Genomic DNA, 51,664 nt, shown 5'->3' on the forward strand with positions numbered 1-51,664 from the left:
GCTGACCACCGTCGGGGTACGCCCGGAAAAGCCGGTCCGGCTCGGCTGACCAGCACGCGCGCGGGCGCACCGCGCGCGCCGTGCCCGCCCTGCTCGCGCCGCTCCCGCGCACCCCGGAGCGCGCCGCCGGCCGGCACCCCCTCGCCCCATCGGCTGAATGTTCCCCTCCAGTTCGTGTTTCGGGGCCCAGAGGCTCTAAATTCACGACGAAGGGTGACGAAGTGAGTGCGTAATGTGATGTGCTGGGGGCGGCCGCGTTCGTCCAGCCGGACCAACGGACCCCGTCCCGCGCCGCGGCGACGGCCCCGCGGGCGGGCGAACGGAAACACCGGTCCGCCGTGGCCACGCGGGACGCGGGAGGGGAGTGGAAGGTGGGGACGGAAGAGATCAGGCGCTGGGAGTCGGGCGCGCTCGCCCACGCGGTCACGGACCCGTTCGGGCAGGGCCCGCTGCCCTGGCTGCGCGGCAGCGAGAACTACTTCGAGTCCGGCCAGGTGGTGCCCTGGTACGTGGACCCCGCCGTCGCTCAGGGCGATCTGCGCGTCCCGCCACCCCGTAAGCACAACGGCCCGCGCACCGCCGACGACGTCCGCCGGCAGATCAAGGGCTTCGCCAGCACCGGCGCGGTGGCCCCCGGCGAAGCCATCGACTTCCGCGTCTCGGTCGACCCGCCCCAGCCGTTCAGCATCGACGTCTACCGCATCGGCCACTACGGTGGCGCCGGCGCCTCCAAGATCACCACGAGCCCGCGCCTCGCCGGTATCGTCCAGCCGGCCCCGCTCACCGTCGACCGCACGGTCTCCTGCCACCACTGGTGGCTGTCCTGGCGCCTCCAGGTCCCCGAGTACTGGAATCTCGGCGCGTACGTCGCCGTGCTCACCACCGCCGACGGCTACCGCAGCCACATCCCCTTCACGGTCCGCGACGACCACCCCGCCGACCTCCTCCTGCTGCTGCCCGACATCACCTGGCAGGCGTACAACCTCTACCCGGAGGACGGCCACACCGGCGCCAGCCTCTACCACGCCTGGGACGAGAAGGGCGCGCTCCTCGGCGAGCAGGACGCCGCCACCACGGTCTCCTTCGACCGCCCCTACGCCGGCGCCGGGCTCCCCCTCCACGTCGGCCACGCCTACGACTTCATCCGCTGGGCCGAGCGCTACGGCTACGACCTCGCCTACGCCGACGCCCGCGATCTGCACGCCGGCCGCGTCGATCCGACCCGCTACCGCGGTCTGGTCTTCCCCGGCCACGACGAGTACTGGTCGGTGCCGATGCGCAGCACCGTCGAACGCGCCCGCGACAGCGGCACGTCCCTCGTCTTCCTCTCCGCCAACACCATGTACTGGCAGATCGAGCTCTCCCCGTCACCCTCCGGGCCGGACTCCCTGCTCAGCTGCCGCAAACGCCAGGGCCCGGGACGACCCGCTCTGTGGCGCGAGGCCGGCGACCCCGAACAGCGCCTGATGGGCGTCCAGTACGCGGGCCGGGTGCCCGAACCCGCCCCGCTCGTCGTCCGCAACGCCGGCCACTGGCTGTGGGAGGCCACCGGCGCCCACGAGGGCGACGAACTCCCCGGCCTGGTCGCCGGTGAGGCCGACCGCTACTTCCCGCGCATCAGCCTCCCCGACCACACCCACCGCATCCTGCTCGCCCACTCCCCGTACCGCGACACCGAGGGCAACCGCCGCCACCAGGAGACCTCGCTCTACCGCGCCCCCAGCGGCGCCCTGGTCTTCTCCTCGGGCACCTTCGCCTGGTCCCCGTCCCTCGACCGCCCCGGCCATGTCGACCAACGCGTCCAGCGCGCCACCGCCAACCTCCTCGACCGCATTTGCAAACGCGACTGAGGGGCGCGTGGGTCCCCGTTGCCGCATGCGTCCGCGGCGGCGGACCGGCGGTATGTGTGCCGGCGGAGAGTCCGTGTGCGCGCTGTCGGCTGCGGGTCAGACGCGTACGTACGCCGCTGGAGTCCCTGCCACGCACCTGTCGGTCAGCTGGGGGCGGCCCCGCCTGGGCGTCCTAGCCGTTCCGGGAGCCCTAGCCGTTCCGGGAGTCCTGGGCGTCCTGGGATTCCCGGGCCAGGAATGTTCCGACGGTCCGGGCGAAGCCGACGGGGTCGTCGAGCCAGGGGAAGTGGCCGCCGCCCGGCTGGACGGCCACTTCGGCCGTGGGGAACAGCTCCGCGATGGCGGCGGCAACGCGGGGGCGGGGGCCGCTGTCCAGCTCACCGGCCAGGACCAGCACCGGTGCGCGCAGCGCGGCGATGGCGGCGCGTGCGGCGGCGGGCTCGAAGGCGCCGGGAGACGCGTAGACCTCGGCGGCCTCCGCGTTGCTCTGCGCGACGTCGGCCGCGGCATGGGCCTGAGCGACCGCGTCCCAGCGGCCGTAGAAGAAGGGGGCGACGGTGTCCCAGTCGGCGTCGTCCGCGGTGCCGGCCCAGACGGCTTCGTACGCGTCGTGAGCGGGTCCGAACCACGGCTCGGCCATGCGCAGGGCGGCGGCCTCCCGGCGGTGTTCCTCGGTGAAGTCGACGCCGAGCGCACGGGCTCGGGCGGTGATCAGGGTGAGGGTGCGGACGCGCTCGGGGTACCGGGCCGCGTAGAGCAGGGCGAGATCGCCGCCCGCCGAGTGGGCGAGAACGTCTACGCGGTCCCGGCCGAGGTGACGGCGGAGGGCCTCGACATCGGAGACCTGCCGGTCGCAGCGGTACGTGGCCGGGTCGGCGGGGATGCCGGAGGCGCCGGTGCCGCGCAGGTCGAGCATGATCAGCCGGCGCTGCTCCGACAGCCCGCCGAGGTCACCGAGGTAGGCGGAAGCGCGCATGGGGCCGCCGGGCAGGCAGAGCAGCGGCTCTCCCTCGCCCATGGCGTGGCAGGCGAGTTCTGTTCCGTCGAGAGCGGTGAAGGTGGGCATCGCGCCATCCTCATGACCGCGCGACGATCACGGCAAGCGGTTTGCGCCCGCGCCGGTCAAGATCGCCCGTGCCGCCGCCCGGCCACGGCGGCGAAGTACAGCCCGGACCCGCCGCCTCCGCCCCCCTCTGTGGTCTCTCCGCCTCCCGTCCACCACCCGCCTGCCCCACCGCCCGGGCACGTGCTGCGCCCCCGACCAGGCCGTCTCACCTGGCCGTCGCCGGCGCCCTGACCGCCCGTTCCGTCCGACCGGCCCACCCTGCGGCATCGCCGGACCCTCGCATACGGGAGAATCGGAACGACTCCTGGATCAACCTACGCGGAGGCAGCGTGTCCGGTTTCGTAGAAAAGCCCGAGCCCGTGCAGGTACCGGGTCTCACCCACCTGCACACCGGCAAGGTGCGCGACCTCTACCAGAACGCCGACGGCGAACTGATCATGGTCGCCAGCGACCGCACCTCCGCATACGACTGGGTGCTCCCCACCGAGATCCCCGGCAAGGGCCGCATCCTCACCCAGCTGTCCCTGTGGTGGTTCGACCAGCTCGCCGACCTGGTGCCCAGCCATGTCCGCTCCACCGAGGTCCCGGACGGCGCCCCGGCCGACTGGGCCGGCCGCACCCTCGTCTGCACGTCCCTGGCCATGGTCCCCGTCGAGTGCGTGGCCCGCGGCTATCTCACCGGCTCCGGCCTCGCCGAGTACCGGCAGACCCGTACGGTCTGCGGTCTGGCGCTCCCGGAGGGCCTGGTCGACGGCTCCGAACTGCCCGCGCCGATCTTCACCCCGGCCACCAAGGCCGCTGTCGGCGACCACGACGAGAACGTCTCCTACGAAGAGGTCGCCCGCGAGGTCGGCCCCGAGGTCGCCGCCCGGCTCCGTCAGACGACCCTCGCCGTCTACGGCAGGGCCCGCGACATCGCCCGCGAGCGGGGGGTGATCCTGGCGGACACCAAGTTCGAATTCGGCTTCGCGGGCGAGGAGTTGACCCTTGCCGACGAGGTCCTGACGCCGGACTCCTCGCGCTTCTGGCCGGCCGACCAGTGGCAGCCGGGCCGCGCCCAGCCGTCCTTCGACAAGCAGTTCGTCCGCGACTGGCTGACCTCGCCCGCCGCAGGCTGGGACCGTACGGGCGAGCAGCCGCCGCCGGCCCTCCCGCAGGACATCGTGGACCGCACCCGCGCCAAGTACATCGAGGCGTACGAGCGCCTCACCGGCCTCACCTGGTCGTAACCGCCGCCCCGCGTGCAGACGAAAGGCCCCGGCCGGTATCGCTACCGGCCGGGGCCTTTCCTTCGCTGAGCGGACGACGAGGCTCGAACTCGCGACCTCAACCTTGGCAAGGTTGCGCTCTACCAACTGAGCTACGTCCGCAGGCGCCGCGCAGAACGTCTGCAAAGAGTCGCCGACGCGCGGTGCGGGGTCCACTATAGCCAACCCCGCTCGCGGGCGATGCGCGCTGCCGCGTGGCGGTTCTCGGCGGACAGCTTCGCGGTGGCCGACGAGAGGTAATTGCGTACCGTCCCCGGCGACAGCGCCGCCCGCTCCGCGATCTCCGCGACCGGCGCCCCGGTCTCGGCGAACTCCAGCACTTCCGCCTCCCGGACCGTCAACGGGGAATCCCCGGCGCTGATCGCATCCGCCGCCAACTCCGGATCGACATAACGGTTTCCGGCGTGCACCGTGCGAATGATCTCCGCGAGGCGCTGCGCCGACACCGTCTTCGGCACGAACCCCCGCACCCCGGCCTCCAGCGCCCGTTTCAGATGCCCCGGCCGTCCATGGCTCGTCACGATCATCGACCGGCACTCCGGCAGCTCATGCCGCAGCGATGTGGCCACCGACACACCGTCCGCCCCCGGCATCTGAAGATCCAGCACCGCCACATCGGGCGCGTGCGCCCGCGCCATCGCCAGTGCTTCCGGCCCCGACGCCGCCTCCGCCACGACCAGCAGATCGTCCTCCAGCGACAGCAGCGCCGCCAGCGCCCCCCGGATCAGATGCTCGTCGTCCGCCAGCAGCACGCGGATCACCCCCTCACTCACCCCGCCTCCCCACCCCGGCCCGGCCGTCCCGCACGGCGCCGTCGCCCGGCACAGCCCTGCCATCCACCACGGCCCCGTCTCTCGCGTGTCGTCTCGCCACTCGATTCCTCCCGCTCCGTCCCCCCGTGACCGCCTTTCGCGGACCTGCCCTCCGCGGGCGCCCGCCCGCAGGCCCCCTCGCCCACGGCGTCTCACGCACGGCACCTCACCTCCGCGCGCCGTTCACCACCTCACCGGCGCTCGGCCGCCCGTCCGCCGGCATCGGGAGTTCGACGGTCAGGCGGTAGGAGCCGTCCGCTCCCGGTCCCGACTCCAGCGTTCCGCCCAGTGGGTACAGGCGTTCCCGCAGGCCCCTGAGGCCGCTTCCGGACGGCTGCGCGGGCCGGCCTTCCAGGGGAGTCACGACACCGTCGTTCTCCATGGTCAGCACCAGCACCGCACGCTCCGGGTCGATACGGGTCCGCAGGACGCAACGCCGGGCATCGGCGGCATGCCGCAGCACGTTCGTGGTGCCCTCGCGGACGACCCAGCCGAGCGCCGACTGCACCTCCGAGGGCAACTGCGTGTCGTCCTCGCCCTCGACCCGGCAGTCGACCCCGGCCGCCCGCAATATGGACCGCGCACCGGCCAACTCCGCCTGAAAGTCGGCCTTCCGGTACCCCCGCACCACCTCTCGCACCTCCCGCTGCGACTCCTGCGCGATCCGCTGCACCTCCACCATCTGCTCCACGGCCTCCGGCCGCTCCCGCCGCGCCAACTGGACCGCCAGCTCGCTCTTCAGCGCGATCACCGCCAGGTTCCGTCCCATCACGTCGTGCAGATCGCGGCCGAACCTCAGCCGCTCCTCGGCGACCGCGAGCCGCGCCTGGTTCTTGCGGGCCGCGTCCAGCTCCCAGAACACGGCGAGCAGCCAGCCCGAAGGGCGCGCTATGACGAAGCTCCACAGACCGGCGACGATCAGGAGGATCGCCAGATACAAGCCGAGCTCCCACACATCGGTCACCAGACCGGTCAGCAGCACCAGCACCACCGCCCCCGCGCCCAGTGACGCCATGTACCTCCGCTTGGACACGACCAGGGAGTAGACCATGAAGAACGGGGTGAGAGTCGCGAGCACCGCCAGCGTCACCGAGCCGATACTGTCCGGGCTCCGGATCCCCTCGACGATGACGAGCTTGAACAGGGCGGCCTCGGCCGCGAGCGTCAGCACGCCCGAGACGGCCATCAGGCGGTGCGGTGTCGGGCCCCGGTCCAGATAGCGCTGCAACGCGCGGTTCAGCAGGCTGATCGTCAGGACGCTCTGCACGATATTCAGCCCGAGGGCCGTACCGGCCAGGGTGACGGGCAGCGTCCCGCCGGTGGTCGCCCGGGCGACCGGCGTCACTCCGACGGTGACGGCGAACCAGGGGATCAAGTACAGCGTCCAGCGGAAGTACGTGTCGACCTTGGACAGGGTGTTCTGCCGCCGCCACTTCGCCTGTACCCGTTCGATCATGAGCCCCGTGCCCCCGTCGTCCCGATCGCCGTATGTCGCGCGCTACGGCTGTGCCGCCTACCGCCGCGGCTCCCAGCGGAACCACCGCTTCACAGCAAACACCGCGATTCCTACCCAGACCAAGCCGATGACCAGCCGCTTCAGCGTCTCTCCGGCGTCCGCACCGCCGATCCAGCCGTCGCGTATCAGCTGCATCACCGGTGACAGCGGCAGGAGCCCGAGGACGGTGGCGAAGCGGTCCGGCAGCATGTCCAGCGGCAGCACCATCCCGGATCCGGCCAACGACAGAAAGGTGATCGGGAGCACCACGAGCTGTGCGGACTCCGCCGACTTGGCGAGCGCCGACGATGCCGCGGCGAGTCCCACCACCATCACCATGCCGATCAGGACACCGGCGATCAGCAGATGCGGGGCATCGGGCAAACCGGTGTCCAGCACGATTCCGCCCAGCATCACCAGCAGCGCGCACTGCGCCAGTCCCATGGTCACGGAGGGCAGGGCGGTACCGGCCAGGATCTCCGGATCGCGCAGCTCGCCGGTGCGCAGTCGCTTGAGCACCAGTTCCTCGCGCCGCGCGGCGTAGGCCCCGGTCAGATTGGAGTAGACGGCGAAGAGCAGGACATAGCCGAGCGTCGCCGGCAGCAGGACCGTCCCCACCGACAGGCCGGTACCCGCGAGGTCCATGCCGCTGACCGCCTGCTTCATGGCGAACGCCATGGTGAGGGGCATGACCAGCGTCATGAACAGCGCGGTCTTGTTGCGGACGAGAAGGGTCAGCTCCGCCCGCCCCAGGGCGATCAGCCGGGCCCCCGCGCCGGTTCCCGCGGGCGCCCGCTCTTCCGCGCGGGCCGCCACCGTGTTCGCGCTCATGCGTTCTCCAGTCCCTTCGCGATGTGCAGGAATGCCTCTTCGAGAGATGCGGTCCGGACGTCCAGGCCGGTCAGCTCCAGCCCCTGGTCCCGGGCCCAGATCAGCACCCCGGTCGCGGTCCGCTGCAGCTCGTCCGTCCGCAGCCGGACCGTCCGTCCCACCGTCTCGTGTCCGATGACGCCCAGTTCTGCCAGCGGCGGGAGGTCGCCGAGATGGAAACCGGCCGGCAGCTCGAAGGAGATGTGTGAGGGATGCGCGGCCACCACATCCGCGACGTGTCCGGCTTGCGCTATCCGTCCTCCGTGCAGAATCGCGAGCCGGTCCGCCAGCTCCTCGGCCTCTTCGAGGTAGTGCGTGGTCAGCACGATCGTCGCCCCGGCGTCCCGCAGCTCGCGGACCAGCTGCCAGGTTTCGTGGCGCGCCTCGGTGTCCAGTCCGGTCGTCGGCTCGTCCAGAAACAGCACCTCGGGCCTGCCCAGCAGTGCCAGGGCGAGGTCCAGCCGCCGCCGCTCGCCGCCGGACAGCTGCTTGACGCGGACGTCTCTGCGCCGGGACAGCCCGACCGAGCTCAGCGCCTCGTCGACCGGCCGCGCCCCGCTGGTGCAGCCCGCCCACATCCGCAGCGTCTCGGCCGGGGTCAGCTCGGCGGGGAAGCCGCCTTCCTGCAGCATCATGCCGATGCGCGGCCGCACCCGGTGCCGTTCGGTGAAGGGGTCGTGGCCGAGCACCCGCACCTGGCCCCCGGTGGGCGGGGCCAGGCCCTCCAGCAGCTCGACCGTGGAGGTCTTGCCCGCGCCGTTGGTCCCCAGCAGCGCGAACAGCTCGCCGCGCGCGACCGAGAAGTCGATCCCGCGCACCGCCTCGAAGCCCTTCCCCGCGCTCGCGCGCCGGCCGGCCGTGCCGTAGCGCCTGCGCAGACCGGTGACCTCGATCACGCTCTCGCCCGATCCGGCGCTCGCGGCCCCGCTGGGGCGGGCGCCCCCGATGGTTTTCTCCCCGATGTTCATGTGTCCAGCGTTCCGCCGGCTCATGGCTCCGGGCAGTGCGTCCTGTCATCGCAGTCGATGACAAATGTCAGTTGCCGGACCGGCGGCGGCCGGATGAAGGGACGGAAGGGAGCGAAGGGAAGAGAAGGGAAACGAAGAAGGCCCCGGTCGTGATGACCGGGGCCTTCTTTTTCTGAGCGGACGACGAGGCTCGAACTCGCGACCTCAACCTTGGCAAGGTTGCGCTCTACCAACTGAGCTACGTCCGCAGGCATCCACTCGGCTTTCACCGAGCGGCGCGACAGCTACTCTACCTGATCCATTGGACTGGTTGAGCAGTCAGAGCGGGTGACAGGGATTGCACACTGCGCCTCCCCCTTGGAAAGGGGGCGCTCTACTACTGAGCTACACCCGCGTGACTCCTTGGGGTTTGGCCTTTCGGCCTGGCCCCTCGGCGTGCTCCAGACTCTAGCTGATCAGTAGGGGTGCTGTGCAAGTCGGCTCCGCGCGGCCTGCGGGGCGCCGGCAAGTCGGCTAGTGATTGGCGGCGTTGAACGCCTCATAGACCTTCTTGGGGATCCGGCCGCGCGGCGGGACGTCCATGTGGTGGGAGCGGGCCCAGGCGCGGACGGCCGCCGGGTCAGGGGTGACCGCGGTCCGGTGGTACGCCTTGCCGGACTTGGACCGCTTGCGGCCCGCCGCCACGAACGGCGCGAGGGCGTCGCGCAGTTTCTTCGCATTGGCGGGATTGAGGTCGATGTCGTACGACTTCCCGTCCAATCCGAAGGTGACCGTCTCTGCGGCTTCTCCCCCGTCGATGTCATCGGAGAGCATTACTACTACGCGCTGCGCCACGGATATCGGTCCTTTCAAGGAGCGACCCCGGGTTGACATGGGGTGATGCTCCAGATCCGGCTGATCGGGATCAATGCTTTTTCATTTGTACAGCGGTGGGCAATGCATTGTGAAGCCCAGTTAATTTCGTCAGCGTGTCACCCCGCAATCCGGACCCTGGATCTTTTCGAGGATTTTCCCCGGCAGGCGTCCGCGCCGACGCCCGGCCATGATGCACGCCACGGGTATCTATGCGCGTAGATTTTCGAACACGGTACTGTGAGGTCACCGCCTTACGCACCACACCACCGGGAGTGCCAGTGGCACGCGTCGTAGTCGACGTCATGCTCAAGCCGGAGATCCTCGACCCGCAGGGGCAGGCGGTGCAGCGTGCACTGCCACGCCTGGGTTTCGAGGGAATCGCCGACGTCCGTCAGGGCAAGCGCTTTGAACTTGAGGTGGAGGGACCGGTCGACGACGCCGCCCTCGCCCGCATCCGCGAGATGGCCGAGACCTTCCTCGCCAACACCGTCATCGAGGATTTCACCGTGCGGGTCGACTCATGACCGCCCGCCCGTCGCCCGCCACCGCCGGTGGCGACGGCCCATCGGGCCGCGGTAACACCCGGGTCGGTGTCATCACCTTCCCGGGCACGCTCGACGACCGCGACACCCAGCGCGCGGTCCGGCTCGCCGGAGCCGAGGCGGTGCCGCTGTGGCACCGCGACAAGGACCTCAAGCAGGTCGACGCCGTGGTGCTGCCCGGCGGCTTCTCGTACGGCGACTACCTGCGGGCCGGGGCCATCTCCCGGTTCTCGCCGGTGATGGAGACCGTGATCGAGCAGGCCAGGGCGGGGATGCCGGTCCTCGGTATCTGCAACGGCTTCCAGGTGCTCACCGAGACCCACCTGCTGCCCGGCGCGATGCTGCGCAACAACCACCTGCACTTCATCTGCCGCGACCAGAAGCTGCGGGTGGAGAACGCGAACACCTCCTGGACGGCGGAGTACGAAGCCGGCCAGGAGATCAGCATCCCGCTCAAGAACATCGACGGCCGTTACGTCGCGGACGAGCGCACCCTCGACATGCTGGAGGCCGAGGGCCGGGTGGCGTTCCGCTACCTGGACACCAATCCGAACGGTTCGCTCCGCGACATCGCCGGTATCACCAACGAGGCGGGCAATGTCGTCGGCCTCATGCCGCACCCCGAGCACGCCGTCGAGCCGCTGATCGGTTCGGGCCGTACGGACGGTCTCGGATTCTTCACCTCGATCCTGAAGAAGCTGGTCAACGCCTGATGACTCTGGACACCGTCAAGCACGCGACCGAGACGCCGGACATCGACCAGCCGTGGGCCGAGCTGGGCCTGAAGCAGGACGAATACGAGCGCGTCCGGGAAATTCTCGGCCGCCGGCCCACCGGCGCCGAGCTGGCCATGTATTCGGTCATGTGGTCCGAGCACTGCTCCTACAAGAGCAGCAAGGTCCATCTGAAGCAGTTCGGTGAGAAAGCCCCCCAGAGCGACGCACTGCTCGTCGGTATCGGGGAGAACGCCGGTGTCGTCGACGTCGGCCAGGGTTACGCGGTCACCTTCAAGGTGGAGTCGCACAATCACCCCTCCTATGTGGAGCCCTACCAGGGCGCGGCCACCGGCGTCGGCGGCATCGTCCGCGACATCATCGCGATGGGCGCCCGCCCGATCGCCGTCGTGGACCCGCTGCGGTTCGGTGCCGCCGACCACCCCGACACCAAGCGCGTCCTGCCGGGCGTGGTCTCGGGCATCGGCGGCTACGGCAACTGCCTGGGCCTGCCCAACATCGGCGGCGAGACCGTCTTCGACGCCTGCTACCAGGGAAACCCGCTGGTCAACGCCGGTGCGATCGGCGTCATGCGGCACGAGGACATCCACCTCGCCAAGGCGTCGGGCAGCGGCAACAAGGTCATCCTCTACGGCGCCCGCACCGGCGGCGACGGTATCGGCGGCGCCTCCATCCTGGCGTCGGAGACCTTCGACGAGGCGAAGCCCAGCAAGCGCCCGGCCGTCCAGGTGGGCGACCCCTTCCAGGAGAAGCTGCTCATCGAGTGCACCCTGGAGGCGTTCGCCGAGAAGCTGGTCGTCGGTATCCAGGACCTCGGCGCGGCCGGTCTCTCCTGCGCCACCAGCGAGCTGGCCTCCAACGGCTCGGGCGGGATGCGCGTCGAGCTGGACGACGTACCGCTGCGCGACTCCACGCTCTCGCCCGAGGAAATCCTCATGAGCGAGTCGCAGGAGCGCATGTGCGCGGTCGTCGAGCCGTCGAAGGTCGAGCGCTTCCTCGCCATCTGCGAGAAGTGGGACGTGACCGCCACCGTCATCGGTGAGGTGACCGACGGCGACCGGCTGGAGATCTTCTGGCACGGCGAGATGATCGTCGACGTCGACCCGCGGACGGTGGCCCACGACGGCCCCGTCTACGAGCGCCCGTACGCCCGTCCCGCCTGGCAGGACGCCCTCCAGGCCGACGACGCGAACAAGCTTGCCCGCCCGGCGGACGCGGACGAACTCCGCGCCCAGGTGCTCCGGCTCGTCTCCTCGCCGAACCAGGCGTCCAAGTCCTGGATCACCGGTCAGTACGACCACTTCGTGCAGGGCAACACCGTCCTGGCGCAGCCGGAGGACTCCGGCATGATCCGTATCGACGAGGACACCAACCTCGGCGTCGCGATCGCCACGGACGGCAACGGCCGGTTCACCAAGCTCGACCCGTACACGGGCGCGCAGCTGGCGCTCGCCGAGGCGTACCGCAATGTCGCCGCGACCGGCGCCAAGCCGCTGGCCGTCTCCGACTGCCTGAACTTCGGTTCGCCCGAGGACCCGGCCGTCATGTGGCAGTTCGCCGAGGCGATCCGCGGTCTGGCCGACGGCTGCCTGGAGATGGGCACGCCGGTCACCGGCGGCAATGTCTCGCTCTACAACCAGACCGGTGAGGCGGCGATCCACCCGACGCCGGTGGTCGCGGTGCTCGGCGTCATCGACGACATCAGCCGCCGCACCCCGATCGCGTTCGCGGACGAGGGCCACCTCATCTACCTCCTGGGTGACACCAAGGAGGAGCTGGGCGGCTCGGCCTGGTCGCAGGTCGTCCACGACCACCTGGGCGGGCTGCCGCCGGCGGTGGACCTGGGCCGCGAGAAGCTGCTCGCGGAGATCCTGATCTCCGCGTCCCGGGACGGCATGGTCGACGCGGCGCACGACCTCTCCGACGGCGGTCTGATCCAGGCCCTGGTGGAGTCGTGCCTGCGCGGCGGCAAGGGCGCGCGCATCGTCGTCCCGGACGGCGTCGACCCGTTCGTCCTGCTCTTCTCGGAGTCGGCGGGCCGGGCGATCGTCGCCGTACCGCGCAGCGAGGAGCTCCGCTTCAACGACATGTGCGGTGCGCGTGGCCTGCCGACGACGCGGATCGGCGTGATCGACGGCACGGAGATCGACATCCAGGGCCAGTTCAGCATCCCGCTGAGCGAGCTGAAGGTGGCGCACGAGGAGACCATTCCGGCCATCCTCGCCTGAGCGTTCGCCGCTGTTACGACGGTCCGTCCCCGCTCCGGGGGCGGACCGTCGTCGTCGGCGGACGGCCCGCGGCCCCACCGGACGCGCCCGGTAGCCTCGGCGCCATGTCTCCGGCCCGCGGCAGGTCCCGCACCCGCAGTTACGACCCCGCCAAGACCCGTGCCGCCCTCACCGCGCAGTGCGCGCACGTGCAGGCGGCCGTCCGGGCGCTGGCTCCCGGGCAGTTCGCGCGGCCGACCCGGCTCGGTGACTGGACGGTGCGCGAACTGGTCGCGCACCTGTCGATGACGCTGGGCGGTGTGGCGCGGAATCTGGCGCGGTCGGCCCCGCCGGAGCAGCGGGTCGCGCTGCTGGACTGGCCGTCCGCGACCGCGCCGCACGCGGCCGGGATCGACGCCGACACCCGCGCCCTGGCCGCCGACGACCCGGACGCGCTGCTGACGCGTACCGCGGAGCAGCTCGCCGAGGTCCTCCCGGCCGCCCCCGCCGACCGGCTGCTGGCCACCCGCTTCGGCGCGATGCGGCTGGACGACTACCTGGTCACCCGCTGTGTCGAACTGGTCGTGCACACCGACGACCTGGCGGCGGCGACCGGTACGGAGATCCCGTACGACCGCCAGGCCCTGGCCATCGCCACCCGCCTCCTCGCCGACGCGCTCGCGGTGAAGGCCCCCGGCGGGTCGGTCGAGGTCCGGGTGCCGCCGTTCGCGGTGGTGCAGTGCGTCGAGGGCCCCAAGCACACCCGCGGCACCCCGCCGAACGTCGTCGAGACCGACCCGCTGACCTGGCTCCGGCTCGCCACCGGCCGCAGCGCGTGGCACGAGGCGCTGGACGCGGCGGCCGTCAGCGCCAGCGGCGAGCGCGCCGATATCGGCGGCTACCTCCCCGTACTGCGCTGAACCCGACCGAGCGAATCCGGCCACCCCGGACGTTGCGCATCTCACACCGGTGAGCCGCCGGCCCGGGTGACGCAAGCCGCGCACGGGGTGGAATCCGGCGTTCCGTACGAGCGGCGGAGGCGAGGACGGCAACGGCCGGGGAAGCCGCCCCGAGGGTCGCGCCGGGCGGGCGGACCGGCCGGGGACCAGGTGCGCCAAGGCAGGCGCGGCAAGGCCCGTGGAGCCCGCCGGGCCGGGAATCCGGGCTGCTCGCGCACGGTCGTGTCAAGCACGCTGCCCGCGCCATTTGTGCACGCGTCCAAGAGAGCGGCCATCCCCGGTTCGGATGAATCCGCGACCTGCCCTAGACTCATGGATGTGCCACGTGGTGACGGACGACTCAACCACGACCTGCTCCCCGGCGAGAAGGGCCCCCAGGACGCTTGCGGCGTCTTCGGTGTCTGGGCCCCGGGGGAAGAGGTCGCCAAGCTCACCTATTTCGGGCTGTACGCATTGCAGCACCGTGGACAGGAGTCCGCGGGCATCGCTGTGAGCAACGGCTCCCAGATCCTCGTCTTCAAGGACATGGGCCTCGTGTCCCAGGTCTTCGACGAGACCTCCCTCGGCTCCCTCCAGGGCCATATCGCCGTGGGCCATGCCCGCTACTCCACCACCGGTGCCTCGGTGTGGGAGAACGCCCAGCCGACGTTCCGTGCCACCGCGCACGGCTCGGTCGCGCTCGGCCACAACGGCAACCTGGTCAACACCGCCGAGCTGGCGGATCTGGTCGCCGCGCTGCCCCGTGAGGGCGGCCGCGCGACCCAGGTCGCGGCCACCAATGACACCGACCTCGTGACGGCGCTGCTGGCCGGCCAGGTCGACGAGGACGGCAAGCCGCTGACCGTCGAGGAGGCCGCGCCCCGCGTCTTCCCGAAGGTGCAGGGCGCCTTCTCCCTCGTCTTCATGGACGAGCACACGCTGTACGCCGCCCGCGACCCGCAGGGCATCCGCCCGCTGGTCCTCGGCCGCCTGGAGCGCGGCTGGGTGGTGGCCTCCGAGACCGCCGCCCTCGACATCTGCGGTGCCAGCTTCATCCGGGAGATCGAGCCCGGTGAGATGGTCGCCATCGACGAGAACGGCCTGCGCAGCACGCGGTTCGCCGAGGCCAGGCCCAAGGGCTGCATCTTCGAGTACGTCTACCTCGCCCGCCCGGACACCGACATCGCCGGCCGCAATGTGTACCTCTCCCGGGTGGAGATGGGCCGCAAGCTGGCCGCCGAGGCGCCGGCCGAGGCAGATCTGGTGATAGCGACGCCGGAGTCCGGCACCCCCGCGGCCGTCGGATACGCCGAGGCCAGCGGCATCCCGTACGGCTCCGGTCTGGTCAAGAACTCCTACGTCGGCCGGACCTTCATCCAGCCCTCGCAGACCATCCGCCAGCTCGGTATCCGCCTCAAGCTCAACCCGCTCAAGGAAGTCATCCGCGGCAAGCGCCTGGTGGTCGTCGACGACTCGATCGTCCGCGGCAACACCCAGCGCGCGCTGGTGCGGATGCTCCGCGAGGCCGGCGCCCGCGAGGTCCACATCCGGATCTCGTCCCCGCCGATCAAGTGGCCGTGCTTCTTCGGCATCGACTTCGCCACCCGCGCGGAGCTGATCGCCAACGGGCTGAGCGTGGAGGAGATCGGCAAGTCGCTAGGCGCCGACTCGCTCGCGTACATCTCCATCGACGGCATGATCGAGGCGACCACCATCGCCAAGCCGAATCTCTGCCGGGCCTGCTTCGACGGTGAATACCCGATGGACCTGCCCGACCCCGGGCTGCTGGGCAAGCACCTCCTGGAGTCGGAGAACGCCGGTCAGGCCAAGCCGGACCTGGACGGCGTCGGGACGCTGACGGCAGGTGTCGGCGGCGCCGACGCGCTGCGCCGCCCGTAGCCCGCACACACACGACACGAAAGTTCTGGGCCATGCCTACCGAGTCCTTTGAGCCTGCGCAGTCCGCGGGCACCGGTGCCAGCTATGCCGCGGCGGGTGTCGACATCGAAGCGGGCGACCGCGCCGTGGACCTCATGAAGGAGTGGGTGAAGAAGGCCACCCGCCCCGAGGTCGTCGGCGGGCTCGGCGGCTTCGCCGGCCTCTTCGACGCGTCGGCGCTCAAGAGGTACGAGCGCCCGCTGCTGGCCTCGGCCACCGATGGCGTCGGCACGAAGGTCGACATCGCCCGCAAGATGGGCGTCTACGACAGCATCGGCCACGACCTCGTCGGCATGGTCGTCGACGACCTGGTCGTCTGCGGCGCCGAGCCGTTGTTCATGACCGACTACATCTGCGTCGGCAAGGTGTACCCGGAGCGCGTCGCCGCGATCGTGAAGGGCATCGCCGAGGGCTGTGTGCTGGCCGGCTGCGCGCTGGTCGGCGGCGAGACCGCGGAGCACCCCGGGCTGCTGGGCGTGGACGAGTTCGATGTCGCGGGCGCCGGTACCGGCGTCGTCGAGGCCGACCGGGTGCTGGGCGCGGACCGTATCCGCGCCGGCGACGCGGTGATCGCGATGGCGTCCTCCGGACTTCACTCGAACGGGTACTCGCTCGTCCGGCACGTCCTCTTCGACCGGGCCGGGCTGGCGCTCGACCGGGAGATCCCGGAGTTCGGCCGCACCCTCGGCGAGGAGCTGCTGGAGCCCACCAAGATCTACTCGCTGGACTGCCTGGCGCTGACCCGTACGGCAGAGGTGCACGCGTTCTCGCACATCACCGGCGGCGGCCTCGCCAACAACCTCGCGCGGGTGATCCCGGACGGTCTGCACGCCACCGTCGACCGTGCCACCTGGACGCCGGGCGCCGTCTTCGACCTGGTCGGCACGGCCGGCTCGGTGGAGCGCCGGGAACTGGAGAAGACCCTGAACATGGGCGTCGGCATGATCGCCGTCGTACCTCAGGAGTCGGTGGACGTCACGCTGAACGTACTGGCCGACCGCGGCGTGGACGCCTGGGTCGGCGGCGAGATCGTCGAGCGCGGTGACCACGCAGAGGCAGTGACGCTGACCGGTGACTACGCGAGCTGAGCCGCGGGGCCGCCAAGGCGGCGGTCACCAGAGCAGCACAGAACCCGGTCCGGGTGATGCTCCGGACCGGGTCGGTGATGCTGCTGTCAGTGCCTTGAACGCACAGTGCGTCAGGCGCGACGACGCTGGTGGGACGAGTCGCCCTCGTCTTCATCGTCGTTGTTGTACCGATCCGCGTACTTTGCGTACGGGTCGTCGTCGTCCTTCTCGCCCTCGAACGGTTCCCCGTTCGGAGGCTGCTGGTTCGACGTCGATGCACCCAGCTCGTCGGCCAGTCGTGAGAGATCCGTCCCACCGCTGCTGTACTTCAGCTGGCGGGCGACCTTTGTCTGCTTGGCCTTGGCCCGGCCGCGCCCCATGGGTCGACCCCCTCAATGACGGGGCTCGTTGGCCCCAGAGTCTTGACACGCGTTCATGATTCGGAGCGGGCTCTCGGCAGAGAGACCGGTCCGTAGAGCTTTAACGGTACCTGCTTCCGCGGCCATACGGTACGTCGCCCGTATCACCCACCGCTCGGCACAACCTTCGGTCGCCCTGTCCCCGCTGGTCAACTGCGATTTTAACCTGTCCTGTACGGCGACCCGCCGACGGGTGGTGAGAGATGTCTCCCTCACCCCCTCGCGGCGGGCCGCACAAGGGTGCATTTTCGGCCTGTGGAGCGCCCAGGGGAGCCGCCAGGGACCCCGAGGCGCCGAAATGACGGCCGTCCGGTGTGACGCCTGTCAGCCGCGCCGGCCCTCCGCCATCCGCTGTTCGGCGAGCCGGTCGGCCGCCGCGGCGGGCGGAATGCCGTCCGACTTCGCACGAGCGAATATCGCCAGCGTGGTGTCGAAGATCTTCGCCGCCTTGGCCTTGCAGCGATCGAAGTCGAAGCCGTGCAGCTCGTCGGCGACCTGGATGACGCCGCCGGCGTTCACGACGTAGTCCGGGGCGTAGAGGATGCCGCGGTCGGCGAGGTCCTTCTCGACGCCGGGGTGCGCGAGCTGGTTGTTGGCCGCGCCGCACACCACCTTCGCGGTCAGCACCGGCACCGAACCGTCGTTCAGCGCACCGCCCAGCGCGCACGGCGCGTAGATGTCCAGCCCCTCGGTGCGGATCAGCGCCTCGGTGTCCGTGACCGCCGCCACCTGGGGGTGCTTGGCGCGGACCCGCTCCACCGACTCGGCGCGGACGTCCGTGATCACGACCTCGGCGCCGTCCTCCAGGAGGTGCTCGACCAGGTGGTGGCCCACCTTGCCGACGCCCGCGATACCGACCTTGCGGCCCCGCAGCGTCGGATCGCCCCACAGGTGCTGGGCCGAGGCGCGCATGCCCTGGAAGACGCCGAAGGCGGTCAGGACGGAGGAGTCGCCCGCGCCGCCGTTCTCGGGCGAACGGCCGGTGGTCCACTTGTTCGTCCGGGCGACGACGTCCATGTCGGCGACATAGGTGCCGACGTCGCACGCGGTCACGTAGCGGCCCCCGAGGGAGGCCACGAACCGGCCGTAGGCGAGCAGGAGTTCATCGGTCTTGATCAGATGGGGGTCGCCGATGATCACGGCCTTACCGCCGCCGTGGTCCAGCCCGGCGAGGGCGTTCTTGTACGACATACCGCGCGACAGGTTGAGGGCGTCCAGCACGGCCTCCTCCTCGGAGGCGTACGCGTGGAAGCGGGTGCCGCCCAGGGCGGGTCCCAGAGCGGTGCTGTGGAGGGCGATCACAGCCTTGAGGCCGCTGGCGCGGTCCTGGCAGAGAACGACCTGCTCGTGGCCGCCCTGCTCCGATCGGAACAGGGTGTGCAGGACGCCACCGTCGGCACTGACGGAGGCAGGACGTACGTCGGTCACTGTAGTGACTCCCATATGTCGTGAAGGACGCCCTCTGCGGGTTCTCCCGCTTGTGGCAGGAGGTGAGGAGGGCCGGTCGGGAAGAGCGTAAGACTTCCGGGGCGCACTGGTCCGGCAGGTGCGGAGGATCACTCTCGCGCGGGGGGCGGGCATGGCACGATCTGCCGTATCCCGGGCCGGGCGGGGTAGGCAACTCCCGGCGGTGGACTTTCCTTTGAAGGAGCGGGCGTGGCCCTGGCGTCGTCGGTGATGGTCCCGTATATGGCCTATTTGCGGGTTTACGAGCCGTTGGCGGCATTCCCCGAACCGGAGCGCTCCCACTGGGCGCGCTACGCCAAGCGCGCGGACACCCCCACGGCGCAGGACGAGCAGCGCCGGGCGCTGGCGGACCTGCTGCCGACCCCGCCGGTGCCGGTGCCGGTCCACGAGAGCGCCGACGCGTTCGTCGCCGTCGTGGACGGTGTGACCTGCGTCTGCCCGTGGCGCACCCGGCTGCGCGGCTGGCAGGCGCTGGAGGGGCTGGCGGAGCTGCTGCCGGCGCCGGTGCTGGACGCGGCGCTGCCCCCGGTGGTGCGCCGGCAGGCGGCGACCGACTACGAACGGTGGCTGGCGCGCAATCCGGACGCCAGGCCCTGGATCCGCGGGGCGACCTGGCACGTCCCGGTGCGGTGGTTCGTGCTCTTCGATGACGCCGAGCGGGAGTACGCCAAGAACGGCCAGGGGCTGCTGCTGCGCTACCGGACGCCGATGGCGCAGGCCCGCCGCCGGGTCGCGCGCGGGCTGCGGACGCTGCGGGACGCGCTGGAGGAGGGGCCGCTGATCGACGGCCTGGTGGAGGTGGGGCGCTGGCTGGAGGAGTTCCACCCGCGCTCGCTCGTGGAGCTTGATTACGGCGGGCTGGTGCACGCGGTGCCCGAAGGGCGGCTCGCCGATGACCGGTCCGCCGCGGAAGTGGCGGAGGGGCTGGCCGCGCTGCGCGACGGGGACGGTGCCCGTGCCGGACTCGCGTACGAGAAACTGTCGGAGCGGTGGCGGGCGGTGCGGGAGCGCCAGTTCTCCAGCTGAGTGCCCCGGGCGGGTTCCGGAGGCGCGGGGTGCGGCGAATTGCGGCCATCATGATCGTCGCGGCCCGTTGTGGCCGTCGTGATGCGTCACGATCCGCCGGATCCGACACCGCGGGACGTAGGTCCCGATCCGGGCGATTGCCTCAAGGGTGACCTAAAGCACTGACTTCGGGCCTTGCCCACAAGCCATACCCTCGTGCCAAAATAGGACAAGGAGCCTGACAAAGGTTCCTTCCGCCCAAGTATGGGCGGATAGATCGGTATTGCGTTCCTTGAGGGGTCTAGTGACGCCTGATCACGTTGTGACTGATCGTCACGACGGTGTGACTGTCCGCTATGGCATGGTCCATCGGCTTCCGCCGAGGTTGAACACCTGAGAGGGCAATTCCATCGGTTTGGCCGACGTGGTTGGACAGATGGTGTAGTTGTAGTGCCGAGGACAAGCCGTTCGTCCTATAACCGACTCGGCCCGCGTCTGCCATTTCGGGCAACGTGGGTCAAGGTGCAGAATTTAGAGGAAAGAACCGTGATGGTTCGGTTCTCCCGAGGAGGCCGCTCATGACCGCTCGCACCCCTGACGCCGAGCCGCTGCTTACGCCCGCCGAGGTCGCCACGATGTTCCGCGTGGACCCGAAGACGGTGACCCGCTGGGCCAAGGCAGGCAAGCTCACGTCCATCCGCACGCTCGGAGGACACCGGCGTTACCGCGAGGCTGAGGTCCGCGCACTGCTCGCGGGTATCCCGCAGCAGCGCAGCGAGGCCTGAATAACCGCATAACCGGGCTGTTTCCGGGCCCCCCAACCCGTAAAAGCCCACTTGGCACCACCTGCTCCACCTGCTCCACCAAGCTCCACACAGCTCCATACGACGCGGCGCCCGACCCCATGGGCCCACACCCGCTTCATCCGGGTACGTCATGAATCGCGCTGGACTCCGCCGGGTCCAGCGCGATTTTTTTGTCTGTACGCCCGTCAGTTCGCCTGCGGCCGGCCCGATGGCGGTCCGCTGCCGGGGCTGCGGCGGCGGTGCCGCAGGGGGTGTTGTGCGGCCCTGTGGGGGCCCGTCTGTACCGACCCTGCGGTCTTGTTTCGTGCCGCTGGAGGGCGGTGCAATTGCACATATTAAATTGACCGACTGTAGGGAGGGAGTAAGTTCCCTCTCTTGTGAAACTTGTTGGGTGACGCCCGTCACATGGTGTGGTGCTTGAAGATGATACGGCCGCTGCGGTAGTGAACTTTCGCCGCCACCGTTCAACAGCCTCCCACCGCACGGTGGGAGGGGAGGGCGCCGATGGTCACCGGGCCGAGGGACTTTCGTCCTCCGCCGCTGACGGCCCGCAGACGGCCGGCGGAGGGGCGGGGGCGACCGCGGGCGCCTCGTCCTGTGAGCGGGCCGTCTGCGGCTCCATGGCGAGCCGCAGGAGCTGATGGCAGATCGGACAGTGCCGCGTCAGATGGCGGTAGCCCGTCGCGGCCGCCAGGTGGGCGCGTAACAGCGCCCTGGTCTCGTGCCGCACCGCCGTCGTCATCGTCGTCATCGCACGCGCCTCCCCGGCCCCCACGTCTCCTCTGTGGGTACCCGCGGTACGTGCCGCAGTCAAGATGCCCGACGGAGCCTGTCCGGTCCGCCGCACCCGGCGGGCCGGGCCCTCACCGGCACAGGGTCCGGACAGCACAACGGCCCGCATCCGATGAGGATGCGGGCCGAATCGATGCGGTCCTGACGGGATTTGAACCCGCGGCCTCCACCTTGACAGGGTGGCGAGCACTCCAAACTGCTCCACAGGACCTTGCTTTTTCGCTTTCCGCTTGCGGCGGGCTGCGAAGCAAGACTGTACAGCAGGTCAGGGGGTGTGGTCGAACCCGATGCCGGTGGCCGCGCCGGTGACCGTGCCGGAGGCTAGGGCGCCGCCGCGTCCACCGCCTTCACGATGCGCTTGTCCGAGACCGGATACGCCGTCCCCAGCGCATGCGCGAAGTAGCTCACCCGCAGTTCCTCGATCATCCAGCGGATCTCCAGGGCCGCGGCCGGCACCGGGCGGCCCGCGGGGAACTGCTCCAGCAGCCAGGCGAATTCGTCCTGCATCTCCTTCACCTTCGCCATCCGGGTGCGGTCCCGCTCGGCGTTGGTGGGCAGCTGCTGGAGGCGGCGGTCGGCGGCCACCAGATAGCGCAGCAGGTCCGGCAGCCGCTTGGCGCCGTGCGCGGTCACGAAACCCGGTTTGACGAGGGCCGCCAGCTGCTCCTTGACGTCCGCCAGCGACGGCAGCAGGGAGGGGAACGCCGTCGCCTTCAGCCGGCGCTCGCACGCCTGCCAGGCGGCCAGCACCTCCTGCACCTGCTGGATCGTCCGCAGCGTCGCGTCCACCAGATCGGCGCGCACCGCGTCGAACAGCTTCCGGAAGGACTCCTCGTCCCACGCCGGGCCGCCCCGGGCCGCGATCAGCCGGTCGGCGGCGGCCGTCACGCAGTCCTCGAAGAGGGCCGGGATGGAGCCGTGCGGATTGCGGGACAGTGCGAGCTTCTGCTGGTTGGACAGCTTGTCCTGGGCGAACTTGGCGGGGTTGGAGGGAATGTTGAGCAGGATGAGGCGGCGGGTGCCCGCCCACATCGCCGTCAGCTGCTCCGCCTCGGTGTCGAAGAGGCGTACGGCGACGCTGCTGCCCTCGTCCACCAGCGCCGGGTACGCCTTCAGCGGCTGGCCCGCGCGGCGGGTCTCGAAGGTGCGCGGCAGCGCGCCGATCGTCCAGGAGGTCAGCCCGGTCCGCTGCTCCGGGCCCGCCGGCGCCCGGCCGTCGCCCGCGCCGTCCCGGGCGGGCCGCTCGGCGGCCTGTTCGAACGCCTTGGAGATGGCGGCCCGGGTCTTCGGCTTGAGCTGGAGCCGCAGCGCTTCGAGGTCCTTGTTCTCGGCCATGTTGCGGCGCCGCTCGTCGACCACCCGGAAGGTGATCTTGAGGTGGTCGGGGATCTTGCCGGGGTCGAAGTCCGCGGCCGTCACGGGCACCCCGACCATCCGTTGCAGCCCCGCGGCCAGGGAGGCCGTCAGAGCGCCTTGCAGCGGCACCGTGGAGTCCAGGAAGCGGGCGGCGAAATTCGGCGCCGGGACGTAATTGCGGCGGATCGGTTTGGGCAGTGACCGGATCAGCTCGGTCACCAGCTGCTCACGCAGGCCCGGGATCTGCCAGTCGAAGCCCTCGGCGGAGACCTGGTTGAGGACCTGGAGGGGGATGTGGACGGTCACACCGTCCGCGTCCGCGCCGGGCTCGAACTGGTAGGTGACCTTGAACTTCAGCTTTCCCTGGCGCCACGAGTCCGGATAGTCGTCCTTGGTGACGGCCCCGGCGGATTCGTTGATGAGCATCGAGTGCTCGAAGTTCAGGAGCTCGGGCTCCTCCTGGCGCCGCTTCTTCCACCAGGCGTCGAAGTGCGCCCCGGAGACGATGTCCGCCGGAATGCGCTGGTCGTAGAAGTCGAAGAGCGTCTCGTCGTCCACGAGAATGTCGCGCCGCCGGGCGCGGTGCTCCAACTCTTCGACCTCGCCGAGAAGTTTGCGGTTGTCATGGAAGAACTGGTGATGAGTACGCCAATCACCCTCGACCAGGGCATTGCGGATGAACAGATCGCGGGAGGTCTCCGGATCGATGCGCCCATAGGTGATCTTGCGCTGGGCGACGATCGGAACGCCGTAGAGCGTCACCCGCTCGTACGCCATCACCGCGGCCATCTTCTGTTCCCAGTGCGGCTCGCTGTAGGTCCGCTTCACCAGGTGCTGGGCGAGCGGCTCGACCCATTCCGGCTCGATCTTCGCGTTCACCCGCGCCCAGAGGCGGGAGGTCTCGACCAGCTCCGCAGACATGACCCAGCGCGGTGGCTTCTTGAAGAGGGCGGAGCCCGGGAAGACCGCGAACTTGGCGCTCCGGGCGCCCAGGTATTCGTTCTTGGCGTCCGCGTCCTTCAGGCCGATATGCGAAAGCAAACCGGAAAGCAAGGAAGTATGGATGTGCTCGGGAGCCGCATCGTCCTCACTGAGGTGAATGCCCATGGTCTTGGCGACCGAACGCAGCTGGGAGTAGATGTCCTGCCACTCGCGTATCCGCAGATAGTTCAGGAACTCGTTACGGCACATCCGCCGGAACGCGGAGGACGAGAGCGCCTTCTGCTGTTCGCGGACATAGCGCCACAGATTGAGGAAGGCCAGAAAGTCGCTGGTCTCGTCCTTGAAACGGGCGTGCTGCTGATCGGCCTGCTGCTGTTTGTCCGAGGGCCGCTCGCGCGGGTCCTGGATGGACAGCGCCGCCGCGATGACCATCACCTCGCGGACGCAGCCGTTGCGGTCGGCCTCCAGCACCATCCGGGCCAGCCGCGGGTCGACCGGCAGCTGGGAGAGCTTGCGGCCCATCGGGGTGAGCCGCTGGCCCGTTCGCGTACCGGCCGGGCCCGAACCGCCGGGCGCCCCGGCTTTCGCCCTGCCCTCCAGCGCGCCGAGCTCGTGCAGCAGATCGATGCCGTCCTTGATGTTGCGGCGGTCCGGCGGGTCGATGAACGGGAACTTCTCGATGTCACCGAGACCGGCCGCGGTCATCTGGAGAATGACGGAGGCGAGGTTGGTCCGCAGGATCTCGGCGTCGGTGAACTCCGGACGGCTCAGGAAGTCGTCCTCGGAGTACAGCCGGATGCAGATGCCGTCGCTGGTACGCCCGCAGCGGCCCTTGCGCTGGTTGGCGCTGGCCTGCGAGACCGGCTCGATCGGCAGCCGCTGCACCTTGGTGCGGAAGCTGTAGCGCGAGATCCGGGCCATACCGGGGTCGATGACGTACCGGATGCCCGGGACGGTCAGCGAGGTCTCCGCGACGTTCGTGGCGAGCACGATCCGGCGGCCGGCGTGTTTCTGGAAGACGCGGTGCTGCTCGGCGTGCGACAGCCGCGCGTACAGCGGCAGCACCTCGGTGGCCCGGAGGTTCTTCTTGATGAGCGCGTCCGCGGTGTCGCGGATCTCGCGCTCGCCGGAGAGGAAGACCAGGATGTCGCCGGGGCCCGCGGCCTGGAGCTCGTCCACGGCGTCGCAGATCGCGGTGATCTGGTCGCGGTCGCCTTCCTGGCCGCCCTCCTCCAGCAGCGGGCGGTAGCGGACCTCGACCGGATACGTACGGCCGGAGACCTCGACGATCGGCGCGCCGTCCGGCGCCGTGCCGCCGTCCCCGGTGCCCACCGCCGCGAAGCTGCCGAAATGGCGGGCGAACCGCTCCGGGTCGATGGTCGCGGAGGTGATCACGACCTTCAGGTCCGGCCGCTTGGGCAGCAACTGCGCCAGATAGCCGAGGATGAAGTCGATGTTGAGGCTGCGTTCGTGTGCCTCGTCGATGATGATCGTGTCGTACTGGCGCAGCTCGCGGTCGGTCTGGATCTCGGCGAGCAGGATGCCGTCGGTCATCAGCTTGACGAGGGTCTCGCCGCCGACCTGGTCGGTGAAGCGGACCTTCCAGCCGACCGCCTCGCCCAGCGGGGTCCGCAGTTCCTCGGCCACCCGCTCGGCGACCGTACGGGCCGCGATCCGGCGCGGCTGGGTGTGCCCGATCAGACCGCGGACGCCCCGGCCGAGCTCCAGGCAGATCTTGGGGATCTGGGTGGTCTTGCCGGAGCCGGTCTCGCCCGCGACGATCACGACCTGGTGGTCCCGGATCGCGGCGAGGATCTCGTCCTTCTTCTGGCTGACCGGGAGCTGTTCCGGGTAGGTCACCTCGGGTACGGCGGCGCGCCGCTGGGCGACGCGCAGCTCCGCCTCGTCGATGCCGTCGGCGATCTCGGCGAGCACGGCGGCGCGGGCTTCGGGCTTACGGATCCGGCGCGCGCCGTCGAGTCGGCGCCCCAGCCGCTGCTGGTCGCGCAGCATCAGCTCGGGCAGTCGCTCCAGCAGGGCGGGCAGGGCGGGGGCAGGCTGACTGGTCATACGTCCTCCAGGATCTCACCTCGCCGAATCGACTGGCGAACCATTTGCGGGCGTCCGGCGGAACCGGGCGCCACGGGCGGGGCGTGGCGGTGCCGGGCGGGGCGCCGCCGGAGCATGGACCGGACCGCACCGCCGGGGCACCTGCCCGAGTATGTCCGGCAAGGGTGCTTTAGCGTGTTCATATGTCTGATCAGCGTGGTGATCCTGTTCCGCCCGGTGATCCTGCTTCGCACGGTGATCCGGTTCCGCACGGGGCGCACGGACGGCCGCCGACCTGGCCGCGGAGATGGGCGGCCGCCAAGAAGTCGCCGTTCCTGCCCGCGGTCGTGCTGATCTTCATCCTCGCCGCAGCGGCCGGCCTCTTCGCCGGGTCGTACACCTACACCATGGCGAACCCGACCCCGCGCCATATCCCCACCGCCGTGGTCGGCTCCGGTGACGCCGCGCGGCAGAAGGCGTTCGCCGACGGGATGGAGCAGGCGCTGAACGCCTCGCTCCGGCTGACGCTCTACCCCACGTACGGCGAGGCCAGGAGGGCCGTCGAGGAGCAGCAGGAGTTCGCGGTCCTGCGGTCCCGCGGCGACGGGGTGGAGCTGGACGTGGCCGGCGCCTCGGGCGCGTCGGTGGCGCAGCTGCTGGCCGAGACCGGTCCGAAGGTCGGCAAGGAGGTCGGCGTGCCGGTCACCGTCCGGGACATCAAGCCGCTTCAGCAGGGCGATCCGCGCGGGCTGGCGCTCTTCTACATCTCGCTCGCCGCGGTGATCGTCGGCTTCGTCGGGGCGATCCAGCTCAGCGTGCACGCCGCCCGGCTCCGGCCGGCCGAACGGATCGCCTGCACCGTCGTCTACGCGCTGCTGGGCGCGTTCGCCATCGTGGCGGTGGTGGACTGGTGGCTGGGCGCGCTGCGGCTGCCGTTCGTGGAGTCCTGGCTGATCCTGGCGCTGACGATGTTCACGACCGGCATGGTCTTCACGATGTTCAACACCCTGATGGGGCGCTGGGCGATGCTGCCCACCTGGGGACTGATGGTGCTGCTGGGCAACCCGTCCTCGGGCGGCGCGGTCTCCTGGCCGCTGCTGCCGTCCGCCCTCGGCTTCATCGGCCGCTGGCTGCCGCCGGGCGCCTCGGTCAACGCCCAGCACACCGCCGTCTACTTCAGAGGCTCCCAGCACCTCTTCCCGTTCCTGGTGCTGGGAGCCTGGGCGGTGGTGTCCTGCACCGTCTTCTGGGTCCTGCGGCACCGTCATCCGGGCGGCCGCGAGCCGGCACCGGCCCATGCGGCGCCCACGGCCTGAGCCGGCCGCGGTCCCCGTACGCACCTCGTACGGGGGCCGCGGCCGGGTTACGAGAGCAGAAGCACGAAGAAGGCCCCGATCCGATGGATCGGGGCCTTCTCCCAATGGGTGTGGCTGGGGCCGGGGTCGAACCGGCGACCTATCGCTTTTCAGGCGATCGCTCGTACCAACTGAGCTACCCAGCCGCAGCGGTCCTGACGGGATTTGAACCCGCGGCCTCCACCTTGACAGGGTGGCGAGCACTCCAAACTGCTCCACAGGACCTTGCAATGTGCGAAAGCGGCCTGAGCCATTCTCGCACACGGTAATGCGTGCCCCCAACGGGATTCGAACCCGTGCTACCGCCTTGAAAGGGCGGCGTCCTGGGCCACTAGACGATGAGGGCTGATGGCCCACCTTGGCGTCTTGGCGACGCCGTCGGGGACGTGAGAAGCATATGGGATGGGGGGACGGTTCGCCAAAACGGATTACCGGGGGCCGAGGAAAGGGGTTCGGAAAGGGTCGGGGGAGGGGTCCGGGACGGGGTGGCGGAGAAGGCCGTCACGGGGTGGCGCGCCCGGGTGACCTGGTCGTTGTCCGGGGTGGCGACGTGTTCGTGGTCGGCCGGGTATGTCCGTACGCCGCGTGTGTCGTGGCCGGTGTGGACCCGGCGTACGGGGTGCTGTGGCCTGGGGCGGGAGCCAGGAAGCGTGTCCCGGTGTCCGGGCCGGGGCCGGCTGGATGGCGGCGCCGAGCTCGGTGGCGTCGGCGGCCGGGTGTGCCAACTTCCTGGGGCGGATGGTGCATTCGGCGCCGGTGGTGCGGGTGTTACCGGCCGTCGGCGGGGCGGAACGGGCGGAGCGGCGCGGATGGCCGCGGGCGGGGGCCGTGCGGCCGTGGTTTCGCGTGGTGCGGTGCGGCCGTGACGATCGGTTGCGGGGCCGGTGGCGGAGAATGGGGGCGTGCTGGAAATGACGCGCGAGGAGTTCGAGGAACTGGTCGCCGAGGCGCTGGACCGGATCCCGCCGGAGCTGACCCGGCTGATGGACAACGTGGCGGTGTTCGTCGAGGACGAACCCCCGGCCGACGACCCCGGGCTGCTCGGGCTGTACGAGGGGACGCCGCTGACCGAGCGCGGGGAGTGGTACGCCGGGGTGCTGCCGGACCGGATCACGGTCTACCGGGGGCCGACGCTGCGGATGTGCGAGACGCGGGCGGATGTGGTGGCGGAGACCGAGGTGACGGTCGTCCACGAGATCGCGCACCACTTCGGGATCGACGACGAGCGGCTGCACGCGCTCGGTTACGGCTGAGGGGATCGGGTGCCCGGTGCGCGTGTCCTCAGGCGGGGGGCGGGAGTTGGGCAGGGCGCCCGTCGCCGCTTCCCCGCGCTCCGGAGGTCCCGCCCGTGCGCCCGCTCACTTCGCGCCAATCCGACCTGACATCACAGCCACATCCGGGCCCGCTGCCCGCCGCCGGCCCGGATCCGTCGCCGGTGCCGGCCGCGCCCGCCGGCCGGGCGCTGGGCCGGGTGACCGCCGCCGCGGTGGCCGTCTCGGCGCTGGCCGCGTCGCTCGCCGGGTGCATGAGCGTGAGCGATCCGGAGTCGCCGAAACCGTCCGGCCGCGCCGCGCCGCACGGCGAGGGGAAGGGGGCCGGCCGGGGGCCCGGCGGGCTGACGACGGACGGGCGCGGCGAGGGGCCGCGGCGGATGGGCCGTACCGCCGGGGACGCGCAGCACCCGAACGGCGGTGAGAAATCGGAGCCGTCGGCGGGTGCGACGCCGACGGCATCCGTACGGGGTACGCCGGTGCTGCCGGTGAAGCCGTCCGGTCCGGTGCCCGGTGCGGGCGTGGCGCACGGCGGGTCCGCGGAGCACGGCGGTGAGCACACGGAGCGGCCCGCGGACCCGCCGCCCTCGCGGGCCGGCCGGCCGACGCCGCCACCGCCCTCGCCGACCCCCACACCGTCGGCCACGAAGCCGGAGCCGGAGCCGAGCAGCTCCCCGCCGCCGAGCGTGCACGCGTCCGGCCCGTCGGCCGTCTCGCCGGTGTATCCGCAGATGGAGATGGATGCGTGAGAGGTGCGTGAGGGGCGCGTGAGGTAGCGGGGGAGGGGCTGGAGGAGAGGGGAAGCGGGGGCGGGAGAGGGGGCCATTTGCCTTCCGGGGGGAGGAGTGCGTATGGTGGTAGATCGTTTGATCCCATTTGCCCGGCGCCAGAACAGAAGCGCGCCGCGTGGCGCGTTCTCTCCCTTGCCGTGGCTGACCGCATAGAGGCGGTCTTTGCGAAATCACACGGAGTTTGGGCGCGTGCCGAGACTCCGGAAGGTTTCGCATTTCGCATGTCAATTTCCACTGAGCAGTCCGTCATGCCCGCAGACGACGAGCAGACGGCTCCCCAGACGCACGAGTCGGCCGAGACGGCCGCCGCGGTCGAGACGGCCGACACCACCGAGGCGACCGAGGCCGCCGAGCCCCAGGCAGAGGCCGCTGAGCCCGCCGAGCCGACCATCACCTTCGCGGACCTCGGTCTGCCCGAGGGCGTCGTCCGCAAGCTGGCGCAGAACGGTGTCACCACCCCGTTCCCGATCCAGGCGGCGACCATCCCGGACGCCCTGGCCGGCAAGGACATCCTCGGCCGCGGCCGTACCGGCTCCGGCAAGACCCTCTCCTTCGGTCTGCCGCTGCTGGCCACGCTGTCCGGCGGCCACACCGAGAAGAAGAAGCCCCGCGGCGTCATCCTGACCCCGACCCGCGAGCTCGCGATGCAGGTCGCCGACGCGCTTCAGCCGTACGGCGACGTCCTCGGCCTGAAGATCAAGGTCGTCTGCGGCGGTACGTCCATGGGCAACCAGATCTACGCCCTGGAGCGCGGGGTCGACGTCCTCGTCGCCACCCCGGGCCGACTGCGCGACATCATCAACCGCGGCGCCTGCTCGCTCGCGAACACCCAGGTCGCCGTCCTCGACGAGGCCGACCAGATGTCCGACCTGGGCTTCCTGCCCGAGGTCACCGAGCTGCTCGACCAGGTGCCCGAGGGCGGTCAGCGGATGCTCTTCTCCGCCACGATGGAGAACGAGATCGGCACCCTCGTCAAGCGCTACCTGACCGACCCGGTCAGCCACGAGGTCGACAGCGCCCAGGGCAACGTCACGACCATGACGCACCACGTCCTCGTCGTGAAGCCGAAGGACAAGGCGCCGGTCACGGCCGCCATCGCCGCCCGCAAGGGCCGCACGATCATCTTCGTCCGCACCCAGCTGGGCGCCGACCGGATCGCCGAGCAGCTCGTCGAGTCGGGCGTGAAGGCGGACGCGCTGCACGGCGGTATGACGCAGGGCGCGCGTACCCGGGTGCTCGCGGACTTCAAGGACGGTTACGTCAACGCGCTCGTCGCGACCGACGTCGCCGCCCGCGGTATCCACGTCGACGGCATCGACCTGGTCCTGAACGTCGACCCGGCCGGTGACCACAAGGACTACCTGCACCGCTCGGGCCGTACCGCCCGCGCCGGCCAGTCCGGCACGGTCGTCTCCCTGTCGCTGCCGCACCAGCGCCGGCAGATCTTCCGCCTGATGGAGGACGCGGGCGTGGACGCCTCGCGCCACATCGTCGGCGGTGCCGGTGTCTTCGACGACGACGTCGCCCGGATCACCGGCGCGCGCTCGCTCACCGAGGTGCAGGCCGACTCCGCCAACAACTCCGCCAAGCAGGCGGAGCGCGAGGTGCAGGAGCTGACCCGCGAGCTGGAGCGTCTCCAGCGCCGCGCCACCGAGCTGCGTGAGGACGCCGACCGGCTGACCGCGCGGGCCGCGCGCGAGCGGGGCGAGGACCCGGCGGAGGCGGTCGCCGCCGCTGCCGCGACCGACGAGGCCACCGAGACCACCGAGGCCGTTGTGCCGGCCCAGGCGTCCGCCGCGCCGGACGAGGCGCCGCGCCGCTCCGCTTCCTACGAGCGCCGGGACGACCGCCGCGACGACCGTGGCAACTTCGACCGCCGCGACCGCCGCGACGACCGTCGTGACGACCGCTCGGGTGGCGGCTTCAGCCGTGACCGTCGCGATGACCGCTCGGGTGGCGGTTACGGCGGTGGGTTCAACCGTGACCGTCGTGACGACCGTTCCGGTGGTGGGTTCAACCGTGACCGTCGTGACGACCGCTCGGGTGGCGGTTTCAACCGTGACCGTCGCGATGACCGGTCCGGTGGCGGTTTCAACCGTGATGACCGTTCCGGTGGGTTCAACCGTGACCGTCGTGACGACCGTTCCGGTGGCGGTTTCAACCGTGACCGTCGTGACGACCGCTCGGGTGGCGGTTTCAACCGTGACCGTCGCGATGACCGTTCCGGTGGCGGTTTCAACCGTGACGACCGTTCCGGTGGTGGCTTCAACCGTGACCGCGGCGACCGCCCCGCCCGCCCGTTCAACCGCGATGACCGTTCCGGCGGCCGTCCGGCCTCCGGTGGCTACCGCTCCGGCGGCGGCGACCGTCCGTTCAACCGTGACGACCGTTCCGGTGGGCGTCCGTCCTCGGGCGGCTTCCGCTCCGGCGGCGGTGACCGTCCCTACGGCCGCCGTGACGACCACCGTGGCTCCGGCACCTCGACCGGCTCCTTCGGCCGCCGCGACGACAAGCCGCGCTGGAAGCGCAACGGCTGATCCGGTCCGACCCGATCTGATCCGACTTGATCTGCTGCTCCGACCTGGGCAGATCAGATCGATCGCTTCCGCCCGGTCGCCGAGCGGATGAGCTGATCCACTGCAGGGCCCGTACGACACACAAGTGCCGTACGGGCCCTGTGCGTTGTGCGGGCGGCGGGCGCGTGCCGGGGTGCCGGGGGCGCCCGGTTCCGGTGTGCCGTGTCGGCCGCTCGCGGCCCGCCGCCGACGTCTCCCGCACCTCGGTGAGTCCGCCGGGGGCCCATGCCTTCGGGCTTCGGCGCGTCCTCGGGCTATGCTGCTCGGTGCGGGCCATTAGCTCAATTGGCAGAGCAGTGGACTTTTAATCCATTGGTTCAGGGTTCGAGCCCCTGATGGCCCACCGCGAACGGTGGCGCCTTCGATGCCCTGACCTGCTGCGATGCATGCAGGGGCGGGCTAGGAGGCGCCACCGTCGCTGTATTGAAGCTTCTCGCTGGCCCGCCGCTGGCCCGAAGTGCACGTGGCATCGGGGGGCGAGAGTTCGTGACTTTCGAGATTCCTGCGCCGCCGGTAACCGGGTGGCCCCTCTCGCAGGGGTGAGATGTACGTCACTTGGTAAGGAAAGAGCCCGTTCGTATGCGTCGGCATGACTCGTGCAGGGCATGACAGCGGCCCCCGCCGCTTGGTGAGGGCCGCTTGCTCGGGAGTCTGCTGCGGGATCTCAGGCGTCGAGCTCTCCACCCCGGACGGCCGAGACGAACGACGACCAGGCGCCCGAGGTGATCGTGAGCACGGGGCCGTGCGGGTCCTTGGAGTCACGGACGGGGACGGCGCCGGAAGGCGCGTACGCGGGGGCCCATTCGACGCAATTCCCGCCGTTCCCTTCGCTGTAGCTGCTCTTGACCCACTCTGCGCGGGAGAGGTCGGGGGTGGTGCTCATGGCTGTACGCCTCCGTAACGTGCTGGATAAGGGAGAGTGAATCGTCTCGTGACAGGGCGTCGGCACGTAATCGCTCGTAGGCCGCTCGCGCTTCGGCTACCGCTTCCGCCGAGTCGTCCACCTGCCCTCGTTCATAAGTCTCCTCGTACAGGACTTCGGACCCGTCCTGCTGAGTCAGCACGATAAACGGCACTCCGCGTGATGCGGTGCCCGCGCTGAAGGGGAAGACCTGGACTGTGATGTGCGGAGACTCGGATGCGGCTAGCAGGTGCTGGAGCTGCCCCCGCATGACGTCTGCGCTGCCCACGCTGGACCACAGGACCGCTTCGTGCAGGATCAACCACAGCGATGGTTGGTGGGGCCTGTCGAAAAGCTCCCGCCTCCGCATCCGATCTTCTACCTGCTTTTTGATCTCGATTGCCGAGTCCTGCGGGCGCGCTGATCGGTATACGGCTTCGGCGTACTGCGGGGTTTGCAGTATGCCCATTACGCGCGTGGTGGAGTAGTCACAGATGGCCAGCGCCTCACGCTCCAGCTGGAGATACGGCACGAACCACACCGGGCTGCCGGCGTCGGCCGCTCGCTGCCGCATGCGCGCGTAGGTGCCGGGCGTGCCGAATACGTGGTCGCACTGTTCGGCGAACTGCGCTGACGGTAGCTGTCCGTTCTCCGTCTTGCTCACGTACGGCTGCTGACAGCAAAGCCGAACAGCTAGCTGAGTCTGCGACCAGCCACGGGCTTCACGGGCGTACTTGATCTCCTTGCCGAACTCCGCCGCTGGCGTCTCCGGCTCATCGCTCACGTGTTCAACCCCCAATATTCCAAGCGTAGTTGGAATGGCTAGAGCCCTGGTCAGCGTATCCGGACCGGTGGAACCTAATGATGCCCGGTCCCCATGAACGGGACACGCGGAGGCTCGAACAGAAGGAAGCTGCGCGGATGACCTTAGGAGGGTGATCCATGAGTGACTACAGGCCCCCGTCGGTGCGCGTCTCAGGCGTTGGGCTTGCTCCCGTGGGTCACGGCATGAAGGGCACGAAGACCACGGCGCACGACGTAACAAGGGTCGTGGCGGGCACGGTGGGGGATGACGTGCTGATCGTGCACAAGCTTCGGATCCTGGACGAGAGGGCGGGGAGCCGGCGCGCTGCCTGCGGAGTCGGCAAGCCCAAGGACGAGACCGATGAATGGGCGAGGGCCGTGAACTGTCCGGCGTGCCTTGCCATCGACACCGAATGAGACTCCCGTCCCTGCCGGACGGAACCGAACCCGGCTCCCTCACAGCCATTCGGAATCCCGGCAGGGACGGGGTACGACGGGCCCGCCGACAAGGCGCGGGTCTTGGAAATGCACGATCCCCAAGGAGGAGCAACATGGAGAACACCGCCCCCGCCGCAAAGGCGGACGGCACGTCCCAGGGGCCCGGCCTGGTCAAGGCCCGGCGCAACATCAGCGCCGCCCGTGAGCGGGGCGTCACCCCGTCCGACGGCGGCGGCACCGGCCGTACCGACAGCAACGACTAGTCCGGAGGACATGCGTTGTTGCCGCTGAATCTGGCGGCGCACCTGGGCCGGGACGAGTTCTCGGCCCGGGTGTACCACCGCCGCTACCTTCACGTGCCGGGCGCCCTCCCGGCCCCGGCTGACCTGATCACCTGGGACGACCTCAACACCATCCTCGCCACTCACCGGCTGGACCCGCCCAGGCTCCGCCTGTCGATGGACGGGGAGATGCTGCCGCAGTACCGGTACAGCGCTCCCGTCACGACCCGCCGGCACACCGTGTGGCAACGCCTTCACCCGGCGGAGCTTCACGAGCGACTGACCGAAGGCGCTTCACTGGTCATTGACGCCGTTGACGAACTCCACCCCGCCGTGGGTCGCGCGGCCATGGAACTGGAACAGTGGCTCCGCACCGGTGTCCAGACCAACCTGTACGCGTCATGGACCGCCCGTGAGGGCTTCGGCGTTCACTGGGACGACCATGACGTTGTCGTGGCTCAGGTAGACGGCTCGAAGCGCTGGAAGATCTTCGGGCCCACCCGCACCGCCCCCATGTACAAGGACACGGAAGAGCCGGAGCCCCCGCCGGAGGAGCCGCTCACCGAAATCGTCATGCGCCCCGGGGATCTCCTCTACCTCCCGCGTGGGTGGTGGCACTCGGTTGCTGCCTCCGAAGGGGAGCACTCTCTCCACCTGACCTTCGGCATCCGGACGACCACCGGCGCACAGCTCCTGTCGTGGCTCGCTGACGACTTGCGCCGGCAGGAAGTGTTGCGGCTGGACCTCCCCGTTCACGCCCCGCCGGAGGAACAGGCGGACTATCTGGAGCGGCTGAAGAAGGAAGTGGTAGCCGCCCTGGGGAACCCGGGAGTCCTAGCCCGGTACATGGCCGCACGGGACGCGGAGGACGTGACCCGGATGCGTCCCAGCCTCCCGCACATCAGTGGCGTCCCGGCTCTCCCGGAACTGCGCGTCAGGCTCACCACGGCCCGCGCTCACTGCGCCGACACGGACGACGGGGTCTCCTTCCGTGCGTGCGGCAACGAGTGGGACATGGCGACGGAAGCCGCCCCGCTGTTGCGCCGCCTGATCTCCGCCGTGCCGAACGCGGTAGCCCTGGGGGAGCTGGCCACCACCGCCGGGGTCTCCGTGGAGGATGCGGCTCAGGTGATTACGGAGTTGGTCAACGGCCAGGCGGTAGCGGTTGAAGGGGGCAGCGCATGAACACGGCAGCCCTGGGCCTGGGCACCTACCGCCTTCGTCCTCCCGCCGTTCACGAAGCCGCCTGCCGGGCATGGGAGGACCCTGGGACCGCCTGGGTGGACACAGCCCCCAACTACCTCGGAGGCCGCGCCCAAACACTTCTGGCCCCGGCCCTGGCCCGCCACCCCGTCCCGGTCTCCACAAAGGTCGGCTTCGTCGCCAGCGGCACCGGCACGGCGGCAATCGCGGCCGGAGTCCTTACCTCTTCTGAAGCTCACGCCGGACACTGCCTCACGGCTCCGTTCGTCCACTGGCAGTGCGCCCGGAACCGGGCGGAGCTGGGCCGGGCCCGTCTCAACATGGTCTTCGTCCACAACCCGGAGCGCGCCGCCGGCGACCCGGCCGAAGCCCTTCTTCGTGCCTTCACCGCGTTGGAGGAGGAGGTTGAGGCGGGAGCGCTGGAGGCGTATGGCGTGGCGACCTGGGAGGGCTTCGACACGGGAGTCTTCACCGTGCCGAACCTGGACCACATGGCTTCTGTGGCGGCCGGCTCGAAAGCCCACCACCTTCGAGCCGTACAGCTCCCGGTGTCGCTCGTGACTGCCACCGCCTTCACTCAGGCGTTGGGCGGCAGAGGTCCGATTGCTCAGGCGGCCGAGCGTGGGTGGCAGGTGTATGCGTCCGCCTCCCTCTTCGGTGGAGAACTGCCCGAACTGGCCACTCAGGAACTGACGGACCTGATCCGCCCGGATCTCAGCGTTCCGCAAGCGTGCCTTCTCGCCGTGGCGTCATGCCCAGGGGTGACGCGGGTTCTTCTGTCCACGTCTGACCCTGCACACTGGGCCGAAGGCCGCGCGGCACTCGCTGAGCCGCCGGTCCCAGTCCCCGTGCTGCGAAAGGTGCTTGATGTACTCGCCTCCGACTGAGAGCGCTGACCAACAGCGGATGACGGAAGCGTTCAACCTGGCCGTGGACGAGTTGGACGCCACGGTGGACGGCCCGGAGGTCTGGGGGTGGTTCGGACGCACCCTGAGCGCCCGCGTGTGCACCCAGAGGTATGAGCGGTGCTGGCTTCGGCTGATGACCGCCCCGGCGGAAAAGGCGACGGGGAAGACCTGGGATGGGAACCTCAAGGCCGCTGAACTGTTCGATCTTCGCGTAGCGAAACCTGGCCTGTACGAGACCGTGGAACATGTCGAAGGCGGTTACGGGTACCGAGCCGAACTGAGCCAGTACATTCCCGAGCCGGTCTATTCTCCGTCGCCGGTGCTGAGCCCGGACGCGGCGGTTCCTGCTGCCCCGTGGTGGGAGTCGCTCCGCACGGATCTCGGCGCCGTGGCGAAGACTGCAACGGACCGGGCTGCCTTCCGGCAGGAATGGGCTGACCGAAGCGTCCCGCGCTTCCTCGGCATCCCGGCGCCTCAGATCAGCGAATGGGAAACCGCCCACGGCGACATGCACCCGGCGAACCTCACGGCCAACACGCCGTATCTGCTGGACTGGGAGGGCTTTGGCCGGGCGCCGGTCGGATACGACCCAGCCATGTTGCTGGCGTATTCCTTGCTGGCGCCCGCATTCGCCACGCGGGTCCGTGAGACCTTCCCCGTGCTCAACACGGAGGCCGGCCGGAACGCTCAGATCATCGTCATCACGGAACTCATGCAATCCGCCTCACGCGGGGATCACCCGGAATTGGTTCTCCCACTCCGGGCTCTGGCCGCAGAGTTGGCCTGACCCTCAAACCGCCCCGTCTGCCTGCCCTCCCCGCGTGGCGGATGGACGGGGCTTCTCGTCCTCCGTTGGCCTCTCCGCTACGTAGGTCCCGCGCTGAGGGACTGTGAACACCCAGCCCCCTTCCCGGAGGTGTTTGACCGCGTTGCGGACGGTCTCACGGGCCACGCCGAAGCGCTGAGTCAGGGCGGACTCACTGGGAATCTTCCTGTTGACCGGTAGGGCGCCGCTCTCGATCTCGTCCCTGATCAGGGCGGCAATCTGCTGGTACACCGGCGTGGGCGACTCGTGGTCGATTTCGGGCATCCCACCAGCGTAGACAACCGCCTACGTGTGGCCTGCGCTCCATACGTCCCCCTACCTCGATAGACGAAGGTAGACAAGTTTGGGTATGGTCCTGCCCAGATAGAACCCCGGCGACGGAGGCGGCTGGTACCCGCCTTGATCCATCCCGGGGCATGGCCAACAGCTAAGAGGAGCTGTGACATGCGAGACCTTATCGTGCGCGCCCTGAAATTGGTCAGCGCTCTGTTCGGCATCAAGCCCGGACGCCACAGCGAGGAATACCTCGCGGATCAGACCTTCACCCTCACTGACACCGCCCCCGCGTCCCCCTGGACCCGCCCCTGGGCCGGACCAAGCGCCACGGAAGTCCGCGAGATCTTCCACGCAGAAGAAACCTTCCCACTCACCCCGGAGCAGCGCGAACGACGGTGGGCGCTCCAGTTTGCTGACATCGGCATCGAATACCCCTACCGATACCCGGGCGACCAGTTCGCCGTGCGGGCGGTGGCAGCATGACCCGCAACGCACTCACCGGACCCGCCCCACAGACATCAACCGCCATCTGCTGCCGCTGCGGCAGAGTCACCGGGGCCCCCGTTGCCGTGCGGTGGATGCAGAGCGACAGTGGCCCCGGGGTGGTCTTGTACAGCTGCCCCGAGTGCGCGCCGCAGCTTGTTCTCGGACCGACCCCCGGCGACGTCATCCGTACCCCGTAGATCAGCCGCGAGGCGCAGACCCGCCCGGTCTGGTCGCCGTGCCGGGCGGGGCTTTCTGCTTCCCGGAGCGCTCCTGCGCGGCACCGGGGTATGGCGGTACCCCGCCCGGCGGGGTGCTTGTGCCGCGGGGCCGTGCAGGGGGCGGAGGTTCAGGCCGGCGGAGCAGCGGGGGCTGCGCCTGCGTGCTGGTCGGCGAGGTGGCCGGCGGGCGGTCCGTCGGGTGCGGTTTCCTCGGTGATCTGCTCGCCGGTCTTGCGGGCCTGGGTGTGGATGAGGTCGAGCCATCGGGCGTTGTCGGTGTACAGGACTCCGTCGGCCCACCACAGGGCGGTGTGCACCATGCCGTGCTCGGCCATCACGGGATGTGTGCTGAGCGATCCCGATCGGGCGTCGGATGCGGTGATCTCGCGCTATGGGATCTCGCGGTCGTCGGGGGTCGCGTCATCCCGCTGGGAACGGTCAACGTTGGCTGGAGCCAAGGGAGGTCGTTGCCTCTGCGGTCGGGGCGGGGTCAGGACGTGCGGTCGGTGAGCCGGTCGTACAGGGCTCGGTCGGTGGTGTGGACGCGTACGCGGTCGGGGTAGCTGAGGGCGTCCAGCTCGGCCGGAGTGGTGGGCATGGTGAAGGTGTCGGCCGGCGGGCGGGCGTCGCGTTCGATCTGCTCGGCCCAGCGGCGGTAGGCGGGCGACACGTAGTGCTCGCTCGCCGTGGCGCCGCGATACGGGGTGGCCTCGGCCTGGTGGTGGTTGTCGTCGGTGATGTGCTCGCGTCGGGTCACTTGGTCGCTCCGTCCAACGTGGCGGCGAGGCAGTCGAGTTGGGGGCTGAGTGCGCCGCGCGCTCGGCGTGCCTGGTCGATGACGGGGGTTCGGGTGAATGCCGGGTGGCCTGCGGCCGTGCGGATACCCGCGGTCCGGTCGAGGTCGTCGAGCAGAACGGCGAGGCGGGCGGCGGCTCCGTCCGCGTGCCGGATGCCGCCCTGGCCGAGGTCGACGGTTGCGCCGCTGAATCCGGCGTACCAGCGCGGGGCGGTCGGTGACGCGGACGGGCCCTGCATGTCTTCGGGGGTTCCTGCACACTGGGGTGCGCCTGCGGACCGGAGCAGCGCGGCGGCCTTGGTGACCGTGCCGTCGAACGCGTTGGATGCGGTGAGGAACGCGGCAAGGGCGTCACGTGCAGTGGCGTAGGTGGCGGCGAGGGTCTGCGGGCTCTGCTCGGCGAGTAGCGCGAGGGCCCGCTCGGTCTTGCGCTGGCGTTCCTGCTCGGCGGCCTTGGCGGCGGCGCGGTCGGCCTTGCGGCGTGCGGCCTCGGCGCGCAGCGTGGCGAACCTCCCGAGTTCGCGTGCGTCGGCGAGCTGCTGGGAGGTGACGTGTTCGTCTCCGTCACGTACGCGTTCTTCCAGGGCGGCGAGCAACTGCTCGGCTTCGGCCGCTTCCTGCTCGGCCTGCCCGACGGCGGGCCGGTCGGCCGGTGCGGTGGTGTTCGTGGTGGTCATGCTGCGGTCTCTCCTCGGTGGTGTCGGTAGTGGTTGAGGGCGGCGGTGTCGATGGCCCAGACACGCGCCCCGACCCGTTCGGCGGGCAGTCGGCCGGCCGCGATCAGGGCGCGGACGTGGCGGGGCGTGCAGCCCATCAGGGCGGCGGCCTCAGCCACGCACACTGTGCCCGACGGGCCGGCCGCGCTTCCGGTAGCGGAAGAATCGAACGGCACGGTAACGGAATCGAACGTCTCGGCGTGCTGTGCGGCCGTGTGGAGGGCGTAGAGCACGCGCCGCACCTCGGGGGCCACCTCGCCCCCGTCGGCGCGTACACGGGCTGTCAGGTCGCGCACGAGGGCGCGCAGCACCTCACCCGCGATCGCGGGCGGGACGATCACGGCCCCGTCCGGGCGCGTCAGCCGTTCGGCGTCGGTGTGACTCACCCGCCGGCCCCCTCGTCGCTGTGGAGCGACACGGGGCGGTGTTCGTCGTAGGCGGCACACCACTCGGCCGCTACGGCGCGGGTGGTGCGGCCCATCATCGACGTGTCGTCGCCGGGGTCGAGCAGGGACAGGTAGCGGACCACGTCGGACGGTGGTTCGGTGACGTGCTGGCCGTGGAGTGCGAGGCCCTCGTGTACGGCGCCGAGTACGTCGAGCAGGGACAGGCGTACCGTGCGGCCGTCGGTCAGTCGGTAGGTGTGCATCAGGCGGCGGCCGTCGCGCCGCTTCTCGACGGCGGACAGGCGGCGGGCGAGCGGGGTCGGGCGGCTCATCGGCGGCGCCCGTCCTCGTCGGCTTCGAGCGCGGCGAGGCGCTGTTCGAGGTCGAGGGATTCACGCAGGGACAGAACGGCGTCGAGCAGGGTACGGGCGGCCTGTACGCGGTTGCGGCCGTCGTCGTCGACCAGCGCCGCGCGCAGCGCGGTCACGGCCTCGGCGGCGCCGGCGGCGAGTTGGCCGACAGCACTCGACAGGATCTCGGTGCGGGTGTCACGGACCTCTATCGAGAAGTCGGGGTCTTCCATCCAGCGGCGGACGGTACGCCCGGATACGCCGGACTCACGCGCGGCTTCCTCGGAGGTGGCGCCGCGGGCGAGCGCGACAACGGCGGCGGGGCGGGACTGCTTGGCCACGGGTTCAATCTCCATTTCTACGCGCGCGCGTGAGGCCAGGGCCGGGCGCGCGCGGACATCGGACGGGGTGGTGGTGCGCGGGGCGTCGCGTGGAACGGCTGGGGGCGCAGGGGTGTTTGTGCAGGTGAGGGGCGGCGGATGTAGGGGTGTAGGGGTGTGCTGGGGTTTCCGTTAATGCCTGTACACACCCGCGTAAGGGAGTTTCGGAAACCCCTGCATGGCCCTACATTCCCGCTGGTCAGGGCGTGTCGTCGTCGGTTCCTGCGAGCATCAGACCGAGGTAGAACTGCCCGGCGGCGCGGCGGGTCTTGTCGTGGCCGCGTTTCTTCATGGACTCGGCGAACGCGGCCTCGTTGCCGGGCTGCTCGCCGTTCTCCGCGCACCATCGTGACCACGCGGAGAACAAGTCGCGGGCCTTGACGGTGCTGTGCGGGTTCGTGATCGCTCGTTCGTCGAGGAAACGGGCCAGGGTGTCACTGTCGGCCTGGTAGGCCGCTGTGCGGGCGCGTACGGCCTCGGGCGGGTTCAGTCCCTGCCGCTGGTAGTCGCGCCACCCCTCGTACGCCCACGTGAGAACGGCCGGTGCCGCATTCTTGAGCCGGTCGGGCAGGCCGGGGTCGCGGTCGGTCTCGGGGATCGTCACGTCGAACGGCACGATCAGGATGCGCCGCCATATGGCCGGGTCGTCGCCGGACACCTGGGGCAGGAAGTTGGTCAGCATCACGAGTGTGTGTGCCGGGTCGAACGTGATCGGGTTGCGGTGCATGAGGTTCGCCTCGATCGGGTCACCGCCGACGAGTCGTTTCATGGTGGCCTCGGCGAACCGCCGGCCTTTCTCGGTCTCCGAGCAGAACGCGAGGCGCGCGCCTCGCAAGCGCATCTTGAACGCGCCGTGCCGCTCGTGCTTGGACTCCATGAGGATGGCCGGGTCGACTTCGATCGCGTAGTCACCGAATGCCGACATGAGCGCGTCGCGCAGGGTGCCTTTGCCGTTGGCGCCGGTGCCGGTGAAGATCGGCATGACGTGTTCGGTGACCTTGCCGAGCATGGCGTAGCCGAAGAGGCGTTGAACGAAGCTGCGTACGTCCTCGTCGGGCAGGATGCGGGCGAGGAAGGTCTGCCACTCCGCGTTGTGCTCGGGGGCGAGCGGCCCGCCGGCCACCTTCGTGAGCAGGTCGGCCCGGTCGTTGGCCCGGACTATGCCCGTGTGCAGGTTCACCGTGCTGGTAGGGGTGTTGAACAGGTACGGGTCCGCGTCCAGCCTCTTGGAGGCGGTGGAGATCGGCGGCAGTGCGGATGCGATGCGCACCATGCCGTCAATGCCGGTGGCTGACTCGGCCTTGCGTACGTCCATGAACAGGGCGGTGCGCTCCGGGCCGTCGAGGCGGTCGAGTTCGCCGAGCGCGGCTTTCACCGTGGCAACGGCGGCCTCTACGTCGGCGCGCTTCTCGTCGACCGCCCACCGCGCCCCGTCCCACCGGAACCACCCGATCCCGTGCACGTGCCGCAGACGGTCGGCGTGCTCGGCCACGAAGCGTTCGGCCATCCGCAGGTGTCCCCGGTGGCGCTCCGGTACCGGCACGGGCGCGGCAGCGGACGGGGCGTCATTCGCGCGCGCAGGCGCGGCCGCGACCGGTCGCGCGGGCTCGCCGTAGGGCAGGGCGGTGAGCATCCGTATCACCGGGTCAAGCGGCGGCGGCCCGTCCGGCGGCGCGCAGGTGTCGGGGTGGTGCGAGGTCACGCGGGGGCTCCTGGGGCTGGTTGCGGGGGCGGTCAATCTGCCGTCCGTCGGGGGTGAGGGTGCGGACCCAACCGGGGCGTCCGGGGATGGCGACGGGCGGCCACCCACGCGTAGCGGCCACGGGACGGGCGCGGGCGGTGGAGGCGCGGCGGCGGGCGGCGACTTCGTCGTGGGTCGGCCGGCGGGCGAGGCCGGGCGCGATGGTGCGGGCGTAAGCGTTGGCGTCCGCCGTGACGACGCGGAACCACTCGTCGGGGTCGGCGTCGGCGAGATGGTCGAGCCACTGCTCGCGGGCATTGCGGCGGCGCCACTGCTCCGCGGCCGTGATGAGCGCGACCGCACGGCGAGGGTCGGCGGCGCGTAGTGCGCGCCATGCTGGGCTGCCGTACTCGGGCGCACTGCCGACGTTGAGCGCAGTCACCTGGGCCGACGCCCACAGGGCCACGGCGTCGTGTGCGATCACCTCGGGCGGTACGGATGAGCCTTGGACTCCGCGGCGACCGAGAGGCGTCTTCACCGCGGCTCCGTCGGTATGGGCCCCTTTACGTCTTCCGCCCGAACGCCGAGCAAGTCGAGCAGGTCGGCGGTGGGAACGCGGTACGAGTTGCCGACGCGGAGCAGTCGCACCGGAAACTCTCCGCGCTGAGCAAGTTCGTACGCCTTCGACCGGCCCAGAGACAGGGCACGGCCCGCCGTGAGCAGGTCGACGGCGGCGGGAAGTGCGAGCAGATCGGAACGGGTCATGCCAGGCTGTGTCACAGGATGCCTACCTTCGTGGGTTTGGCCACTAGTGATCACAACCCTGCCTAGATCCACTGGACGATGTCAATTAGTTTGAGTACTGTGCTCTCATGACACAAGATGACTGGTCGGGGCGGCTAGCTCGCCGCATCGCAGGCGAGGTGCGGCGTTTTCGTCGACACCGGGGAATGAGCGCTCAGCAACTCTCTGATCGCTGCACAGAACTCGGGATGCCGATCGCGCGATCGGTCCTGGCTAACTTCGAGAGTGGTAGACGCCCGACGATTTCGGTCGCTGAAATCCTCGTTATTGCGCAGGCTTTGAGGGTGCCGCCGGTGGCGCTGATCTTCCCTGTCGGGTACGAAGGGAGCGCCGAGGTTCTTCCTGGGCAGACCGCCGACGCATTCGAAGCCGCCCAATGGTTCACAGGAGAGGCGCCAGGGCACACCGGCCCTGAAGGCTGGCGGTATACGGATCCCGACGCGGACGACTTCGAGGATACGCCTTTCGGTATCTATCGATTCCGTCGGCACGAGGAACTTGTGCGGGCCCTCGTCTCTCATCAGCTAAGAGCCGACGAAAAGATGAGGCGCGCAGCACAGATGACTGACAAGTGGCCGGAAGTCGAGCTACGGCGTGCCCTTATCGATGTCGCGGAGGAGATGGAGGAGGCGACACACCGTGGCGCGGAGGAGGTTGAATCTATCCGCCGTGAGCTACGTGAGGAAGGTATGACGCCCCCGCCGCTTCCCTACTACCTTGCCCCCTATTTCCGTGAAGACGTTGAGCGGCCGGCCTTTGCGGACCCGCTTCGCCGGCTTCTCGAAAAGAAGAGCAGTGCCGGCGAAGATAACGAAGAGGAGTTGCAACGGATAGAAGAAGGCGAGTGACACGGTTAACGAGACTGGCCTCACAAGCGAGGGGGATTAAATCAATGGCTGCTAGCCGTCGTGGTGGAGCTGTATACAAGCGGTGCGAGTGTCGCGGCGAGAACGGAAAACTTCTCGGGAAAGATTGCCCGAGTCTGAAGAAGCGTAACCACGGCCGTCCGGCGATACGCCAGGAATTGCCACGAACGGAGGACGGCGCGCGGCGCACTTTCCGCCGCACGGGATACGAAAAAGTCAAGGAAGCTCAGAGCGACCTCGATCGCGTGCGTGCAATCCTTGACCTTGCCGGAGACGACGAGAACGACCGGCGCCGAGTGGCGGATCTTCTAGCCGACGTCTCGAAAAGGCGGCTGCCGATACCTGATCCGACCGAGGTTACCCGGCGGCTCGGAGTTGGTGTACCGCTGGACGGTAAAGCCACCGTAGGTGACTGGCTTGATAAATGGCTCGCCAACAAGAAAACAAGACAGACAACCAACAACGGCTACGCTTCGCACATCCGCGTGCACCTGAAACCGCGGATCGGGCACATGCGTCTTGATCGCCTGTCTGTTGCCCATGTTCAAGACATGTTCGACGCCATCGCGGACGAATCCGACGTGATACGTGCTGAAAACGAAGCACGGCGGGCGCAGGAAGCGCGCAGCCGATGGGGTAAACCCGGTGCTCCGCCAGCCAAGGAGCGCCCGCGCCTGGCCGAGGAGCGCGCCAAGCTGGCCGATCTGAAGCCGTACCGCAAGGCAAACGGTCCGGCAACGCGACAGGCGATCCGCCGCACACTGCGGACCGCGCTGAACAAGGCGATTGCCGAGCAACTGATCACCTTCAACGCCGCGACGCATGTGGAACTTGACGTTGCGGCTCGCCCGAAGGGGCTTCTGTGGACCGCTGAGAGGGTCGCTCGTTGGCGGGCCACGGGCGAGATTCCGAGCCCCGTCATGGTCTGGACGCCTGAACAGCTCGGCTGTTTTCTGGACGAGGCAGAAAGCCACCGGCTCTACGCCTTCTATCACTTGGTCGCGCACCATGGCCTACGCCGCGGCGAGGGCGTCGGCCAGGAGTGGCGAGACGCCCACCTCGATCAGAAGCCTCCCCGCATCGAAGTCACCACTGAAATCGTGGTCGACGGGTGGACACCGATCGAAACTGCGCCGAAGACCGATCAGTCGGCGGCCGCGGTGATGATCGACCGGGGCACTGTGAAGGTGCTCAAGGAGCACAAGAGGCGCCAACTGGCAGAGCGGGACGCCTGGAACGAGAACGCCGTGCAGGAGCGGGAGGCCGGCAAAGAGACGTCGGACTGGACGGACACGGGCAAGATGTTCACCGCCGAGGACGGCAGTTGGCTGCACCCGGACGTGGTCAGCCGGGAGTTCAAAAAGATCAGCGATGCGGCGGGCCTGCCGCCCATCAACCTCCGCGACCTTCGGCACGGCGCGGCCGGACTCGTGAAGGCGGGCGGGGGTGACCTGCACGACGCCAAGGTGAAGCTGCGCCACTCCACCATCACGCTCACCTCGGACACCTACATGGCCATGTTCGAGGAGTACGAGCAGGAACTGACGGAGCGGGCGGCGGCAGCGGTGCCGCGGGCGCGCCGCAGCCGCAAGAGGGCTTCTGCCGCGTAGCCTGGAAGACGTCACACAGAGCCCCATTACCGCAGGTCACCGGGCCTTTCTGCTGGCCCCCTGCTGGCCCGGATGCTCTGGAAAGAGGCGGTAGGGCGCGGTACGAAGCAGGCTAAGCGATCACATGTCGAGGCAGGTAAACGGCCTCTGAGCTGCACATACAGGGACTCTTCCCGATCATGAGGCACTCTGCGGCACAGGCCGGTTTGGGTGCTCCGCAGACTTTTAATCCATTGGTTCAGGGTTCGAGCCCCTGATGGCCCACCAGAAGCTTCGCGATACAGCGGCTCTGACCTGCTACGCAGCGCCCCGTCCGGGATCTCTCGGACGGGGCACTGCGTCGTTGGGGGCGGGTGTGGGGTGTGTGATCTGGTTCACGGGGTGCTCCGGGCGCGCGCCGCGTACGCCATGGTCCCCGCGTTCCCCACGTTCCCCACGGTGGTGCCGGCCGGGTTCGGTGGCCGCCGGGGTTGCCGCGCGTGTGGCATGGGCCCGCCGGCATCCGCTCGTTCGCCGTCCGCTCGTTCCCCGTTCGCCGGAGCTTCGTAGCTGCGGTAACGCGCTTTATCCTTGCCCGAGTTCAGTCGACCGCATGGGGACGATCGCCGGGGGAACAGATCGACATGAGCAGTGCCAAGAGCGGCGAACCGGACGATGATTTCGGGCGGATACCGCCACTCGCCCCGGGTGACCCGCAACGGATCGGGCCCTATCTGCTGCTCGGCCGGCTCGGGGCCGGGGGGATGGGCCGGGTGTTCCTGGCCCGGTCCGGTGGCGGGCGCACGGTAGCCGTCAAGGTGGTGCACGAGGAGCACACGTCGAATGCGCACTTCCGGGCCCGCTTCCGCCGGGAGATCGATGCGGCGCGGCGCGTCGGCGAGCGCTACACGGCGCCCGTACTCGACGCGGACCCCGACGCCGACCGGCCCTGGGTGGCCACGGGCTATGTGCCCGGTCCCTCCCTGGAGCAGGTCGTCCGCCGGTACGGCCCGCTGCCCGCGGACTCCGTACACGCGCTGGCCGACGGGCTGCTGCGCGCGCTCCGGGACATCCACGCGGCGGGGATCGTGCACCGTGATCTGAAGCCGTCCAACGTGATGCTCACCGTTGAGGGCCCCCGGGTCATCGACTTCGGCATCGCGCGCGCTCTGCAGACCTCGGTGGACTCCCTGCTGACCAGCACCGGAATGGTCATCGGCTCGCCCGGATTCATGTCGCCCGAGCAGGTCCGCGGCCAGGAGGCGGGGACCGCGAGCGATGTCTTCACGCTCGGCTGCGTCCTGATGTACGCGGCGACGGGCCTGCTGCCCTTCGGGCAGGGCGCGGGCAATCAGCACGCGGTGATGTACCAGATCGTCGAGGACGAGCCCGATCTGAGCGAGGTGCGGGACGAGGCCCTGCGCACCCTGATCGCCCGTTGTCTGACGAAGGACGTCGCAGGGCGCGCGGGCGTGGACGAGCTGCTGGCGGATGCCCCGCGGCAGGCGACGGCCAACGGTGTATGGCTGCCCGCGGAGCTTGTGGCGCACCTGGCACGGCAGGCGGCACGGCTTCTGGACGTGGAGGCGTCTCCCGTACGGGAGACGGACGCGGCTCCGGCGGCGGACGCGTCGGCTTCGCCGGCCCCGGGGACCCCCGACCGCGCCACGGTCGGCCTCCGGGGGAAGTCCCCGGACCCGGCCCTGGCACCGGCCCCGTCCTCGGACCCGAACCCGGACCCGGACCCGTCCCGAGCCCCGGCCGGCGGCGAATCCGGGAAAGCGGCGCCCGGAGGCGGGGAGGCAGGGGATCAAGGGGGGCAAGGGGAGCCGGGGCGGTCACCGGCCAAGACCTCGGAGCGGGAGCGGCGTTCTCGTCGGCCGGTGATCATCGTGGCCGCGGTCGCCGTGGTCGGGGTCGGTGGCGGCGCCGTGACCCTGCTCCAGCCCGGCAGCGTTCCGCAAGCCGGGCGCCCCGGCAACGTCCGGACCGCATCGCCGACTCCCGGTAACTCCTCGGGGCTGCCCCGTTCTTCACCGCCCCAGGGTGCGAGCTCTCCGCAGGGCTCCGATGACAAGGGCAAGAACGAAGCCACCGACGGAGGCGGAGCGGGAGGTGGTGGTGGAGGCAAGGAGAAAGAGGGCCAGGGCAAAGGCGGTACGGCGGGCGGGAGCGCGGGGTCGGCGGGGCAGGCACCGGCGTCCGGCGGCTCGAACCCTGGAGGCTCCGGCGGCTCCGGTTCCTCCGGCGGTTCGAACACCGCGAGCTCCGGCGGCGGTGCGGGCGGTTCCGGTACGTCGGGAGGTGGTGCGTCCGGAGGCGGTACGGCCGACGGCGGCAAGGTCCCCTCGTCCTTCGTCGGCACCTGGAGTCTCACCGGCCAGTACGCCATCCAGCCGGGCACGCTGATCATCTCCCGGGCCGCCACGGGCGGTCACGCCGTCCGGCTCATCAGCGATATCACCGGTACGGGCCACTGCGAGAGCGTGGCCAAGCTCGTCTCCGTGGCGGGTGGCGGGAACCGCATCAACATCGGCCCCGCCGTCGTGGACCAGGCCCGGTCAACGGGAATCTGCGGAACCTCGGACCCCTCGTACCTGATCCTCGACGACCCGAGCGGTATCCGCCACAACGTGGGACCCGCCCACGGCGACGGATACCACTACGAGCGGGCCAACTGAGGGTCGGCGCGGCCGCGGCCCCTCACTCCGTCCGGGGCCGCGGCTGCCAGGTCGCCGTGATGGTGAGGCTCGCCCGGCCGTTGACCCCGACGATGCCGAGCTTGAGGTCCTGGCCGACCTGCACACCGAACTGCACCGACAGCTCGTTCGGCGGCCGCTCGGCTGTGGTGATCACGTCGTGGATCTCCTGGAGCAGGGGGCCCAGCGGGCGCAGGGTCGTCCGCAGCGTCGCGACGGCGGCCGTGGCGGCGCCCGCACCGCTCCGGGGCACCGGCAGGGTCGGGCCGGCGCCCTCGGGCGGGTCCGCCACGTCGGGCAGGTCCGCCTTTCCGGGCCGGTCTTGAGGGGAAGGGGCGGGACCGGAGCCGGTCGGGGTCAGTTCCAGGCGGATCGTCGTCCCGTCGCGGAGGCTGAGTTCGGCGAGCTGCGGTTCTTGGGGCTGCGGTGCGGCGAGATGCGGTTCGGCGCGATGCGATTCATGGAGATCCGGCACGTTTTCATTGTGCCGATCGGCCGTGGGCGTGACGGGGGAACGGGGGGAACGGGGGGCCTGCCCGGTGGGCGGTACCCGGTGTCCGGTGGAGGCGTGGGGTTGCCGGGGAGCACATGGGTTACCCCAGTGGGGGATGTGTGCGATGCGTCGGGTGCGCAGAGTGTCGGACTGGTTACGATGCGCGGCGATATCAGGGAACACCCTGACACGTCACGAAGGACGACCATATGTCCAGACCTCGTATGCCCTCGCTCGTCCGCGCGTCGCTCGCCGCGGCCGCCGCGTTCGCTGCCGTCCTGTCCGTGTTCGGTCCGGCTCCGGCGGCCCGTGCCGCCCGTGAACCGAGCTATGTGGCCCTCGGCGACTCCTACAGTGCCGATGTCTTCGTACGGCCGTGGGACGACAGTGACGGCTGCGGCCGCTCGTACCGCAGCTACCCGCACCAGGTCGCCCAGGAGCTGGGCCTGCACCTCACCGATGTCACCTGCGGCGCGGCCGAGGTGCGGGACGGCATTCTGGAGCCGCAGCCGGCCTCGAAGCTGCACGGCCCGCCCTCCGTACCGCCCGCGGGCGGCTGGCGGGAGAAGCGCCCGCAGATCGACTACCTCCACGACGACACCGACTACGTGAGCGTCGGCATCGGCGGGAACAGCCTCGGCTTCGGGGACATCGTGACCCAGTGCCTGGAGCGCGGCGCGCGGTCGATCGGCCTCGGGACGCCGTGCACGAACTACTTCACCACCGGTGAGGGGCGGGAGTGGCTGGCGGGCAAGTTCGCCCAACTGGACCATGATTTCGGTCAGATGATGACCGAGATCCGGGACCGGGCGCCGGGGGCCAAGGTCCTGGTCGTCGGCTATCCGGCGATCGTTCCGACCAACTCCGGCTGCAGCTGGGGCGTCTGGCGTCAGCTCGGCACCACCGCCAAGAAGGACATGCCCTGGCTGGACGGCCTGGAGCGCGAGCTCAACGAACTGATCGAACGGCACGCCGTCGAGCACGGCGCGACCTATGTCGACATCTACGGGCCGAGCGCCGGCCACGGGCTGTGTGAACCCGAAGGCCAGAGGTGGATGTACGGGGTCAAGGACGACCTCACGGGAGACGGGGACCAGACGGATACGCCGTCCGAGCTCTGTGACGAGATCCCCGGCAACGGTGCGGCGTGCACCTTTGTGCACCCCAATGCCCATGGCGCGGACAACCAGGCACGTCAGGTCCGGGCCGCTTTCGAGCAGCGGCGCGCGCTCGTTCCGGCGGCGGGGCGCAGATTCTGACGGTACGCAGATTCTGACGGTAGGTGGATCCGGCGCGTGCCGGCGGCAGGTGAATCCGGCCTGCTCCGCCGCCAGTCGCTTCGGCGGCCGGCGGCGGGGCGGGCCGCAAGCGATTTTCCGGGCATTCACGGGAAATGTATTCATTCGCCGTACGTATGAATCGGGCGGTTCGGCTATTTGTCCGGCCTCGCGTCACCCCGTTAGTTTCGTCCGCGGTGCCGAACCGGCGGCGCCGAAAAGACGTTACGGGGCACGGTGAATGTGATGCACCTCGGTGATGAGGTGTGCGGGAATGGCGTGTACAGGGGCGGCGTGGACGGGGATGACTCGTACCGGCGATGGTGGGCATTTGCCGGAGTGAGCGTCATCAGCTTTCTCGGGTGTATCGATCTCACCATCGTCAATACCGCGGCCCCGGAGATACAGGGCGATCTGGGTGCGACGGTCATCGAACTCCAGCTGATCGTGAATATCTTTATCGCGGCGCTGTCCATGTTCATGGTGACGATGGGGCGGCTGGCCGATAGGTACGGGCGCCGGCGGGTCCTCTACTGCGGGACCGTCGTCTTCGGGATCGCCTCGCTGGCCGCCGGTGCCGCCACGGACGTGCGGCTGCTCATCGTCTGCCGCTTCGTACAGGGCGCAGCCTGCGCCGTGCTCTACACCGCCACCAGCGCGATCGTCGCGCACGCCTTCCCGCCGGAGCGGCGCGGCAAGGCCATCGGGGCGCTGTACGGCGTCAACGGCATCGGGCTGGCGGTCGGTCCCGTGCTCGGCGGGTTCATCGTCAGCGGGTTCGGCTGGCGCTGGATGTTCTGGCTGAATGTTCCGCTCATCGTCATCGCACTGGCGATATGTTTCCCGACGGTGCGGGAATCGCGCGGTGGCGGAAACGAGCGAATGGACTGGCTCGGGCTCACCTTGCTGACGGCCGGGCTGCCCGCGGTCATTCTGGGGCTTACGCTGGGGGACACCTGGGGATGGGGATCCGGACAAATTATCGGGCTGCTGGGCGGTGGGGTGCTGGCGCTCACCGCGTTCTGCGTCGTGGAGCGCAAGGTTGTTTCGCCGATCGTTGATTTCCAACTCTTCGTGAACCGTACGTTCATCGGTGCCATCGTGGCCGACTTCTCGCTGGCGTTCTTCTACTGCCTGGCGTTCTTCCTGATGCCGCTTTTTCTGTATTCGGTACGGCATTACCAGGGATACGCGAGCGGGCTGATGCTGCTGCCGTGCACCGCGCTCGTGGCGCTGCTCTCCCCGTTGGTGGGGCGGCTGGTGGACCGTTTTCCGCCACGGCTGCTGCTCTGCGTCGGCTTCGCCGCGTTCGCGCTGTCGGCCGTGCTCCAGGCGCGTTTCACCCGCGACAGCGGCGTCGCCGGCATCGTGGTCGCGTTCCTGCTGATGGGCGTCGGCTGGGCGTTCGTGCTCGGCCCGGCCACCGTCGCCGCCCTGTCCTCCGCACCGGACCGGCTGGCGGGGACGGCCGTTGGCGCGTCATGGACGTTCCACAACCTGGGCGGGGCGATCGGGCTGGCTGCCGGTATGGCGGTCTATCGCTGGTCCGCGGCGGACTCGCTGGCCGACGCCCTTGCCGCGCGGCACCTGCCCGGTGGGGCGTGGGCCGAGGCGGTGGTCGCCGATCCCTCGGCGGGCGCCGCGGCGCTGCGCGCGCACACCGGTCTGGGCGGGCGGGAGGCCGATGAACTCTTCGGTGATCTGTTCCTCCGCGGCAACCAGGCGGCGATGTGGCTGCTGGCCGGGGTGGCCGGCGTCGCCTTTCTGGTCATCTCGCTCGGGATGCGGGGTGAGCGGCGTGGGGGCTGTCTCTTATACACATCTGACGCTGCCGACGAGACCCCTTG

The 51,664-nt window shown here is 69.9% G+C and carries 48 protein-coding genes, 8 tRNA genes and 1 pseudogene (1 of these 57 running past the window's edge); 27 read left to right on the forward strand and 30 right to left on the reverse strand.

All coding sequences use genetic code 11. The annotated features are described in order from the left end of the window. Together IH09_RS20640 and IH09_RS20645 are read left to right on the forward strand one after the other, a co-directional pair. Nucleotides 1-49, forward strand: partial view of a hypothetical protein gene (locus IH09_RS20640; RefSeq protein WP_318279503.1) — the 3' portion only. The gene continues 1,763 nt to the left of window position 1, outside the view; 49 of the gene's 1,812 nt are visible here — the last part of the coding sequence; the start codon falls outside the window, past its left edge; the stop codon is at nucleotides 47-49. A gap of 322 nt (nucleotides 50-371) precedes the next feature. Further along, entirely contained in the window at nucleotides 372-1,850 is a 1,479-nt protein-coding gene (locus tag IH09_RS20645) for a N,N-dimethylformamidase beta subunit family domain-containing protein (protein ID WP_052858586.1), read from the forward strand. Nucleotides 1,851-2,040: 190 nt separating this feature from the next. On the opposite strand, the gene IH09_RS20650 is transcribed toward IH09_RS20645, so the two are convergent. Next, complete coding sequence (locus IH09_RS20650; protein ID WP_052858487.1) at nucleotides 2,041-2,916, reverse strand: alpha/beta fold hydrolase; 876 nt, start codon at nucleotides 2,914-2,916, stop codon at nucleotides 2,041-2,043. A 329-nt stretch (nucleotides 2,917-3,245) separates the two neighbouring features. Here IH09_RS20650 and IH09_RS20655 point away from each other — a divergent pair, with 329 nt between their 5' ends. Next, complete coding sequence (locus IH09_RS20655) at nucleotides 3,246-4,145, forward strand: phosphoribosylaminoimidazolesuccinocarboxamide synthase (protein WP_052858490.1); 900 nt, start codon at nucleotides 3,246-3,248, stop codon at nucleotides 4,143-4,145. Between the two features lie 68 nt (nucleotides 4,146-4,213). Here the strand turns inward: IH09_RS20655 and IH09_RS20660 are convergent. The 8 genes from IH09_RS20660 to IH09_RS20695 form a co-directional block, all read right to left on the reverse strand. Beyond that, nucleotides 4,214-4,286: transfer RNA gene (locus tag IH09_RS20660), tRNA-Gly, on the reverse strand. Between the two features lie 53 nt (nucleotides 4,287-4,339). Continuing rightward, nucleotides 4,340-4,942, reverse strand: coding sequence for a response regulator transcription factor (locus IH09_RS20665; RefSeq protein ID WP_052858588.1), 603 nt, complete (start codon nucleotides 4,940-4,942; stop codon nucleotides 4,340-4,342). A 220-nt stretch (nucleotides 4,943-5,162) separates the two neighbouring features. Continuing rightward, nucleotides 5,163-6,452, reverse strand: a complete 1,290-nt coding sequence (locus tag IH09_RS20670; RefSeq protein ID WP_052858492.1) for a sensor histidine kinase — start codon at nucleotides 6,450-6,452, stop codon at nucleotides 5,163-5,165. A gap of 57 nt (nucleotides 6,453-6,509) precedes the next feature. Continuing rightward, nucleotides 6,510-7,322 carry an ABC transporter permease gene (locus IH09_RS20675; RefSeq protein WP_052858495.1) on the reverse strand — a complete coding sequence of 271 codons (813 nt, stop codon included), beginning with the start codon at nucleotides 7,320-7,322 and terminating at the stop codon, nucleotides 6,510-6,512. After that, the gene (locus tag IH09_RS20680) at nucleotides 7,319-8,329 is read right to left on the reverse strand and encodes an ABC transporter ATP-binding protein (protein ID WP_110952457.1); all 1,011 of its coding nucleotides are present in this window, start codon (nucleotides 8,327-8,329) and stop codon (nucleotides 7,319-7,321) included. Before IH09_RS20680 ends, IH09_RS20675 begins: the two co-directional genes overlap by 4 nt. A 175-nt stretch (nucleotides 8,330-8,504) precedes the next feature. Further along, nucleotides 8,505-8,577, reverse strand: a tRNA-Gly gene (locus tag IH09_RS20685). Nucleotides 8,578-8,651: 74 nt separating this feature from the next. Beyond that, a tRNA-Gly gene (locus IH09_RS20690) sits at nucleotides 8,652-8,723 on the reverse strand. Between the two features lie 119 nt (nucleotides 8,724-8,842). Further along, nucleotides 8,843-9,163: a histone-like nucleoid-structuring protein Lsr2 gene (locus IH09_RS20695; RefSeq protein ID WP_052858497.1), complete on the reverse strand. Its 321-nt coding sequence runs from the start codon at nucleotides 9,161-9,163 to the stop codon at nucleotides 8,843-8,845. A gap of 299 nt (nucleotides 9,164-9,462) precedes the next feature. Here IH09_RS20695 and purS point away from each other — a divergent pair, with 299 nt between their 5' ends. From purS to purM, 6 genes are all read left to right on the forward strand, one after another. Then, entirely contained in the window at nucleotides 9,463-9,708 is a 246-nt protein-coding gene (purS, locus tag IH09_RS20700) for a phosphoribosylformylglycinamidine synthase subunit PurS (RefSeq protein WP_052858499.1), read from the forward strand. After that, nucleotides 9,705-10,439 (forward strand): phosphoribosylformylglycinamidine synthase subunit PurQ, encoded by a 735-nt coding sequence (gene purQ, locus IH09_RS20705; protein ID WP_172450922.1) that lies wholly within the window; start codon nucleotides 9,705-9,707, stop codon nucleotides 10,437-10,439. Before purS ends, purQ begins: the two co-directional genes overlap by 4 nt. Then, nucleotides 10,439-12,688 (forward strand): phosphoribosylformylglycinamidine synthase subunit PurL, encoded by a 2,250-nt coding sequence (gene purL / locus IH09_RS20710; RefSeq protein ID WP_052858501.1) that lies wholly within the window; start codon nucleotides 10,439-10,441, stop codon nucleotides 12,686-12,688. The genes purQ and purL overlap by 1 nt, the downstream gene beginning before the upstream one ends. A gap of 104 nt (nucleotides 12,689-12,792) precedes the next feature. Beyond that, nucleotides 12,793-13,587, forward strand: coding sequence for a maleylpyruvate isomerase family mycothiol-dependent enzyme (locus IH09_RS20715; protein WP_052858504.1), 795 nt, complete (start codon nucleotides 12,793-12,795; stop codon nucleotides 13,585-13,587). 357 nt (nucleotides 13,588-13,944) lie between these two features. Continuing rightward, the gene (gene purF, locus IH09_RS20720; RefSeq protein ID WP_052858595.1) at nucleotides 13,945-15,504 is read left to right on the forward strand and encodes an amidophosphoribosyltransferase; all 1,560 of its coding nucleotides are present in this window, start codon (nucleotides 13,945-13,947) and stop codon (nucleotides 15,502-15,504) included. A gap of 32 nt (nucleotides 15,505-15,536) precedes the next feature. Beyond that, entirely contained in the window at nucleotides 15,537-16,631 is a 1,095-nt protein-coding gene (gene purM / locus IH09_RS20725) for a phosphoribosylformylglycinamidine cyclo-ligase (protein ID WP_052858507.1), read from the forward strand. Nucleotides 16,632-16,741: 110 nt separating this feature from the next. Here purM and IH09_RS20730 read toward each other — a convergent pair whose 3' ends face one another. After that, nucleotides 16,742-16,990, reverse strand: coding sequence for a DUF3073 domain-containing protein (locus IH09_RS20730; protein WP_052858509.1), 249 nt, complete (start codon nucleotides 16,988-16,990; stop codon nucleotides 16,742-16,744). Between the two features lie 363 nt (nucleotides 16,991-17,353). Beyond that, nucleotides 17,354-18,472: a Leu/Phe/Val dehydrogenase gene (locus tag IH09_RS20735; protein ID WP_094793380.1), complete on the reverse strand. Its 1,119-nt coding sequence runs from the start codon at nucleotides 18,470-18,472 to the stop codon at nucleotides 17,354-17,356. 213 nt (nucleotides 18,473-18,685) lie between these two features. Here IH09_RS20735 and IH09_RS20740 point away from each other — a divergent pair, with 213 nt between their 5' ends. Together IH09_RS20740 and bldC are read left to right on the forward strand one after the other, a co-directional pair. Further along, nucleotides 18,686-19,522, forward strand: coding sequence for a hypothetical protein (locus IH09_RS20740; protein WP_052858513.1), 837 nt, complete (start codon nucleotides 18,686-18,688; stop codon nucleotides 19,520-19,522). Between the two features lie 557 nt (nucleotides 19,523-20,079). Beyond that, nucleotides 20,080-20,286 (forward strand): developmental transcriptional regulator BldC, encoded by a 207-nt coding sequence (gene bldC, locus IH09_RS20745; RefSeq protein ID WP_003949541.1) that lies wholly within the window; start codon nucleotides 20,080-20,082, stop codon nucleotides 20,284-20,286. A gap of 529 nt (nucleotides 20,287-20,815) precedes the next feature. Here the strand turns inward: bldC and IH09_RS20750 are convergent. The 3 genes from IH09_RS20750 to hrpA form a co-directional block, all read right to left on the reverse strand. Then, nucleotides 20,816-21,049, reverse strand: a complete 234-nt coding sequence (locus IH09_RS20750) for a DUF6274 family protein (RefSeq protein WP_052858597.1) — start codon at nucleotides 21,047-21,049, stop codon at nucleotides 20,816-20,818. Between the two features lie 186 nt (nucleotides 21,050-21,235). Then, nucleotides 21,236-21,310: transfer RNA gene (locus IH09_RS20755), tRNA-Asp, on the reverse strand. Nucleotides 21,311-21,420: 110 nt separating this feature from the next. After that, nucleotides 21,421-25,467, reverse strand: a complete 4,047-nt coding sequence (hrpA, locus tag IH09_RS20760) for an ATP-dependent RNA helicase HrpA (RefSeq protein ID WP_052858515.1) — start codon at nucleotides 25,465-25,467, stop codon at nucleotides 21,421-21,423. A gap of 182 nt (nucleotides 25,468-25,649) precedes the next feature. Between hrpA and IH09_RS20765 the strand changes: the two genes are divergently transcribed. Further along, the gene (locus IH09_RS20765; protein ID WP_052858518.1) at nucleotides 25,650-26,762 is read left to right on the forward strand and encodes an ABC-2 transporter permease; all 1,113 of its coding nucleotides are present in this window, start codon (nucleotides 25,650-25,652) and stop codon (nucleotides 26,760-26,762) included. A 111-nt stretch (nucleotides 26,763-26,873) separates the two neighbouring features. Here IH09_RS20765 and IH09_RS20770 read toward each other — a convergent pair. From IH09_RS20770 to IH09_RS20780, 3 genes are all read right to left on the reverse strand, one after another. Next, nucleotides 26,874-26,947: transfer RNA gene (locus IH09_RS20770), tRNA-Phe, on the reverse strand. A 4-nt stretch (nucleotides 26,948-26,951) separates the two neighbouring features. Next, nucleotides 26,952-27,026: transfer RNA gene (locus tag IH09_RS20775), tRNA-Asp, on the reverse strand. A 48-nt stretch (nucleotides 27,027-27,074) separates the two neighbouring features. Continuing rightward, nucleotides 27,075-27,147: transfer RNA gene (locus IH09_RS20780), tRNA-Glu, on the reverse strand. A gap of 556 nt (nucleotides 27,148-27,703) precedes the next feature. Between IH09_RS20780 and IH09_RS20785 the strand changes: the two genes are divergently transcribed. The 4 genes from IH09_RS20785 (at nucleotide 27,704) to IH09_RS20800 (ending at nucleotide 31,782) form a co-directional block, all read left to right on the forward strand. Continuing rightward, complete coding sequence (locus tag IH09_RS20785; protein WP_052858520.1) at nucleotides 27,704-28,054, forward strand: metallopeptidase family protein; 351 nt, start codon at nucleotides 27,704-27,706, stop codon at nucleotides 28,052-28,054. 182 nt (nucleotides 28,055-28,236) lie between these two features. Continuing rightward, the gene (locus IH09_RS20790) at nucleotides 28,237-28,821 is read left to right on the forward strand and encodes a hypothetical protein (RefSeq protein WP_244934093.1); all 585 of its coding nucleotides are present in this window, start codon (nucleotides 28,237-28,239) and stop codon (nucleotides 28,819-28,821) included. Between the two features lie 263 nt (nucleotides 28,822-29,084). After that, nucleotides 29,085-31,400 (forward strand): DEAD/DEAH box helicase, encoded by a 2,316-nt coding sequence (locus tag IH09_RS20795; RefSeq protein ID WP_052858523.1) that lies wholly within the window; start codon nucleotides 29,085-29,087, stop codon nucleotides 31,398-31,400. Between the two features lie 309 nt (nucleotides 31,401-31,709). After that, nucleotides 31,710-31,782 (forward strand) — tRNA-Lys (locus IH09_RS20800). Between the two features lie 321 nt (nucleotides 31,783-32,103). Here IH09_RS20800 and IH09_RS39995 read toward each other — a convergent pair. Beyond that, nucleotides 32,104-32,322: a DUF397 domain-containing protein gene (locus IH09_RS39995; protein WP_094793375.1), complete on the reverse strand. Its 219-nt coding sequence runs from the start codon at nucleotides 32,320-32,322 to the stop codon at nucleotides 32,104-32,106. Nucleotides 32,323-32,401: 79 nt separating this feature from the next. Beyond that, a pseudogene (locus IH09_RS40000) lies at nucleotides 32,402-33,124 on the reverse strand (helix-turn-helix domain-containing protein); the annotation flags it as partial. 158 nt (nucleotides 33,125-33,282) lie between these two features. On the opposite strand from IH09_RS40000, the gene IH09_RS40005 reads away from it, so the two are divergent. The 5 genes from IH09_RS40005 to IH09_RS20825 all read left to right on the forward strand — a co-directional run bounded on the left by IH09_RS40005 (nucleotide 33,283) and on the right by IH09_RS20825 (nucleotide 36,761). Continuing rightward, nucleotides 33,283-33,561, forward strand: coding sequence for a hypothetical protein (locus IH09_RS40005; protein ID WP_052858527.1), 279 nt, complete (start codon nucleotides 33,283-33,285; stop codon nucleotides 33,559-33,561). A 134-nt stretch (nucleotides 33,562-33,695) separates the two neighbouring features. Then, nucleotides 33,696-33,845, forward strand: coding sequence for a hypothetical protein (locus IH09_RS39180; protein ID WP_172450920.1), 150 nt, complete (start codon nucleotides 33,696-33,698; stop codon nucleotides 33,843-33,845). A 15-nt stretch (nucleotides 33,846-33,860) separates the two neighbouring features. Beyond that, entirely contained in the window at nucleotides 33,861-35,048 is a 1,188-nt protein-coding gene (locus IH09_RS20815; protein ID WP_052858529.1) for a cupin domain-containing protein, read from the forward strand. Then, a complete protein-coding gene (locus IH09_RS20820) occupies nucleotides 35,045-35,953 on the forward strand; it encodes an aldo/keto reductase (protein WP_052858531.1) in 909 nt (302 codons plus the stop codon). The genes IH09_RS20815 and IH09_RS20820 overlap by 4 nt, the downstream gene beginning before the upstream one ends. 19 nt (nucleotides 35,954-35,972) lie before the next feature. Continuing rightward, nucleotides 35,973-36,761 (forward strand): phosphotransferase, encoded by a 789-nt coding sequence (locus tag IH09_RS20825; protein ID WP_190233353.1) that lies wholly within the window; start codon nucleotides 35,973-35,975, stop codon nucleotides 36,759-36,761. 3 nt (nucleotides 36,762-36,764) lie between these two features. Here IH09_RS20825 and IH09_RS20830 read toward each other — a convergent pair whose 3' ends face one another. Beyond that, the gene (locus tag IH09_RS20830; RefSeq protein WP_052858536.1) at nucleotides 36,765-37,064 is read right to left on the reverse strand and encodes a GntR family transcriptional regulator; all 300 of its coding nucleotides are present in this window, start codon (nucleotides 37,062-37,064) and stop codon (nucleotides 36,765-36,767) included. A 180-nt stretch (nucleotides 37,065-37,244) separates the two neighbouring features. On the opposite strand from IH09_RS20830, the gene IH09_RS20835 reads away from it, so the two are divergent. Then, entirely contained in the window at nucleotides 37,245-37,559 is a 315-nt protein-coding gene (locus IH09_RS20835) for a hypothetical protein (RefSeq protein WP_052858538.1), read from the forward strand. Between the two features lie 349 nt (nucleotides 37,560-37,908). Here IH09_RS20835 and IH09_RS20840 read toward each other — a convergent pair whose 3' ends face one another. The 9 genes from IH09_RS20840 to IH09_RS20880 all read right to left on the reverse strand — a co-directional run bounded on the left by IH09_RS20840 (nucleotide 37,909) and on the right by IH09_RS20880 (nucleotide 42,854). Beyond that, the gene (locus IH09_RS20840; RefSeq protein WP_052858540.1) at nucleotides 37,909-38,115 is read right to left on the reverse strand and encodes a hypothetical protein; all 207 of its coding nucleotides are present in this window, start codon (nucleotides 38,113-38,115) and stop codon (nucleotides 37,909-37,911) included. 155 nt (nucleotides 38,116-38,270) lie between these two features. After that, complete coding sequence (locus tag IH09_RS20845) at nucleotides 38,271-38,537, reverse strand: hypothetical protein (protein ID WP_052858542.1); 267 nt, start codon at nucleotides 38,535-38,537, stop codon at nucleotides 38,271-38,273. Continuing rightward, nucleotides 38,534-39,253, reverse strand: coding sequence for a hypothetical protein (locus IH09_RS20850; RefSeq protein ID WP_052858545.1), 720 nt, complete (start codon nucleotides 39,251-39,253; stop codon nucleotides 38,534-38,536). Before IH09_RS20850 ends, IH09_RS20845 begins: the two co-directional genes overlap by 4 nt. After that, complete coding sequence (locus IH09_RS20855; RefSeq protein WP_052858547.1) at nucleotides 39,250-39,678, reverse strand: excisionase family DNA-binding protein; 429 nt, start codon at nucleotides 39,676-39,678, stop codon at nucleotides 39,250-39,252. Before IH09_RS20855 ends, IH09_RS20850 begins: the two co-directional genes overlap by 4 nt. Beyond that, nucleotides 39,675-40,010 carry a hypothetical protein gene (locus IH09_RS20860; RefSeq protein WP_052858549.1) on the reverse strand — a complete coding sequence of 112 codons (336 nt, stop codon included), beginning with the start codon at nucleotides 40,008-40,010 and terminating at the stop codon, nucleotides 39,675-39,677. The genes IH09_RS20855 and IH09_RS20860 overlap by 4 nt, the downstream gene beginning before the upstream one ends. Further along, nucleotides 40,007-40,369 carry a helix-turn-helix domain-containing protein gene (locus IH09_RS20865; RefSeq protein ID WP_052858551.1) on the reverse strand — a complete coding sequence of 121 codons (363 nt, stop codon included), beginning with the start codon at nucleotides 40,367-40,369 and terminating at the stop codon, nucleotides 40,007-40,009. Before IH09_RS20865 ends, IH09_RS20860 begins: the two co-directional genes overlap by 4 nt. Before the next feature lie 238 nt (nucleotides 40,370-40,607). Then, complete coding sequence (locus IH09_RS20870) at nucleotides 40,608-42,110, reverse strand: phage/plasmid primase, P4 family (protein ID WP_052858554.1); 1,503 nt, start codon at nucleotides 42,108-42,110, stop codon at nucleotides 40,608-40,610. Next, a complete protein-coding gene (locus IH09_RS20875; RefSeq protein WP_190233354.1) occupies nucleotides 42,055-42,573 on the reverse strand; it encodes a hypothetical protein in 519 nt (172 codons plus the stop codon). The genes IH09_RS20870 and IH09_RS20875 overlap by 56 nt, the downstream gene beginning before the upstream one ends. A 50-nt stretch (nucleotides 42,574-42,623) precedes the next feature. Then, nucleotides 42,624-42,854, reverse strand: coding sequence for a MerR family transcriptional regulator (locus IH09_RS20880; protein ID WP_052858555.1), 231 nt, complete (start codon nucleotides 42,852-42,854; stop codon nucleotides 42,624-42,626). 107 nt (nucleotides 42,855-42,961) lie between these two features. Here IH09_RS20880 and IH09_RS20885 point away from each other — a divergent pair, with 107 nt between their 5' ends. The 3 genes from IH09_RS20885 to IH09_RS20895 all read left to right on the forward strand — a co-directional run bounded on the left by IH09_RS20885 (nucleotide 42,962) and on the right by IH09_RS20895 (nucleotide 48,029). Beyond that, nucleotides 42,962-43,741: a helix-turn-helix domain-containing protein gene (locus IH09_RS20885; protein WP_110952460.1), complete on the forward strand. Its 780-nt coding sequence runs from the start codon at nucleotides 42,962-42,964 to the stop codon at nucleotides 43,739-43,741. A 44-nt stretch (nucleotides 43,742-43,785) separates the two neighbouring features. Continuing rightward, nucleotides 43,786-45,369, forward strand: a complete 1,584-nt coding sequence (locus tag IH09_RS20890) for a site-specific integrase (RefSeq protein ID WP_052858560.1) — start codon at nucleotides 43,786-43,788, stop codon at nucleotides 45,367-45,369. 623 nt (nucleotides 45,370-45,992) lie between these two features. Continuing rightward, nucleotides 45,993-48,029, forward strand: coding sequence for a serine/threonine-protein kinase (locus tag IH09_RS20895; protein WP_052858563.1), 2,037 nt, complete (start codon nucleotides 45,993-45,995; stop codon nucleotides 48,027-48,029). Between the two features lie 22 nt (nucleotides 48,030-48,051). Here the strand turns inward: IH09_RS20895 and IH09_RS20900 are convergent, their stop codons facing one another. Beyond that, a complete protein-coding gene (locus tag IH09_RS20900; RefSeq protein WP_318279504.1) occupies nucleotides 48,052-48,522 on the reverse strand; it encodes a CU044_2847 family protein in 471 nt (156 codons plus the stop codon). Between the two features lie 227 nt (nucleotides 48,523-48,749). Here IH09_RS20900 and IH09_RS20905 point away from each other — a divergent pair, with 227 nt between their 5' ends. Together IH09_RS20905 and IH09_RS20910 are read left to right on the forward strand one after the other, a co-directional pair. After that, complete coding sequence (locus IH09_RS20905) at nucleotides 48,750-49,799, forward strand: SGNH/GDSL hydrolase family protein (protein ID WP_240150460.1); 1,050 nt, start codon at nucleotides 48,750-48,752, stop codon at nucleotides 49,797-49,799. A gap of 357 nt (nucleotides 49,800-50,156) precedes the next feature. Beyond that, the coding region (locus tag IH09_RS20910) for an MFS transporter (protein WP_318279505.1) at nucleotides 50,157-51,664 on the forward strand (1,508 nt) is incomplete at its 3' end.

Source organism: Streptomyces celluloflavus (assembly GCA_000720995.1).
In the GTDB taxonomy this organism is placed as follows: domain Bacteria; phylum Actinomycetota; class Actinomycetes; order Streptomycetales; family Streptomycetaceae; genus Streptomyces; species Streptomyces celluloflavus.

Coding starts and splice junctions, on each gene's coding strand:
- IH09_RS20675 (WP_052858495.1), bottom strand. CDS start 7,322: ATGAGCGCGAACACGGTGGCGGCCCGCGCGGAAGAGCGGGCGCCCGCG.
- hrpA (WP_052858515.1), bottom strand. CDS start 25,467: ATGACCAGTCAGCCTGCCCCCGCCCTGCCCGCCCTGCTGGAGCGACTG.
- IH09_RS20670 (WP_052858492.1), bottom strand. CDS start 6,452: ATGATCGAACGGGTACAGGCGAAGTGGCGGCGGCAGAACACCCTGTCC.
- IH09_RS20730 (WP_052858509.1), bottom strand. CDS start 16,990: ATGGGGCGCGGCCGGGCCAAGGCCAAGCAGACAAAGGTCGCCCGCCAG.
- purQ (WP_172450922.1), top strand. CDS start 9,705: ATGACCGCCCGCCCGTCGCCCGCCACCGCCGGTGGCGACGGCCCATCG.
- purL (WP_052858501.1), top strand. CDS start 10,439: ATGACTCTGGACACCGTCAAGCACGCGACCGAGACGCCGGACATCGAC.
- IH09_RS20840 (WP_052858540.1), bottom strand. CDS start 38,115: ATGGCCGAGCACGGCATGGTGCACACCGCCCTGTGGTGGGCCGACGGA.
- IH09_RS20860 (WP_052858549.1), bottom strand. CDS start 40,010: ATGAGCCGCCCGACCCCGCTCGCCCGCCGCCTGTCCGCCGTCGAGAAG.
- IH09_RS20715 (WP_052858504.1), top strand. CDS start 12,793: ATGTCTCCGGCCCGCGGCAGGTCCCGCACCCGCAGTTACGACCCCGCC.
- IH09_RS20765 (WP_052858518.1), top strand. CDS start 25,650: ATGTCTGATCAGCGTGGTGATCCTGTTCCGCCCGGTGATCCTGCTTCG.
- IH09_RS20850 (WP_052858545.1), bottom strand. CDS start 39,253: ATGACCACCACGAACACCACCGCACCGGCCGACCGGCCCGCCGTCGGG.
- IH09_RS20895 (WP_052858563.1), top strand. CDS start 45,993: ATGAGCAGTGCCAAGAGCGGCGAACCGGACGATGATTTCGGGCGGATA.
- IH09_RS40005 (WP_052858527.1), top strand. CDS start 33,283: ATGAGTGACTACAGGCCCCCGTCGGTGCGCGTCTCAGGCGTTGGGCTT.
- IH09_RS20825 (WP_190233353.1), top strand. CDS start 35,973: ATGACGGAAGCGTTCAACCTGGCCGTGGACGAGTTGGACGCCACGGTG.
- IH09_RS20835 (WP_052858538.1), top strand. CDS start 37,245: ATGCGAGACCTTATCGTGCGCGCCCTGAAATTGGTCAGCGCTCTGTTC.
- IH09_RS20880 (WP_052858555.1), bottom strand. CDS start 42,854: ATGACCCGTTCCGATCTGCTCGCACTTCCCGCCGCCGTCGACCTGCTC.
- IH09_RS20890 (WP_052858560.1), top strand. CDS start 43,786: ATGGCTGCTAGCCGTCGTGGTGGAGCTGTATACAAGCGGTGCGAGTGT.
- IH09_RS20650 (WP_052858487.1), bottom strand. CDS start 2,916: ATGCCCACCTTCACCGCTCTCGACGGAACAGAACTCGCCTGCCACGCC.
- IH09_RS20735 (WP_094793380.1), bottom strand. CDS start 18,472: ATGGGAGTCACTACAGTGACCGACGTACGTCCTGCCTCCGTCAGTGCC.
- IH09_RS39995 (WP_094793375.1), bottom strand. CDS start 32,322: ATGAGCACCACCCCCGACCTCTCCCGCGCAGAGTGGGTCAAGAGCAGC.
- IH09_RS20750 (WP_052858597.1), bottom strand. CDS start 21,049: ATGACGACGGCGGTGCGGCACGAGACCAGGGCGCTGTTACGCGCCCAC.
- IH09_RS20885 (WP_110952460.1), top strand. CDS start 42,962: ATGACACAAGATGACTGGTCGGGGCGGCTAGCTCGCCGCATCGCAGGC.
- IH09_RS20795 (WP_052858523.1), top strand. CDS start 29,085: ATGTCAATTTCCACTGAGCAGTCCGTCATGCCCGCAGACGACGAGCAG.
- IH09_RS20820 (WP_052858531.1), top strand. CDS start 35,045: ATGAACACGGCAGCCCTGGGCCTGGGCACCTACCGCCTTCGTCCTCCC.
- IH09_RS39180 (WP_172450920.1), top strand. CDS start 33,696: ATGGAGAACACCGCCCCCGCCGCAAAGGCGGACGGCACGTCCCAGGGG.
- IH09_RS20830 (WP_052858536.1), bottom strand. CDS start 37,064: ATGCCCGAAATCGACCACGAGTCGCCCACGCCGGTGTACCAGCAGATT.
- bldC (WP_003949541.1), top strand. CDS start 20,080: ATGACCGCTCGCACCCCTGACGCCGAGCCGCTGCTTACGCCCGCCGAG.
- IH09_RS20680 (WP_110952457.1), bottom strand. CDS start 8,329: ATGAACATCGGGGAGAAAACCATCGGGGGCGCCCGCCCCAGCGGGGCC.
- purM (WP_052858507.1), top strand. CDS start 15,537: ATGCCTACCGAGTCCTTTGAGCCTGCGCAGTCCGCGGGCACCGGTGCC.
- IH09_RS20905 (WP_240150460.1), top strand. CDS start 48,750: ATGTCCAGACCTCGTATGCCCTCGCTCGTCCGCGCGTCGCTCGCCGCG.